57 protein-coding genes and 4 pseudogenes (3 of these 61 cut by a window edge) are annotated in these 56,727 nt (G+C 52.6%); 38 read left to right on the top strand and 23 right to left on the bottom strand.

Annotated elements, in window-relative coordinates:
• Window positions 1–19: the 5' end (the start) of a conjugal transfer protein MobB gene (gene mobB, locus BQ7483_RS15945; protein WP_072546566.1), read on the bottom strand. It extends 1,232 nt beyond the left edge of the window; 19 of the gene's 1,251 nt are visible here — the first part of the coding sequence; the start codon lies at window positions 17–19; its stop codon lies beyond the left edge, outside the window.
• Window positions 1–426, bottom strand: the 5' portion of a protein-coding gene (gene mobA / locus BQ7483_RS15940) for a conjugal transfer protein MobA (protein ID WP_072546565.1). 3 nt of this gene lie to the left of the window's left edge; 426 of the gene's 429 nt are visible here — the first part of the coding sequence; its start codon is at window positions 424–426; the stop codon falls past the left edge of the window. Before mobA ends, mobB begins: the two co-directional genes overlap by 22 nt.
• A gap of 313 nt (window positions 427–739) precedes the next feature.
• Window positions 740–991 (bottom strand): hypothetical protein, encoded by a 252-nt coding sequence (locus tag BQ7483_RS18385; RefSeq protein ID WP_005867744.1) that lies wholly within the window; start codon window positions 989–991, stop codon window positions 740–742.
• Window positions 992–1,107: 116 nt separating this feature from the next.
• Here BQ7483_RS18385 and BQ7483_RS15925 point away from each other — a divergent pair, with 116 nt between their 5' ends.
• The 20 genes from BQ7483_RS15925 to metK all read left to right on the top strand — a co-directional run bounded on the left by BQ7483_RS15925 (window position 1,108) and on the right by metK (window position 16,759).
• Complete coding sequence (locus BQ7483_RS15925) at window positions 1,108–1,863, top strand: ParA family protein (RefSeq protein ID WP_072546564.1); 756 nt, start codon at window positions 1,108–1,110, stop codon at window positions 1,861–1,863.
• Window positions 1,864–1,868: 5 nt separating this feature from the next.
• On the top strand, window positions 1,869–2,318 hold the full coding sequence (locus BQ7483_RS15920; protein WP_008646091.1) for a DUF3408 domain-containing protein: 450 nt from the start codon (window positions 1,869–1,871) through the stop codon (window positions 2,316–2,318).
• A gap of 22 nt (window positions 2,319–2,340) precedes the next feature.
• Entirely contained in the window at window positions 2,341–2,703 is a 363-nt protein-coding gene (locus tag BQ7483_RS15915; RefSeq protein ID WP_072546563.1) for a DUF3408 domain-containing protein, read from the top strand.
• Window positions 2,700–3,440, top strand: coding sequence for a conjugal transfer protein TraD (locus tag BQ7483_RS15910; RefSeq protein WP_072546562.1), 741 nt, complete (start codon window positions 2,700–2,702; stop codon window positions 3,438–3,440). The genes BQ7483_RS15915 and BQ7483_RS15910 overlap by 4 nt, the downstream gene beginning before the upstream one ends.
• 202 nt (window positions 3,441–3,642) lie before the next feature.
• Complete coding sequence (locus BQ7483_RS15905; protein ID WP_007840010.1) at window positions 3,643–3,954, top strand: DUF4134 domain-containing protein; 312 nt, start codon at window positions 3,643–3,645, stop codon at window positions 3,952–3,954.
• A gap of 10 nt (window positions 3,955–3,964) precedes the next feature.
• Window positions 3,965–4,297 (top strand): DUF4133 domain-containing protein, encoded by a 333-nt coding sequence (locus BQ7483_RS15900; RefSeq protein ID WP_072546561.1) that lies wholly within the window; start codon window positions 3,965–3,967, stop codon window positions 4,295–4,297.
• Window positions 4,294–6,798, top strand: a complete 2,505-nt coding sequence (locus BQ7483_RS15895) for a TraG family conjugative transposon ATPase (RefSeq protein WP_072546560.1) — start codon at window positions 4,294–4,296, stop codon at window positions 6,796–6,798. The genes BQ7483_RS15900 and BQ7483_RS15895 overlap by 4 nt, the downstream gene beginning before the upstream one ends.
• A gap of 36 nt (window positions 6,799–6,834) precedes the next feature.
• Window positions 6,835–7,218 (top strand): DUF3876 domain-containing protein, encoded by a 384-nt coding sequence (locus tag BQ7483_RS15890; protein WP_072546765.1) that lies wholly within the window; start codon window positions 6,835–6,837, stop codon window positions 7,216–7,218.
• A gap of 30 nt (window positions 7,219–7,248) precedes the next feature.
• The gene (locus BQ7483_RS15885; RefSeq protein ID WP_072546559.1) at window positions 7,249–7,878 is read left to right on the top strand and encodes a DUF4141 domain-containing protein; all 630 of its coding nucleotides are present in this window, start codon (window positions 7,249–7,251) and stop codon (window positions 7,876–7,878) included.
• A gap of 3 nt (window positions 7,879–7,881) precedes the next feature.
• Window positions 7,882–8,886: a conjugative transposon protein TraJ gene (traJ, locus tag BQ7483_RS15880; protein WP_072546558.1), complete on the top strand. Its 1,005-nt coding sequence runs from the start codon at window positions 7,882–7,884 to the stop codon at window positions 8,884–8,886.
• A 31-nt stretch (window positions 8,887–8,917) separates the two neighbouring features.
• Window positions 8,918–9,541: a conjugative transposon protein TraK gene (gene traK, locus BQ7483_RS15875; RefSeq protein ID WP_007656465.1), complete on the top strand. Its 624-nt coding sequence runs from the start codon at window positions 8,918–8,920 to the stop codon at window positions 9,539–9,541.
• 5 nt (window positions 9,542–9,546) lie between these two features.
• Window positions 9,547–9,855, top strand: coding sequence for a TraL conjugative transposon family protein (locus BQ7483_RS15870; RefSeq protein WP_072546557.1), 309 nt, complete (start codon window positions 9,547–9,549; stop codon window positions 9,853–9,855).
• The gene (gene traM / locus BQ7483_RS15865) at window positions 9,836–11,185 is read left to right on the top strand and encodes a conjugative transposon protein TraM (protein ID WP_072546556.1); all 1,350 of its coding nucleotides are present in this window, start codon (window positions 9,836–9,838) and stop codon (window positions 11,183–11,185) included. The genes BQ7483_RS15870 and traM overlap by 20 nt, the downstream gene beginning before the upstream one ends.
• 69 nt (window positions 11,186–11,254) lie before the next feature.
• Complete coding sequence (traN, locus tag BQ7483_RS15860) at window positions 11,255–12,241, top strand: conjugative transposon protein TraN (RefSeq protein WP_072546555.1); 987 nt, start codon at window positions 11,255–11,257, stop codon at window positions 12,239–12,241.
• Window positions 12,242–12,243: 2 nt separating this feature from the next.
• Window positions 12,244–12,819, top strand: coding sequence for a conjugal transfer protein TraO (locus BQ7483_RS15855; RefSeq protein WP_072546554.1), 576 nt, complete (start codon window positions 12,244–12,246; stop codon window positions 12,817–12,819).
• An 8-nt stretch (window positions 12,820–12,827) separates the two neighbouring features.
• Window positions 12,828–13,712: a toprim domain-containing protein gene (locus BQ7483_RS15850; protein ID WP_072546553.1), complete on the top strand. Its 885-nt coding sequence runs from the start codon at window positions 12,828–12,830 to the stop codon at window positions 13,710–13,712.
• Between the two features lie 18 nt (window positions 13,713–13,730).
• Window positions 13,731–14,237: a DUF3872 domain-containing protein gene (locus tag BQ7483_RS15845; protein WP_072546552.1), complete on the top strand. Its 507-nt coding sequence runs from the start codon at window positions 13,731–13,733 to the stop codon at window positions 14,235–14,237.
• A complete protein-coding gene (locus BQ7483_RS15840) occupies window positions 14,234–14,761 on the top strand; it encodes a glycoside hydrolase family protein (RefSeq protein WP_072546551.1) in 528 nt (175 codons plus the stop codon). Before BQ7483_RS15845 ends, BQ7483_RS15840 begins: the two co-directional genes overlap by 4 nt.
• Window positions 14,762–14,922: 161 nt before the next feature.
• The gene (locus tag BQ7483_RS15835) at window positions 14,923–15,714 is read left to right on the top strand and encodes a hypothetical protein (RefSeq protein ID WP_072546550.1); all 792 of its coding nucleotides are present in this window, start codon (window positions 14,923–14,925) and stop codon (window positions 15,712–15,714) included.
• A complete protein-coding gene (gene metK, locus BQ7483_RS15830; RefSeq protein WP_072546549.1) occupies window positions 15,701–16,759 on the top strand; it encodes a methionine adenosyltransferase in 1,059 nt (352 codons plus the stop codon). Before BQ7483_RS15835 ends, metK begins: the two co-directional genes overlap by 14 nt.
• A 102-nt stretch (window positions 16,760–16,861) precedes the next feature.
• On the opposite strand, the gene BQ7483_RS15825 is transcribed toward metK, so the two are convergent.
• From BQ7483_RS15825 to BQ7483_RS15790, 8 genes are read right to left on the bottom strand one after another with little or no spacing between them, the layout of a single operon-like run.
• Window positions 16,862–17,170 (bottom strand): hypothetical protein, encoded by a 309-nt coding sequence (locus tag BQ7483_RS15825; RefSeq protein ID WP_072546548.1) that lies wholly within the window; start codon window positions 17,168–17,170, stop codon window positions 16,862–16,864.
• A gap of 53 nt (window positions 17,171–17,223) precedes the next feature.
• Entirely contained in the window at window positions 17,224–17,529 is a 306-nt protein-coding gene (locus tag BQ7483_RS15820) for a DUF6956 domain-containing protein (RefSeq protein ID WP_072546547.1), read from the bottom strand.
• Window positions 17,469–17,699: a DUF3873 domain-containing protein gene (locus tag BQ7483_RS15815; RefSeq protein ID WP_072546546.1), complete on the bottom strand. Its 231-nt coding sequence runs from the start codon at window positions 17,697–17,699 to the stop codon at window positions 17,469–17,471. The genes BQ7483_RS15820 and BQ7483_RS15815 overlap by 61 nt, the downstream gene beginning before the upstream one ends.
• 19 nt (window positions 17,700–17,718) lie before the next feature.
• Window positions 17,719–17,976, bottom strand: a complete 258-nt coding sequence (locus BQ7483_RS15810) for a hypothetical protein (RefSeq protein ID WP_072546545.1) — start codon at window positions 17,974–17,976, stop codon at window positions 17,719–17,721.
• A 24-nt stretch (window positions 17,977–18,000) separates the two neighbouring features.
• Window positions 18,001–19,284 (bottom strand): PcfJ domain-containing protein, encoded by a 1,284-nt coding sequence (locus tag BQ7483_RS15805; RefSeq protein WP_072546544.1) that lies wholly within the window; start codon window positions 19,282–19,284, stop codon window positions 18,001–18,003.
• Window positions 19,281–19,709, bottom strand: coding sequence for a PcfK-like family protein (locus BQ7483_RS15800; RefSeq protein WP_072546543.1), 429 nt, complete (start codon window positions 19,707–19,709; stop codon window positions 19,281–19,283). The genes BQ7483_RS15805 and BQ7483_RS15800 overlap by 4 nt, the downstream gene beginning before the upstream one ends.
• 16 nt (window positions 19,710–19,725) lie before the next feature.
• Window positions 19,726–19,941, bottom strand: coding sequence for a hypothetical protein (locus tag BQ7483_RS15795; protein ID WP_072546542.1), 216 nt, complete (start codon window positions 19,939–19,941; stop codon window positions 19,726–19,728).
• 7 nt (window positions 19,942–19,948) lie between these two features.
• Window positions 19,949–20,284: a hypothetical protein gene (locus BQ7483_RS15790; RefSeq protein ID WP_008653285.1), complete on the bottom strand. Its 336-nt coding sequence runs from the start codon at window positions 20,282–20,284 to the stop codon at window positions 19,949–19,951.
• A gap of 1,092 nt (window positions 20,285–21,376) precedes the next feature.
• Here BQ7483_RS15790 and BQ7483_RS15775 point away from each other — a divergent pair.
• The 3 genes and pseudogenes from BQ7483_RS15775 to BQ7483_RS15765 all read left to right on the top strand — a co-directional run.
• Window positions 21,377–22,489 carry a S41 family peptidase gene (locus BQ7483_RS15775; RefSeq protein ID WP_072546541.1) on the top strand — a complete coding sequence of 371 codons (1,113 nt, stop codon included), beginning with the start codon at window positions 21,377–21,379 and terminating at the stop codon, window positions 22,487–22,489.
• A 256-nt stretch (window positions 22,490–22,745) separates the two neighbouring features.
• Window positions 22,746–24,353, top strand: coding sequence for a phosphoenolpyruvate carboxykinase (ATP) (gene pckA / locus BQ7483_RS15770; RefSeq protein ID WP_022020228.1), 1,608 nt, complete (start codon window positions 22,746–22,748; stop codon window positions 24,351–24,353).
• A 128-nt stretch (window positions 24,354–24,481) separates the two neighbouring features.
• A pseudogene (locus BQ7483_RS15765) lies at window positions 24,482–24,865 on the top strand (MutS-related protein); the annotation flags it as partial.
• A 31-nt stretch (window positions 24,866–24,896) separates the two neighbouring features.
• Here the strand turns inward: BQ7483_RS15765 and BQ7483_RS18275 are convergent.
• Both BQ7483_RS18275 and BQ7483_RS18080 read right to left on the bottom strand, forming a co-directional pair.
• Window positions 24,897–26,061: pseudogene (locus BQ7483_RS18275) on the bottom strand (IS4 family transposase).
• Between the two features lie 504 nt (window positions 26,062–26,565).
• Window positions 26,566–26,664: pseudogene (locus BQ7483_RS18080) on the bottom strand (IS982 family transposase); the annotation flags it as partial.
• A 105-nt stretch (window positions 26,665–26,769) separates the two neighbouring features.
• Between BQ7483_RS18080 and BQ7483_RS15750 the strand changes: the two are divergent.
• Window positions 26,770–27,474 (top strand): annotated as a pseudogene (locus tag BQ7483_RS15750) (MutS-related protein); the annotation flags it as partial.
• A 72-nt stretch (window positions 27,475–27,546) separates the two neighbouring features.
• On the opposite strand, the gene BQ7483_RS15745 reads toward BQ7483_RS15750, so the two are convergent.
• Entirely contained in the window at window positions 27,547–28,431 is an 885-nt protein-coding gene (locus BQ7483_RS15745) for a LysR substrate-binding domain-containing protein (RefSeq protein ID WP_072546539.1), read from the bottom strand.
• Between the two features lie 107 nt (window positions 28,432–28,538).
• Between BQ7483_RS15745 and BQ7483_RS15740 the strand changes: the two genes are divergently transcribed.
• From BQ7483_RS15740 to BQ7483_RS15725, 4 genes are all read left to right on the top strand, one after another.
• Window positions 28,539–29,006 carry a flavodoxin family protein gene (locus BQ7483_RS15740; RefSeq protein WP_072546538.1) on the top strand — a complete coding sequence of 156 codons (468 nt, stop codon included), beginning with the start codon at window positions 28,539–28,541 and terminating at the stop codon, window positions 29,004–29,006.
• 20 nt (window positions 29,007–29,026) lie between these two features.
• Window positions 29,027–30,496 (top strand): catalase, encoded by a 1,470-nt coding sequence (locus BQ7483_RS15735; protein WP_072546537.1) that lies wholly within the window; start codon window positions 29,027–29,029, stop codon window positions 30,494–30,496.
• A gap of 238 nt (window positions 30,497–30,734) precedes the next feature.
• Entirely contained in the window at window positions 30,735–31,118 is a 384-nt protein-coding gene (locus BQ7483_RS15730; RefSeq protein ID WP_072546536.1) for a DUF6565 domain-containing protein, read from the top strand.
• Between the two features lie 26 nt (window positions 31,119–31,144).
• A complete protein-coding gene (locus tag BQ7483_RS15725; RefSeq protein WP_072546535.1) occupies window positions 31,145–31,792 on the top strand; it encodes a nitroreductase family protein in 648 nt (215 codons plus the stop codon).
• An 83-nt stretch (window positions 31,793–31,875) separates the two neighbouring features.
• Here BQ7483_RS15725 and typA read toward each other — a convergent pair whose 3' ends face one another.
• A complete protein-coding gene (gene typA, locus BQ7483_RS15720; RefSeq protein WP_072546534.1) occupies window positions 31,876–33,678 on the bottom strand; it encodes a translational GTPase TypA in 1,803 nt (600 codons plus the stop codon).
• Window positions 33,679–33,835: 157 nt separating this feature from the next.
• Between typA and rpsO the strand changes: the two genes are divergently transcribed.
• Window positions 33,836–34,105, top strand: a complete 270-nt coding sequence (rpsO, locus tag BQ7483_RS15715) for a 30S ribosomal protein S15 (protein WP_022020222.1) — start codon at window positions 33,836–33,838, stop codon at window positions 34,103–34,105.
• Window positions 34,106–34,254: 149 nt separating this feature from the next.
• Here rpsO and BQ7483_RS15710 read toward each other — a convergent pair whose 3' ends face one another.
• Window positions 34,255–38,295: a glycoside hydrolase family 2 TIM barrel-domain containing protein gene (locus BQ7483_RS15710; RefSeq protein ID WP_072546533.1), complete on the bottom strand. Its 4,041-nt coding sequence runs from the start codon at window positions 38,293–38,295 to the stop codon at window positions 34,255–34,257.
• 233 nt (window positions 38,296–38,528) lie between these two features.
• On the bottom strand, window positions 38,529–38,684 hold the full coding sequence (locus BQ7483_RS17780; RefSeq protein WP_154673576.1) for a hypothetical protein: 156 nt from the start codon (window positions 38,682–38,684) through the stop codon (window positions 38,529–38,531).
• 151 nt (window positions 38,685–38,835) lie between these two features.
• Here BQ7483_RS17780 and BQ7483_RS15705 point away from each other — a divergent pair, with 151 nt between their 5' ends.
• The 3 genes from BQ7483_RS15705 to BQ7483_RS15695 all read left to right on the top strand — a co-directional run bounded on the left by BQ7483_RS15705 (window position 38,836) and on the right by BQ7483_RS15695 (window position 40,591).
• Window positions 38,836–39,327: a DUF4251 domain-containing protein gene (locus BQ7483_RS15705; RefSeq protein ID WP_022020219.1), complete on the top strand. Its 492-nt coding sequence runs from the start codon at window positions 38,836–38,838 to the stop codon at window positions 39,325–39,327.
• 173 nt (window positions 39,328–39,500) lie between these two features.
• The gene (locus BQ7483_RS15700; RefSeq protein WP_022020218.1) at window positions 39,501–39,911 is read left to right on the top strand and encodes a hypothetical protein; all 411 of its coding nucleotides are present in this window, start codon (window positions 39,501–39,503) and stop codon (window positions 39,909–39,911) included.
• Window positions 39,908–40,591 carry a hypothetical protein gene (locus tag BQ7483_RS15695; RefSeq protein ID WP_022020217.1) on the top strand — a complete coding sequence of 228 codons (684 nt, stop codon included), beginning with the start codon at window positions 39,908–39,910 and terminating at the stop codon, window positions 40,589–40,591. The genes BQ7483_RS15700 and BQ7483_RS15695 overlap by 4 nt, the downstream gene beginning before the upstream one ends.
• Before the next feature lie 7 nt (window positions 40,592–40,598).
• On the opposite strand, the gene BQ7483_RS15690 is transcribed toward BQ7483_RS15695, so the two are convergent.
• Window positions 40,599–41,516 carry a helix-turn-helix domain-containing protein gene (locus BQ7483_RS15690; RefSeq protein WP_072546532.1) on the bottom strand — a complete coding sequence of 306 codons (918 nt, stop codon included), beginning with the start codon at window positions 41,514–41,516 and terminating at the stop codon, window positions 40,599–40,601.
• 190 nt (window positions 41,517–41,706) lie between these two features.
• Between BQ7483_RS15690 and BQ7483_RS15685 the strand changes: the two genes are divergently transcribed.
• The 5 genes from BQ7483_RS15685 (at window position 41,707) to BQ7483_RS15665 (ending at window position 49,649) form a co-directional block, all read left to right on the top strand.
• Entirely contained in the window at window positions 41,707–42,765 is a 1,059-nt protein-coding gene (locus tag BQ7483_RS15685; protein WP_083535765.1) for an efflux RND transporter periplasmic adaptor subunit, read from the top strand.
• On the top strand, window positions 42,765–45,947 hold the full coding sequence (locus BQ7483_RS15680; protein ID WP_072546531.1) for an efflux RND transporter permease subunit: 3,183 nt from the start codon (window positions 42,765–42,767) through the stop codon (window positions 45,945–45,947). The genes BQ7483_RS15685 and BQ7483_RS15680 overlap by 1 nt, the downstream gene beginning before the upstream one ends.
• Complete coding sequence (locus BQ7483_RS15675; protein ID WP_072546530.1) at window positions 45,944–47,257, top strand: TolC family protein; 1,314 nt, start codon at window positions 45,944–45,946, stop codon at window positions 47,255–47,257. The genes BQ7483_RS15680 and BQ7483_RS15675 overlap by 4 nt, the downstream gene beginning before the upstream one ends.
• A 144-nt stretch (window positions 47,258–47,401) precedes the next feature.
• Entirely contained in the window at window positions 47,402–47,977 is a 576-nt protein-coding gene (locus tag BQ7483_RS15670) for a helix-turn-helix domain-containing protein (RefSeq protein ID WP_072546529.1), read from the top strand.
• 25 nt (window positions 47,978–48,002) lie between these two features.
• Window positions 48,003–49,649 carry an AMP-binding protein gene (locus tag BQ7483_RS15665; RefSeq protein ID WP_072546528.1) on the top strand — a complete coding sequence of 549 codons (1,647 nt, stop codon included), beginning with the start codon at window positions 48,003–48,005 and terminating at the stop codon, window positions 49,647–49,649.
• 110 nt (window positions 49,650–49,759) lie between these two features.
• Here BQ7483_RS15665 and BQ7483_RS15660 read toward each other — a convergent pair whose 3' ends face one another.
• From BQ7483_RS15660 to BQ7483_RS15650, 3 genes are all read right to left on the bottom strand, one after another.
• Complete coding sequence (locus BQ7483_RS15660; RefSeq protein WP_022020210.1) at window positions 49,760–50,524, bottom strand: SDR family NAD(P)-dependent oxidoreductase; 765 nt, start codon at window positions 50,522–50,524, stop codon at window positions 49,760–49,762.
• Window positions 50,525–50,986: 462 nt separating this feature from the next.
• Window positions 50,987–51,475, bottom strand: a complete 489-nt coding sequence (locus BQ7483_RS15655) for an S-ribosylhomocysteine lyase (protein WP_022020209.1) — start codon at window positions 51,473–51,475, stop codon at window positions 50,987–50,989.
• Between the two features lie 77 nt (window positions 51,476–51,552).
• A complete protein-coding gene (locus BQ7483_RS15650) occupies window positions 51,553–52,266 on the bottom strand; it encodes a 5'-methylthioadenosine/adenosylhomocysteine nucleosidase (RefSeq protein ID WP_022020208.1) in 714 nt (237 codons plus the stop codon).
• A 120-nt stretch (window positions 52,267–52,386) separates the two neighbouring features.
• On the opposite strand from BQ7483_RS15650, the gene BQ7483_RS15645 reads away from it, so the two are divergent.
• Complete coding sequence (locus BQ7483_RS15645; protein ID WP_072546527.1) at window positions 52,387–54,906, top strand: YfhO family protein; 2,520 nt, start codon at window positions 52,387–52,389, stop codon at window positions 54,904–54,906.
• Window positions 54,907–55,218: 312 nt separating this feature from the next.
• On the opposite strand, the gene BQ7483_RS15640 is transcribed toward BQ7483_RS15645, so the two are convergent.
• Window positions 55,219–56,448, bottom strand: a complete 1,230-nt coding sequence (locus BQ7483_RS15640; protein WP_022020206.1) for an FtsX-like permease family protein — start codon at window positions 56,446–56,448, stop codon at window positions 55,219–55,221.
• Between the two features lie 9 nt (window positions 56,449–56,457).
• Window positions 56,458–56,727: the 3' portion of a 30S ribosome-binding factor RbfA gene (rbfA, locus tag BQ7483_RS15635; protein WP_022020205.1), read on the bottom strand. Its footprint extends 63 nt past the window's final position; only the last 270 of its 333 coding nucleotides appear in the window; its start codon lies beyond the right edge, outside the window — the gene reads right to left on this strand; the stop codon is at window positions 56,458–56,460.

The raw sequence follows: 56,727 nt of genomic DNA, 5'->3' as shown, positions 1-56,727 counted from the left end.
CACTGATTTTTGCGACCATTTCGCCTCCATTTCTCTTGAAAGTTCCACAATCTTACGGCTCAGTTTCACGAGCTCGACGGTCTGTTGCTCCAGTTTGTAGAGCAACGCCATCGCCTTTTTCTCGGAAAAATGCAGCCTCAATACCTTCACGACTTGGTTGTAGTTCGTGCCTATCGCGCGGAACTGCGCGTGAAAATCGGACAGTTTGGTGTAGTAATCCACCAGCGTCTTGTCCACTTTCAGCACCTTGAACGGCTGTCCGAAGAAGTGCGCCTTCAGGAAAACCGACTTGGCATAAACGCCCGACTTCTCGAACATGGAGAGGAAACGGTTGTGTTCCTCCTCGCTGAAACGGACGGTGTAGCGGAACACCGCCGGATCGAGTTTGGGATTTCTCCCGCCTTTGTTTCTTCTTTTTTCACTCATATTACTTTGGATTTAGCGGTTTGACGGCATAAGCCGCCGCTTCGAGGCACAGACACCGCAGGTTTGAGAGGCTTCCCGACTTCGGAGGGTAAGCCCGCCCCCTGCAAGGGCAAGGCGTTTTCGTGGCTGCTCAAAATATTTTGAGCGGCTGAAAACATACCTTGCTATGTTCAGGTGAACATAAAAATCCGTCGGGGACGGATTGGGGGAATGCCTTTCAAACTCCGGGCTACGCCACCTGCGGCGAACCCTGCCGTTCGGGTGCAAAGTTACACTCTTAACGCGGTATCGGACAGAGGCTTGACCCGGACAATCAGTGCCAACCGGCGCAACGTGCTGCCACTTGCCGGAGAAGTGATACAAGTTCCAAAATATCCTTGTTTATTTGCAGTGTGATTCGGATGTGGGACTGAAAATACACTCCTTCCGCCGGATGTTCGGACAGTAATCCGGACATCAATCCAAACGGTTGAAAACAGGTGTATGTATTCAGATGGTTTTCCAAGCACACGTCCATGCGGACGGATAAAAGCATGGGCGGTTGGACAAACCGATGATTACCCATAGGCACAGCCGGATTAAGGAGTGAATAAATAAATGAATGGGAGCGCGTGCGTACGTACTAATGGCAATACGCTACCGCCACCGGACAGATGTATAACCAAATAAATTATCAGACAAATGAAAGAAGCAACTTATGTGGCAATCTCCACGCAGAAAGGTGGAGCGGGTAAGACAACCCTGACGGTGCTTGTAGCAAGCTACCTGCACTATGTGAAAGGCTACAACGTAGCCGTGGTGGACTGCGATTTTCCGCAGTACAGTATCCATGATATGCGCAAGCGCGACATGAAAGCCGTCATGGAGGACGGGCATTACAAGGTGATGGCGTATGAGCAGCTCAAACGGCTGAAGAAGAACCCGTACACCATCAGATGCAGCCGTGCGGAAGATGCGGTAAAGACCGCCGAAAATCTGGTGGCAGCGCAGCCCGCCCTTGATTTCGTGTTCTTCGACCTGCCGGGAACCATCAACAATGCCGAGGTGGTGCAGACCATTTCCAAAATGGACTACATCTTCACGCCCATCATCGCCGACCGTGTGGTGATGGAGAGTTCCATCAAGTTCGCCACCGTTATCAACGAACAGATGATAAGCACGGGTAAGTCCGGCATCAAAGGGATTTACCTCGTGTGGAACATGGTGGACGGGCGCGAAAAGACGGAGCTTTACAAGGCATACGACAAGGTCTGTGCCGAGTTCGCCCTGCCCATTCTGGAAACACATCTGCCGGACAGCAAGCGTTTCCGCAAGGAGACGGCGGCAGAACGCAAGGCAGTATTCCGCTCCACGGCGTTTCCGGCGGACAAAATACTGGTACGCGGCAGCAACCTCGACAAACTCGTCGATGAGATTCTCGGCATCATCAAAAACTGAACGGTATGGCAAAGAAAACAAGAATCGAGGACATCGACAGTGAAGCCGTAATCAACTCGTTTCGACTGGACGATACAAGCATTCCGCCGGAAGCGAGAAGCACGGACGGAAACGCTACTTCTCCACCTCCGAAAGAAGCGATACAGGAAGCCGTTTCTCCACCTGCCTCGCACTCCAAAGAGGAGCCAGAACGCAGGCGCAGGAACAGCAAGCCGGAAAAATTGGATTATGACACCGTATTCATATGCGGGTCCAATGTCACGGCAAGGCTCGGCAAACAGGTATATATCCGCAAGGAGTACCACGACCGCATACAGAAGATGCTTCATGTAATCGGAGGCAACGAGGTGACTATTGCGGCTTTTCTTGACAACGTGCTGACACACCATTTCACGCTGTTCCAAGACGAGATAGCCGAATCGTTCAAACGGCACATGGAATCCTATAATCTATAAAAACAATAAACAACAAAGAAGTATGAAAAGAACAAAGAAGAACCGACAGGCAGACTGCCTGCAAACAGGAAAGAGTGAAAGAACCGCTGCCCGTGCAGCAAAGTGTGTAACCGACTACGATCAGGAAAATACCGGCGTTGACTTCCGCAAGGATAAAGGCAGAGACAAGCCGCTCTCGACTTTCCTGCAAGCATCGGAAATCAAAACGCGGCAATGTATATACATCAGCCGAGAAATTCATGAGAAAGTCGCTATCGTTGCCAGTCGGATGGGAAACGGTTTGAGCATCGGCAAGTTCGTGGACAACATCCTCCGCGACCATTTCCGGCAATACGGGCAGCAGTACATGGAACAGATTGAAAACGCCCAAAAAGTAAGATTATGACAAAGGCGTTTTTAATCGTATCGGTTGCTTGCAACGTGTGGTTCCTGTTCCTGCTGTTCTATGACCGCATCATGGACACGAAGCTCATCCGTTTCTTCAGACATATTGCCGGGCTGTGGCGGTCATTGGACAGTACGGTGGCAGAGCAAGGAAAGGATAAGGAAATACCTCACGCAGACACCTCGGACATCATTGGCAAGAGCCGTTTCAAGATGGCATCGACCCGGACAACCGCTACCATACCGACGCAAGAAGCCGCCACTTCGGAAAAAGGCATTGAGCTGTCGGAGGAAGAGGCTACTTTTGACGACGGAAACACGGAAACCGTCTCACGCCCGACACAAGTACCGAAGGACAAACTCGATGAAACCTTCACGAGCATCCCGCCCTCGGAACTGGAGTACGGAGAGGATGAGCCGGAGGACGAGGAACCAGACAAAAAGCAGGCTTCGGGAAGCAGCTTCGAGGATATTGACATGGCAGTACGCACCATACGGAAGGAATCACCATCCGATGAGGAAATGCGACACGCCGGAAAGGTCATGACGGAACTGGACGGGACAGAGCTTTTCGCAAGAATAACGGAACGCCTGACCGATGAAGCAATGAGCGAGAGGCTTGCAAAGGCGATGGCAGTTTTCGTGGACACGGTGAACATGACCGTGACACAACAAAAGGAAAAGGTGTTCGTGATTCCCGACAACATCGAGGAGTTCGACTTCCGAAACTATGTATAACAGCTAAAAAAGAATGGAAATGAAAACGTAAAATGACGACACCCATGCGCACGGCGGTACAAGGTACAGCCAATCCGCAACGGACACACCCAAGTCCGTAGAAACAAACGGGCTACCACTAAACCAAAGTAAAGTAATCAAGTATCAACCGCCCGAAAAAGGACTATCCACCCTTTGGACGGCACAAAAAAAAGAACAGTTTATGAATAAGAACATCAGACAAAAGTTCATTATCTCTGCGGCACTCATGATTGCCGCCACCGCTTCCGCTTTCGCGCAAGGAAACGGTATCGCAGGTATCACGGAAGCCACCTCTATGGTGACAAGCTATTTCGATCCGGGCACTAAGCTGATTTACGCCATCGGCGCGGTGGTCGGACTTATCGGTGGCGTGAAAGTCTATGGCAAGTTCTCGTCCGGCGACCCCGACACGAGCAAGACAGCCGCCTCGTGGTTCGGGGCTTGTATCTTCTTGATTGTCGCTGCCACTATCCTGCGCTCATTCTTCCTTTAATACACAATGTATGGCTGAATACCCGATAAACAAGGGTATCGGTCGTCCGGTCGAGTTCAAGGGTCTAAAGGCTCAGTACCTCTTCATCTTCTGCGGAGGTCTGCTGGCTCTCTTCGTCCTGTTCGTCATCCTCTACATGGTCGGCATCGACCAGTGGATATGTATCGGCTTCGGCGCGGCATCGTCCTCCGTCCTCGTATGGCAGACCTTCGCGCTGAACGCCCGGTACGGCGAACACGGGCTGATGAAATTGGGAGCGGTCAAGAGCCATCCCCGATACCTTATCAACCGGCGGCGGATTACCCGATTATTCAAACGGCAACGAAAGGAAGAAACGACATGAGAAATACATCCAAAATGACGACACTGGAAAACAAGTTCCCGCTATTGGCTGTGGAGCATAGCTGTATCATCTCCAAAGATGCCGACATTACAGTGGCTTTCGAGGTGGAGCTGCCGGAACTTTACACCGTGACGGGTGCGGAGTACGAGGCGATACACGGCTGCTGGTGCAAGGCAATCAAGGTGCTGCCGGACTTCTGCGTCGTGCATAAGCAGGACTGGTTCATCAAGGAACGCTACAAGCCGGAACTGGAGAAGGACGACATGAGTTTTTTGAGCCGCTCCTTTGAACGCCACTTCAACGAACGTCCTTACCTGAAACACTCCTGCTACCTCTACCTGACCAAGACGACGAAGGAGCGTAACCGGATGCAGAGCAACTTCAGTACGCTGTGCCGTGGACATATCATCCCGAAGGAACTGGACAGGGAAACCGCCGGGAAGTTCATGGAGGCCGCCGAACAGTTCGAGCGCATCATGAACGACAGCGGTTTTGTCAGGCTACACCGGCTATCCACCGACGAGATTGTCGGGACGGAAAAGTCCGCCGGGCTAATAGAGCGTTACTTCTCTCTCATGCCCGAAGGGAATGCGACCTTGCAGGACATCGACCTCTCGGCAAAAGAGATGCGTATCGGCGACAACCGCCTGTGCCTGCACACCCTCTCCGACGCGGAGGATATGCCCGGTAAGGTAGCGACCGACACCCGATATGAACGGCTTTCCACCGACCGGAGCGATTGCCGCCTCTCCTTCGCCTCACCCGTGGGGCTGCTGCTTTCCTGCAACCACATCTACAACCAGTATGTGATTATAGACAACAGCGAGGAAAATTTGCAGAAGTTCGAGAAGTCCGCAAGGAATATGCAGTCATTATCCCGATACAGCCGGAGCAACAGCATCAACCGCGAGTGGATAGACCAGTACCTGAACGAAGCCCATTCCTACGGGCTGACCTCGGTACGGGCGCACTTCAACGTCATGGCGTGGAGCGATGACGCGGAGGAACTGAAGCATATCAAGAACGACGTGGGCAGCCAGCTGGCGAGCATGGAGTGCGTGCCGCGCCACAACACCATCGACTGCCCGACACTCTACTGGGCGGCAATGCCCGGCAACGCGGCGGACTTCCCGGCGGAAGAGAGTTTCCACACCTTCATCGAGCAGGCGGTATGCCTCTTTACGGAGGAAACCAACTACCGAAGTTCGCTATCGCCCTTCGGCATCAAGATGGTGGACAGGCTCACGGGAAAACCGTTGCACCTCGACATCAGCGACCTGCCGATGAAGCGGGGCATCACCACTAACCGCAACAAGTTCGTGTTGGGTCCTTCGGGCAGCGGCAAGTCGTTTTTCATGAACCACCTCGTGAGGCAATACTACGAACAGGGTACGCACGTGGTATTGGTGGACACAGGAAACTCCTATCAGGGCTTGTGCGAGATGATCCGGCGCAAGACAAACGGGGCGGACGGCGTGTACTTCACCTACACGGAGGAGAAACCGATTTCGTTCAACCCGTTCTACACCGATGATTATGTGTTCGACGTGGAGAAGAAGGACAGCATCAAGACATTGCTGCTGACACTCTGGAAGTCGGAGGACGACAAAGTTACGAAGACGGAAAGCGGCGAACTGGGCAGTGCGGTGAACGCCTACATCGAGCGTATCAGGGCTGACCGGAGCATCGTTCCCTCGTTCAACACCTTCTATGAGTATATGCGCGACGACTACCGCCGTGAACTGGCGGAACGTGAGATAAAGGTGGAGAAGTCAGACTTCAACATCGACAATATGCTCACCACCATGCGGCAATATTACCGGGGTGGACGCTACGACTTCCTGCTCAACTCCACGGAGAACATTGACCTGCTCGGCAAGCGGTTCATTGTCTTCGAGATTGACAGTATTAAGGAAAATCGCGAGCTTTTCCCGGTCGTGACCATCATCATCATGGAAGCCTTCATTAACAAGATGCGCCGTCTGAAAGGCGTACGCAAACAGCTGATAGTGGAAGAGGCTTGGAAGGCACTCTCTTCGGCGAATATGGCTGAGTACCTGCGCTATATGTACAAGACCGTGCGCAAGTATTACGGGGAGGCAATCGTGGTGACGCAGGAGGTGGACGACATCATTTCCTCGCCCGTCGTCAAGGAGAGCATCATCAACAACTCCGACTGCAAGATACTTCTCGACCAGCGGAAATACATGAATAAGTTTGATGCCATACAGTCCCTGTTGGGTCTTACGGAGAAGGAGAAGTCACAGATACTCTCCATCAACATGGCGAACAACCCGTCAAGGCTCTACAAGGAAGTTTGGATCGGGCTGGGTGGCACACAGTCGGCGGTCTATGCCACCGAAGTTAGTGCTGAAGAGTATCTGGCGTACACCACCGAAGAAACGGAAAAAGTAGAGGTGTACCGTCTGGCGGAGCAGCTGGGCGGCGACATCGAAGCCGCCATCCGGCAGCTTGGCGAAAGACGGAGAAACAAGGAATAAGTAAAAACGATTCATCAACCAAAAAAGAAAATGCGTATGAGTATATCAAGAACGAAAATGCTGCAAGTCAGCAAGTGTTTAATCGGGCTGGCGGTCATGGTGCTGCAATCCTGCGAGGTAGCGGACAACCGCCGCGACCTGCTTTGCGGGAACTGGGAAAGCGTGGAAGGAAAGCCCGACGTGCTTATCTACAAGGAGGGCGAAGCCTATAAGGTGACGGTGTTCAAACGGAGCGGCATCTGTCGCAAGCTGAAGCCGGAAACCTATCTCTTGCAGGAGGAGAACGGCAACCTGTTCATGAACACCGGATTCCGTATCGACGTGTCCTACAACAAAGTGACGGACATCCTGACCTTCTCGCCGAACGGGGACTACGTGCGCGTGAACCCGAAACCGGACCATCCGATAGGCGAGCAATAAATAATGAAATCCACTAAAATCCAAAGTAACATGAGAACAAGAATAATATTAGCCATCTGCCTGTGCCTGTTTGCAGTCGGCAGGGCAAGCGCACAGTGGGCGGTGATAGACCCGTCCAACATCGCGCAGAGCATCGTGAACACCTCCAAGAACGTGGTACACACTTCCACGACCGCCCAGAATATGATAAAAAATTTTCAAGAGACGGTGAAAATTTACGAGCAGGGCAAGAAGTATTACGACGCACTCAAATCCGTGAACAATCTGGTAAAGGACGCCCGGAAGGTGCAGCAGACCATCCTGATGGTGGGTGACATCACCGACACCTATGTGACCAGCTTCCAGAGGATGATGCGTGACGACAACTTCACGGTGGAGGAACTGGGAGCCATCGCCTTCGGCTACACCAAGCTGTTGGAAGAATCCAACGATGTGCTGACGGAACTGAGGAACGTGGTGAACATCACCACGCTCTCCATGACGGACAAGGAGCGCATGGATGTGGTGGAACGCTGCTACTCCAAGATGAAGCGTTACCGCAACCTCGTGAGCTACTACACCAACAAGAACATCAGCGTGAGCTACCTGCGGGCAAAAAAGAAGAACGACCTCGACCGCATCATGGGGCTGTACGGGAACATGAACGAAAGATACTGGTAGCCTATGAATTTCGACAACCTTCACCAGATTCTGCGCTCGCTCTACGAGCAGATGATGCCGCTATGCGGGGACATGGCGGGCGTGGCGAAAGGCATCGCCGGGCTGGGCGCATTGTTCTACGTCGCCTACCGGGTGTGGCAGTCGCTGGCGAGAGCCGAACCGATAGACGTGTTCTCCATGCTCCGCCCGTTTGCGATAGGCTTATGTATCATGTTCTTCCCGACGGTGGTATTAGGTACGATAAACAGCATCATGTCGCCCGTCGTGCAAGGCACGGCAAAGATGCTGGAGGCGGAAACGCTGGACATGAACCGATACCGTGAGCAGAAGGACAAACTGGAATACGAGGCGATGATGCGCAACCCCGAAACCGCCTACCTTGTGTCGAACGAGGAGTTTGACAAACAGCTGGAGGAACTGGGCTGGTCACCCGGTGACATGGTGACGATGGCGGGAATGTATATCGAGCGTGGAATGTACAACATGAAGAAAGGCATCCGCGATTTCTTCCGCGAGATACTGGAACTGATGTTCCAAGCCGCTGCCCTCGTGATAGACACCATCCGCACCTTTTTTCTCGTGGTGCTGGCGATACTCGGTCCGATAGCCTTCGCCATATCGGTATGGGACGGTTTTCAAAGTACACTCACACAGTGGATATGCCGCTACATACAGGTTTATCTGTGGCTGCCCGTGTCGGATATGTTCAGCACCATACTGGCGAAGATTCAGGTGCTGATGCTGCAAAGCGACATCGAGCGTATGCAGGCTGACCCGAACTTCTCGCTGGATTCGAGCGACGGTGTGTACATCGTCTTCATGATCATAGGAATCATCGGCTACTTCACCATCCCGACGGTGGCAGGCTGGATTATCCAAGCCGGAGGCATGGGAAGCTACGGTCGCAACGTGAACCAGACGGCAGGACGAGCCGGAAGCATGGCGGGCAGCGTGGCGGGTGCAGCCGCAGGCAACATGGTCGGACGTGCCGGGAAACTGCTGAAATAATCAACTGACAATTAAAAACGAATAAAAAACAATGGAATTTAAGTCACTCAAAAACATCGAATCATCGTTCAGGCAGATACGCCTGTTCGGTATCGTCTTCCTCTCGTTGTGCGCCGTGATAACGGTATGGAGCGTGTGGAGTTCCTACCGCTTCGCAGAGCGGCAACGGGAAAAGATTTACGTGCTGGACAACGGCAAGTCGCTGATGCTGGCTCTCTCGCAGGACTTGTCGCAGAACCGTCCGGCGGAGGCAAGGGAACACGTGCGCCGCTTCCACGAGCTGTTCTTCACGCTCTCGCCCGAAAAGAGCGCAATAGAGCATAACGTGAAACGCGCCCTGCTATTAGCGGACAAAAGTGTTTACAACTACTATTCGGACTTCGCCGAGAAGGGGTACTACAACCGCATCATCGCCGGGAACATCAACCAAGTGCTGAAAGTGGACAGCGTGGTGTGCGACTTCAACGGCTACCCGTACCGTGCGACTACCTACGCCACGCAGAAGATCATCCGGCAAAGCAACGTCACCGAGCGCAGCCTCGTGACGACGTGCCGCCTCTTGAACTCGTCCCGTTCGGACGACAATCCCAACGGTTTCACCATCGAGGGATTCACCATCATCGAGAACAAGGATTTACAAACCATCAAAAGGTAACGGACATGAAAAAAATCAGGAAATCATTTTGGCGTGCGTACTGGAAGCTCCACGACAAAAAGAAAATGCTGGTGGCAAGGCTCAAAGGCTATCTGGACGGCTTGCCCCCGAAGACACGTAAACGCATCGTGCTGGCGATGCTCGCCGCCTTCGCGGTGCTTACCCTCTACACCTTCGGCAAAGCCGTCTATGACATCGGCAGGAATGACGGCAGCCGGATAGTAACAGACCATGCCGGACAGGTGGAACTGTCCGTAAAGCTGGAAAACAATCACAATGTAATACCTTATTTATATGGAACAGACGAAGAATGAACCTAAAAACGAAAACAAGGCGGCTCCTGACAACGGGAAACCGAAGAAGGAGCGCAAGCCGCTGACCGAAGCCCAAAGGCTGAAACGTCAGAAAATGATAGTGCTGCCCACTATGGTGCTGGTATTCATCGGGGCGATGTGGCTGATATTCGCCCCGTCTTCCGACAAGGAGCAGCAGCCGGGGACGGGAGGTTACAACATCGAAATGCCCGACGCGGACAAGGCGAACCGCCAGATCATCGGTGACAAGGCGAAAGCCTACGAACAGGGGGCGATGGAGGAACGTCAGGAGAACCGCAGCCGCACCATGCAGGAACTGGGCGATATGTTCGACCGAGAGGTGGCGGAAACGGACAGCGGCAGGGACTTCGACCTTGCCAATCCCGGCGGTACGGAAGAGAATGTGAAGTCTGCCCCGAAAACCATCCAGTCCTCCGCAGCCGCCTACCGCGACCTAAACGCCACGCTCGGCAACTTCTATGAGCAGCCGAAGAACGACAATGCGGAAATGGACGAACTGTTGGAGCGTATCGCCTCGCTGGAATCGGAACTTGAAAGCGAGAAGGGTAAAGCGTCCGCTATGGATGACCAAGTGGCACTCATGGAGAAGTCCTACGAGCTGGCGGCGAAGTACATGGGCGGGCAGAACGGCACACAGCCACCTGTCGGACAGGCGGCAGAGCCTTACCCCGTGCAGAAAACCGGAAAGAACACGGCTGCACCTGTCAGGCAGGTGGCGCATCAGGTGGTATCCTCGCTCTCGCAGCCGATGAGCAACGCCGAATTTGTCGCCTCCTTCTCGCAGGAGCGCAACCGCAGTTTCAATACGGCGGTAGGTGTCATGACCGTATCGGACAAAAACACCATATCGGCGTGCATCTATGGGGCGCAGAGTGTGACGGACGGGCAGGCGGTAAGATTACGGCTGCTGGAGCCGATGGCGGTGGCGGACAAAATCATCCCCCGCAATGCGGTGGTGGTCGGCACGGCAAAGATTCAGGGCGAACGGCTCGATATTGAAATCACGTCGCTGGAATATTCGGGTACGATTATCCCGGTAGAACTGGCAGTGTATGACACGGACGGGCAGCCCGGTATCTTCATTCCCAACTCTATGGAAATGAATGCCGTCAGGGAGGTTGCCGCCAACATGGGCGGCTCGCTGGGTAGCAGCATCAATATCTCCACCAACGCCGGGGCGCAGCTCGCCTCCGACTTGGGCAAGGGGCTGATACAAGGCACGAGCCAGTACATCGCCAAAAAGATGCGCACGGTGAAAGTGCATCTGAAAGCCGGGTACAAGGTCATGCTCTATCAGGACAGAGATTGAAAACAATAACAATCAACGACTAATAAAAAAACAACAACCCAATTTTATTTACCACTAAAATCCAAAGTAATGAGAAAAGTAATCATCATGTTTGCCCTCGCTATGGGCATTGCAACTGCCAATGCGCAGGAGAACGTAACCGTTGGAACGGACAATGGAAGTGAACAACCGACCTTGACAAAGGAGGTCTATCCGCAGAAGGAGGCGGACGGCGACCTGTATCACGGGCTGACAAAGAAGCTGACCTTCGACCGCATGGTTCCCCCGCACGGCTTGGAAGTGACCTACGACAAGACCGTCCACGTCATTTTCCCCTCGGAAGTGCGCTACGTTGATTTAGGCTCGCCCGACCTGATTGCGGGCAAAGCCGACGGAGCGGAGAACGTCATCCGCGTAAAGGCTACCGTGAGGAATTTTCCGAACGAAACCAATATGTCCGTGATAACGGAGGACGGTAGTTTCTACACCTTCAACGTGAAATATGCAGCCGAACCGCTGCTGCTCAACGTGGAGATGTGCGACTTCATCCATGACGGCGAGAAGGTGAACCGTCCGAACAATGCGCAAGAAATCTATCTGAAGGAACTGGGCAGCGAAAGCCCGATGCTGGTGCGCCTTATCATGAAGTCCATCCACAAGCAGAACAAGCGTGAAGTGAAGCACATCGGCTGCAAGCGATTCGGCATCCAGTACCTGCTGAAAGGCATCTACACGCATAATGGGTTGCTCTATTTCCACACGGAGATAAAGAACCAGAGCAACGTGCCTTTCGACGTGGACTACATCACATGGAAAATCGTGGACAAGAAGGTGGCGAAGCGTACCGCCGTGCAGGAGCAGATTATCCTGCCGCTCCGTGCGCAGAACTACGCCACGCTCGTGCCGGGCAAGAAGAGCGAGCGCACGGTGTTCACGATGGCGAAGTTCACCATCCCCGACGACAAATGCCTCGTGGTGGAACTCAACGAGAAGAACGGGGGTCGTCACCAGTCTTTCGTGATTGAGAACGAGGACTTGGTACGTGCCAATACCATCAACGAACTTCAAGTGCGCTGACCATGAGGAAGTACATCGCAATAATTATCGCGTCGCTTGCCCTGTTTACGGGGCAGGCGCACGCCCAGCGATGCCTGCCGAAGATGCAGGGCATCGAGATCAGGGCGAACATGGCGGACGGTTTCAATCCCGGAGGCAACGATGGTGGGTACAGCTTCGGAGCGGCTCTTTCCACCTACACGAAAAAGGGGAACAAATGGGTGCTCGGCGGCGAATATCTGTTGAAGAACAACCCTTACAAGGACGGGAAGATACCCGTGGCGCAGTTCACGGCGGAGGGGGGATACTACTTCAAGATACTTTCCGATGCCCGAAAAATCGTGTTCGTCTATGCAGGGGCTTCGGCTCTTGCCGGATATGAATCGGTGAACTGGGGCGAAAAGGTGCTGCATGACGGCTCCACGCTCCATGACCGGGACGCCTTCATCTACGGCGGTGCGCTGACGCTCGATATGGAGTTTTATGTGGCAGACCGTATCGCTCTGCTCGCCAACCTCCGGGAGCGTTGCCTGTGGGGTGGCGACACGAGGAAGTTTCATACGCAGTGGGGCGTGGGCATCAAGTTCATCATTAACTGACGCACCGCATGGAACGGACGGAAATCGACGCCATGAGGCATATACCCCTTGCGGACTTCCTCGCACGGCTGGGACATGAGCCTGTCCGAAGAAGCGGCAACGAATTGTGGTATCGTGCGCCATATCGCAATGAGCGCACGCCCTCTTTCCGAGTGAACGTGGCAAAACAGCTCTGGTACGACTTCGGACTGGGCAAAGGTGGCGACATCTTCACGCTTGCCGGGGAGTTTATCGGAAGCAACGACTTCATGGAACAAGTGAAGTTCATAGCGGAAACCGCCAATATACCTATGCCTGTTCCCGAAGTGAGCAAACCGACTTTCCTGCCTAAACCGTCAGAACCTGCCTTTGAGGGAGTGGAAGCCGTCCCGCTGTTTCGTTCTCCACTGACGGACTATCTGGCGGAACGGGACATTCCTTACGGCATTGCATCCCGGTATTGCTGCCGACTGAATTACGGTGTGCGTGGCAAGCGGTATTTCGCCGTCGGCTTCCCGAATATGGCGGGCGGATATGAAATCCGCAGCCGCTTCTTCAAGGGATGCGTACCTCTGAAGGATGTGTCGCTGGTCAAGGCGGAAGGCTCTCCGGCTGACGTGTGCAGCGTCTTTGAGGGCTTCATGGACTTTCTTTCCGCCGTCACGCTCGGATTGGAAACGGGCGATTGCCTTGTGCTGAACTCCGTTTCCAACGTGGAAAAGGCGATGAAGTATTTGGACGGTTACGGGCGCATAGACTGTTACCTCGACCGTGACGAAGCCGGACGGCGCACGTTGGAAACACTGAAAGGACATTATGAGGAACGTGTCTGCGACCGTTCTGCCCTCTATGACGGTTGCAAGGACTTGAACGAGTATCTGCAACTGACAACGAAAAAAAGAAATGAACAATAACTTAAAAATCAAAGAACAATGAACATACTGAACAATAAGAACAAGAGAACATCAATCTTCAAGGCGTTGGCACTCTGCCTGTTCGCCGCTGTGTCGCTCACGCTCGTGTCGTGTGACGACGACATGGACATCCAGCAATCCTATCCCTTCACGGTGGAAACCATGCCCGTGCCGAACAAGGTAACAAAGGGGCAGACGGTGGAAATCCGCTGTGAACTGAAAAAAACAGGCGACTTCGCCAACACCCTCTATACCATCCGGTATTTCCAGTTCGAGGGAGAAGGTACGCTGAAAATGGACAACGGAATCACGTTCCTGCCCAATGACCGCTACCTGCTCGAAAACGAGAAGTTCCGGCTGTACTATACGGCGCAAGGTGACGAAGCGCACAACTTCATCGTAGTGGTGGAAGACAATTTCAGCAACTCCTACGAATTGGAGTTTGACTTCAACAACCGTAATATGAAGGATGACGGGGCTATCTCTGTTGTCCCCATCGGAAACTTCAAGCCCCTTATACGATGATGCGTGTATTCATGGCTATCCTCTGTTCGCTTCTGGCGGTCTGTTCCGTGTCCGCACGGGACAGACGCCATGAGGAAACGGACAGGCAGGCGACTATCTACCGGCTGCCACCATTTGAGAGAGCGGTGCGATGCACGAAATATTTTGAGGGTTGGCACTCTGAAAAACATTACCCGTATGTGGGATATGGGCATAAGTTGTTACAGGGCGAAAGGTATTCGGCACGCACCATGACGAAGCGGCAGGCGGACGCGCTTCTGCGGAAAGACCTACGGAAGTTCTGCGCGATGTTCCGGCAGTTCGGGAAAGATAGTCTGCTCCTTGCCACGCTTGCCTACAATGTCGGTCCATACCGTTTGTTGGGAAACGGGAAGATACCCAAAAGCACGCTGATCCGAAAGTTGGAGGCTGGCGACAGGAACATCTATCGGGAGTATATTGCTTTCTGCAACTACAAAGGGAAACGGCACGCCATGCTGCTCAAACGAAGAAAGACAGAGTTTGCGCTGCTGTATGTACCATAAAAAGTAAGTGTCCGACAACATAAACTCCGATGAAGTTGGGGATGCTTTATCGGAGTTTATGTTATATCAATATTTTAATTGATGGTCAGTACTTGATTTTACAAGTGACTCATTCAAGTAGTTTCGCTTTTTTCATGTAACTTTGCAAAAAAATAAAGGATATGGATAGACAATTACCGTATGAGATAAGCTACAAGACGATTGCTTTTTGGCGCAATATCGAAAATGGATTCCTCTGGAGTACATTCATATGTTCAATATTACTCCAAACGTTCCAAATAAATTGTATAAGCCATTCATTAGATTCTATAAAATGGATTGCTAATTTATTTAATGTTTTGAATTATATTTCTATTATAGGGTATGGTTTATTATATATAATCGTAGAAATTATAATGCAACCTATGGCTGCTAATGAAAGACGGAAAGGATTTATCGACAATTCATTAGGCACGAAATTGCTGGAAAAGCCAGTTTTGAATTATTACGATAATGATTCTATTGAGAAAGGACCATATAAAATGTTGGTTAATTGTTATGAGAATTGTTTTTTTACATATAATATCATTAAAGTGATGTTGCCTAAAATGGCAATAAAGAACACAATACTATTTGGTTTGCTTTTGATATTTGCATACTACGGAATAAAAGATAACGTCGTTGCCATACCATTCTTGCAACTATTTTTATCGTCATTGTTCTTAATAGAACTGATATACCACATAGCATTCTTTTTTAGATTAAAGAATTTGTGTGATAAATTCAAACAAATTTTTAGCACACCTAAATCAACTAAAAATAAAACTATTCAGGATGCTATCTATATGGTACTTGAATATGAAACGACATTGGCATATAATAAATCTCCGAATAGCAATTCTGTGTACAAAAAACTAAACAATAAATTAACAGAAGAATGGAGCTGTATAAAACAGAATTATGATATTCGATAAATTAGACAAATATACAACAGAAAGTGTATTACAAGGACATCCCGATAAAATATGCGACCAAATAAGTGATGCTCTTTTAGATGCTTTCTTGATGCAAGATTGTAATGCCCATACAGCAATAGAATGCTTGGGAAGTGGTAATAATTTAATTGTTGCTGGAGAAATTAGTACTCAAAATAAAAGGGTTGATATTGAGAAAATTGTCAATGATGTATATCAATCCATAGGCTATTGTGAAAAATTAAACATACTGAACTTTTTGACTTCACAATCAAGACAACTAAATGATGCTGTTATGAACGGTGGAGCTGGCGACCAAGGTATTGTGTATGGTTATGCTATAAACAATCAATATAATTATCTTCCGTATGGTGTATATTTATCTAATTTAATAGCCAAAGAGATTGATACGTATAGAAAGAGCGTAGATTATCTCCTCCCTGATGGGAAAGTACAAGTTACAATTAGCGAAAATAATCTTGAACAATTGATAATCAATGTACAGCATAAGGAGAATGTTCATCCCGATTTCATTGAAAATGAAATAAAACAGAAGGTTTTAACTCAACTGATTGATTGTATAAATGTAGATATTCAGATAAATAGGAAATCAAAATTTTATAAAGGTGGGTTTGTTAACGATACAGGATTAACTGGTCGTAAAATAATGATAGACACTTATGGCGGTTTGGTAACACATGGCGGAGGTGCTTTTTCTGGAAAGGATCCGAGCAAAATAGATAGAAGTGCTGCTTACATGGCTCGATTTGTTGCAAAAAACATAGTCGCAAACGGATTAGAAAAAGAATGCAAAATAGCAGTGGCTTATTTGTTTGGAGAAGAACAGCCTACCATGCTAAATGTTTCCACAGACAAAGAATCCAATTCTACAAAATTGAAACAATTTATTCTATCAAAATTCGATTTTAGACCTAATGCAATAATTGAGTTGTTAAAATTAAAGAATACTATATATCAACCAACTTCTATATACGGACATTTCTCTAATCCTAATTACAATTGGGAACAAATCATATCTTTATAAGACTGGTTTTATCGAAGATTGGCACAGAGGTTTCTTTGCTACTTTCTTTGTCCGCCATCCTGCTCACTGAAAGAAAGTAGGCGGCTTTTGCCGCCCACCCACTCAAAAACGGGTGTAAAGTCCCGTTACCATCGTGAACATTTCCTCCAGCATATCGCAATATATCCCCTCGTGCGTTTCAATGTCCTTCGTCCTGCACTCGAATGTCTTTTTGCTGAACGTCCTGCGGTAGAAGCGCATATTGTAGAGGTCTGCCCCTCCGTCATAGATGATGTCAAGGCGGTTGGCACTCGTCTTGTTCCTCGCAAGGCTCATGCGTAAGCCGTTGCCCATGTCTATGAAGTCTTTGCTTCCCGTCATGGCGGCAAAGCGTCTGCCACCTATCTGCTCCAAAATTGTCTTTGCTATCATATTCATTCTTCTTTGGGTGCTATGTTCGGGCGGTGCGGACACCGCCCGAATGTTCAAAATTCTGTTTTCTCGGCTATGGGGGTGTTCCTTTCCAACCATGTTTTCACACACTCCATATTGTACTCGCTCGTTATGACTGCCGTATGGCTGTCAATGGCGGTAAACCGACTGCTCTCATAGTCCTCTACCCATCCTTTAAGGGTTTCAACTCCCCACGCTTCGGCATCGTCAAAGATGCCGTCCAATTCCGTGATGGGCTTGCTGAACTTGACTATCAGCGTTTGGTAGCCTGATTCGTTCATCGCTTGTCCTCCTTTCCTCTTTTTGCCGTCAGCCACTTGTCCCGTGCGGCTCGGCACTCGTCCAAAGTGGGTTTCACACAAGAGAATAATTCCCCGTCCGTGTGGCGGTAGTCGTACTGCACAAGTGTCCGCTTGCGTCTGCCGATACCCGTTTGGAACTTCTCGTATTTCTCTGTCCCTGCTTTCGTGCAGGTGCTTACTCCGTTGATGGTCATCCGTGTACTCATAATCGTTGTTTTTAGATGGTTAGAAATGTACTGACAACACTCTGCTCCGCATAACCATTTCGGGGTTACTCGTATAGCGTTGGTGCAGGTAGAAATGATGTGAGCCGAAGCCGTAAAGGAAGAACTTGTCAAGTTCGTGTTTCTCGGAAAAGTCCTTTACGCTTGCCCTTAACTGCTCCTCACTCTGACAAAAAGTGAGGAGGTTCATAAATGCAAGGAACATCGTGGGAATTTTATCGTCCCACAAGCAAACCATGCTTTCAAATCTTACTTCCATATTATTCTGTATTATAGGTTGATATTATGCTGCGTTCATACGCTGACGGATAAGTCCGGCATTGTCCTCCACAAGTCGGATGATGCGGTCGTGGTACTCGGTATTGGAATTGCATACCCCTCTGCTTTGTACCACTTTCAGCGTTTTCAGTGACACTTCTATCGTTTCAATCCGTTTGCCGTCAATGGTGGCGGATAGGATAAGGGAGTTTGCCTTGTTGTGATAACCGCCCACACAATGGTGCATTATCCGCCCTTCTTCTTCCATTTCCTCAACGCTCTCTATGACCTTGATGCAGATAAGGCTGTCGGAGAACACAAGTCCGAAGAAGATGCCTTTGGCTTTCAGATAATTCTTCTCGTCCTCAATCGCCTTTTGCCGTTGCTGCTCCGTCCGCTCACGCTCCCTTTGCAGGTTGCGTTTTCTCACCAACTTGTCGTGTTCCGCTTTGAGGTCGGTAGGGCAGACGTACTTCGGGCTGTTCGTATCCTTGCCGAAATGACGCAGGAGGTCGATGGTGTCACGCCACATGGAGCCGTCCGAAATGGTGTAACCGTTGCGGATACATATCTTGACGGATGCCCAATACCGCTCCATGTCAAAGGAACTGCGGATATAGTAACGCAACATAGTATATTGCCCTGCCTTCAAGAGTGTTTCGGCTCGGCTGTCGGAAAGGATAGCCGTGAAAAGGTCATACGGTAGTATGTTGTGGTAGTCCCCCTTGAAACCGTTACGTTTCAGTTCGGGAATGAAACGCTGTCGAGGATGGGTGCATACTGGGGCAATATCGTATGCTTGGAGTTTGTTTTGCTTGCGTACCTCCATGTCGCTGTATTCCGCCCATTGGTCGTAATACAACATTGACATACCACGCAGTCGGGCAACGGTCGTTGTCTTTCCATCGGGTGAAATCCACCTCTGCACCACTTCATAAATTGAATACTCGGCTGCTTGCCCTGCCTTGTATCGGGACTTGACGAAGAAGAAGCGTATCACTTGGTACTGCCTGCTGGTCGTAACGATGGAGAAATACTCATTGTCGTTGAAAACGCTCTTTCGGGTGCGCAATGCTTCCAACTGCATACCGCAATGGGGGCAGGTGCATCCGCAAAGGGTGTCTGCAAGGTCGTGGTCGCTCTTCCACGAATGTCCGCACTCGGTACAGATGTTCGTGCCGTCCGCTCTCTTGATTGCGTAGTGTTTGAAGCAATGACGGAAAGCGTATGCCTTTTGCGTGGCGGTCAATCTCGGTAGTCGCTTGCTCAGATGTGCGACTTCCTGCTGTATATGTGTTCTCGGTTTCATAAGCCTAAATCAAATAATGAGGGTTGTTGTACTTCTTGGGTGGTCGCTTTGGTGGCGGTTCTCGGCTTGTTGCGGTTCTGCAACTTGCGGACTTCCTCCTCTTGATATTGTCGGATAGCCTTCTGACGTGCTTCCGCCTTTTCCTCTGCGGTGAGTTCCACCACATGGTTCACGGCTACTTGGCATTGGATAGGCTTGCCCACCTCTATCTCGTTCTCGTCATAGTAGTGTACGACTTGTCCGTATATCTCCCCGTCCGTGAAGCCGTTGCAACCGCTTTTCTGCACATAGTTCAGAATGTAGGTCACGCAATCGTCTATGTTCTTGGCAGGGTTACGGTATTTCTTGGCAAAGAGCGCATCTTCCGCTGCACGTTGCTCCAAATACATCTGTATCGTTCTCTTGAAATGGTCTGTCGTTTTCATATCGTTATCGGTAAGATTAAAGGGTGAATAACCAAAGGATGAAGCCGAATAAGGCGATTGCGGAAAGGATAGCCACGATTATGCCTATCGCCACTCGGGACACTCCGTTTACTATCTCTCTGACGATACCCCAAAGGATGCCGAACACCCAAAGGGCGGTGCGCATGATTAGGGCGCATATCGCAAGCCCTATGTATTGCGCCACTTGTCTGAAGTCTGCCGTTGCTGTCATATCCTCGCTATTTTTCAAGTTCTACAATGTTGTCTATCCTGCCGTATAGGTATCTACGAAGTCCGGTCTTGTCCGTTGCCTTGTATTCCGTCCAACGTCCGTATTGGCACACGAGAAACGTGCGGAGTACATCGGAGAAGTCAAACCTCCAGCCTTGCAGGGGGACTGCGCTCTTGAAATAGGTGTTGCTATTCACCTTTTCGGTGAGCCAATCTTTTTCCTCTCGGTTCATCTGTCCTCCGTTGTTCAGTTTTTCACGAAGGATGTAAACCTTACTGCCTTTCAGTGCTTCCAATGTCGGCACTTCCCAAGCCACGAATTTTGTTGCCATTGTTGTTCCCATATCTGTTCTGTTTTTGATTTTTATTTTTTATGCGGATTCAAGAGCTGAGGGAGTTGAGTTTCAAACTATCTTATCTGCCTCTCGTTTATCCGACATTTTTTTTATGCGTCTTTCTGTCGCATCGGTCGTTTTCGTTTCGGGTGCTTAAAAAGGTAGGGATTAGGGAATGCAAGGTTTTTCGAGAAAAATACTACCCGCAGGGCTGGAGATTTTTCCCGAAAACAGGAGGCTTGACCTTGCTTTCCCGTCAAATCCCGAAATTACCTTTGCGCCCAGAACGGAAATGACTGCCTGATGCGGCCCACTGAAAGGCGCGAAAATGGAGGTAAACGGAAGTAGAGGCAGATTAGACAGAAAACTTCAAAAGAGAAATCCGTGAAAAAAGGAAGTCCCCCCAAAAAAGGACATAGCCGGTAGCATGAAACCGAGCAAACCACCTGCAAGGAAGTATGGTTTTATCTGTCCGGCCGGACGTGTCGGGGCGGGCAGATAAAATCATTCTTCCCTGTTTGCCTGCTGTGGGTGACGGCTTGTTCCATTTATGGGCAAGCGGTCATACACGGCTTTCCGCTTCCGGCTCAAAAGAACGGCGAAAAAGAAAAATCATCTGAAAAGCCGTAAAAACACCTCTTTGGCATAAGCACAAAAGAAATGGGCTTTGCCTCATCAGTCTAAACTGTTGCTTAGGCGTGAGGCAAAGCCCTTTTCTCCGCTTATGCAGTAGTCGGCACACGTTCGTTCAAAATCCTTTTGGGCGATGGTGTACCGACGAATAAAGCCGCTTTTACGGAAAAACTTGTATGAGATAGAAAAAAAATCAGGGAGATTCATATCAAAATCTCCCGTTTTATTGTTACTTTTGCATACGAAGAGTTCTTTGAAGGTTACGCAACGCGCAGAAGAATAATGCAGCAGATAACTAACTAAATCGTAACCTATTACTATCATGAGCGATTAACATACGCTCATTTCCAATAAAATACACTCTTTTCGTAACTTCCGAATGCAAAAATACGATTTTCCCGCCACATACGGCCACTTGTTTGAAGGAAAACGTTATCTTTGCCGCAGAAACATATAAACAAACGGAACATGAAAAATACATCCAAACTACAAAACAAGACATTCAAGTTACTGTTCTTCTGCGCCTTGCTTTTCTTTGTCCATACCTCAGCAGCCGGGCAAGAAAAGATTTCTTCAAACGCCGATTTGGCAGAATTTGATTTTGGTGTCCGGGAATTGGAAACCAATTATGCGGGATTTCCCACTTTCGTGACAGAGCAAACCCGAGATCAATATGAAGCACTAAAAGCCCGTTGCCGCCAGCAAGTGGACAAGCAGGGGCGAAAGTCCTGGGAAGCCTTGGGCGAACTTTATGCCTGGTTTGGCGATTTCCACTTACGGGCAGGCGGCTATTCCCAGCCCTACATGCGGAAAATACCCACGTATGAAGAGATGAAAGAATACAACCCCACCAAAACCTTCCGGAAAGTGACTGACCATACCTTCCTCATCCGCTTCCCATCCTGTATGGGAGATGACCCGACACTGGAATGGGTACATCAGTCCATTGACGCCTACCTGACCTCAGGATGCGAGAATCTGATTATTGACATACGAGGCAACGGCGGAGGAACCGATGACATATTCAACCCATACGAGAAACTACTGTACGACCGGAAGGGGTATGTGGACGGAGTCGAAATACGCAACACACCCGCACACATCGCCGAGATGGCAGAGATAGAATTGGATTGGCTTCAGCAAGTGGTGGAAACCATGAAAAAGTCGCAAGACGAATTTGTGGCCATGACGCCCAGACAAGTAGACATCGCTTATGATACCATTTCCCCACTCCCCCGCCGGGCAGCACTTGTTATAGACGGCCAAGTAGCCAGCGCCGGCGAACAAATGGTTCTGAATCTGCGGTCGTGCAGCCAACGCACCACCATTTACGGACAAGACAACACGAAAGGATGCCTTGACTATTCAAATTGCCGCGGCGTCAACCTGCCCCAATCCGGCATTACTCTTTATATCCCCATGACACGTTCCTGCCGCCTGCCCGATAAAGGTATCGACCAGACAGGTATTGCACCCGATGTGCGCATCCCGCTACCCCTGCCCGAAACCTTGACCGACAACGTGGACACATGGACGCTGTGGGTAGCCAAGGAATTGGAAAAGGAACCCGATTCACTTTAAAGGCCTCCACAAAAAAAGATATGTTTTGCAACATTCAGTTAGCAGATATTGTTATGGATTTATAAAAGAAGGCCAATTAAAGAAAAATTTCTTCAATCCCGATTTTCTTTCAGAAGAAAATAGTACTTTTGTACGCGGAAAACAAGGGGGTGCCCTTCGAAGCAGGTCCGGACGGACACGCCGAGCCGCCTCCCGCAAAACGCTAAGGTAAAAAGAGATTATTCACAAAAATACCAATTTTAAAATCTTAAAAGAAATGGCAAATTTAGATTTAAGCAAGTACGGTATTCAGGACGTAAAGGAGATTCTCCACAACCCGTCTTATGAAGTATTGTTTGAAGAAGAGACCAAAGCTGGTCTGGAAGGCTACGAAAAAGGCCAGGTAACAGAACTGGGCGCAGTAAACGTAATGACTGGTATCTACACCGGCCGTTCTCCTAAAGATAAATTCTTCGTTTATAACGAAGCCAGCAAGGACACTGTATGGTGGACTTCCGATGCATACAAGAACGACAACAAGCCCTGCTCCGAAGCAGCTTGGGCCGACCTGAAGGCCAAAGCCGTTAAGCAGCTCTCCGGCAAGCGTCTGTTCGTTATGGATACATTCTGCGGCGCCAACCCCGCTACTCGTCTGAAAGTACGTTTCATCATGGAAGTAGCATGGCAGGCACACTTCGTAAAGAACATGTTCATCCGTCCGACAGAAGAAGAACTGGCCAACTACGGCGAACCCGATTTCGTATCGTTCAACGCTGCCAAGGCTAAGGTTGACAACTACAAGGAACTGGGTCTGAACTCTGAGACAGCTACTGTATTCAACCTGAAGACCAACGAACAGGTTATCCTGAACACTTGGTACGGCGGTGAAATGAAGAAGGGTATCTTCTCTATCATGAACTACCTGAACCCGCTGCGCGGCATCGCTTCCATGCACTGCTCTGCCAACACCAACATGGAAGGCACTGACACTGCCATCTTCTTCGGTCTGTCCGGTACAGGTAAGACTACCTTGTCTACTGACCCGAAGCGTAAGCTGATCGGTGACGACGAGCACGGATGGGACGACGAAGGCGTATTCAACTACGAAGGTGGTTGCTATGCCAAGGTTATCAACCTCGACAAGGAAAGCGAACCCGATATCTACGCTGCCATCAAGCGCGACGCTTTGCTGGAGAACGTAACAGTTGACGCCAACGGCAAGATCGACTTCGCCGACAAGAGCGTAACGGAGAACACTCGTGTTTCTTATCCTATCTACCACATCGAGAACATCGTTAAGCCGGTATCCAAAGGTCCTCACGCTCACCAGGTAATCTTCCTGTCAGCTGATGCCTTCGGTGTATTGCCTCCTGTATCTATCCTGAACCCCGAACAGGCTCAGTACTACTTCCTGTCTGGTTTCACCGCCAAGTTGGCCGGTACAGAACGTGGTATCACTGAACCGACTCCGACATTCTCCGCTTGCTTCGGCGCAGCCTTCCTGAGCCTGCACCCGACCAAGTATGCAGAAGAGCTGGTTAAGAAGATGGAAAAAGTTGGTGCCAAGGCTTACCTGGTTAACACTGGCTGGAACGGTACCGGCAAGCGTATCTCCATCCGCGATACTCGTGGTATCATCGACGCTATCCTGGACGGTTCTATCGACAAGGCTCCGACGAAGACTATCCCGTACTTCGACTTCGTAGTTCCTACCGAACTGCCGGGCGTAGATCCGAAGATCCTCGATCCTCGCGACACTTACGACTGCGCTTGCAAGTGGGAAGAGAAAGCAAAAGACCTGGCTGGCCGCTTCATCAAGAACTTCGAGAAGTTCACTGGCAACGAAGCTGGCAAGAAGCTGGTTGCTGCTGGTCCGAAGCTCTAATGCTGAATAGAACAAATTAAACATATGTGAAAGCGGTTCTTGGTAATCAAGAGCCGCTTTTCTGTTTTTATTCATTTTCTTGTTTTTTATAAACAATTTCCTAATTTTGTACAAAAAAAACAAGGGAAATGACTTATCTGGACACAGACAAACAAACTTTGGCTGATTTAAGCATTGTAGAAGGCATGCGCAACGAACATCCTCTCTGCTCCTTGTTCTCTGCAACAGAAACCAAAAAAGGGAAACAACTGATGCTTCATTGGATTACTTATCCTCTGAATGACATATCTGCTATACGAAAAAGGCAGGAAGCCATTGCTTGGCAGAACTTGCCCGAACTCCCTTTAAATGAAGAAGAACTTGACTTCATTGAATATTACTTGGAATACCGAGACCAGATCAGAAAACCCAATATTCTAATCTCACTCACTTCAGCCTTCGACCGTTTGCTAAGGCACGATGCCAAACGGTATGTCATCAAACGAGGCGTTATTTTAATCATACGATTCATTAGTGTCCAATAAAAATGGACGAGTTAAAAAATTAATCAAATAGTCCTTCAAAAAGGGGATAATCGAGTTCTTTGATATCGTTGAAATCAGTCTTATCGAACAGGTCACGTAAGTTCGTTTTGTCCGTTAGAGAGATGCTTAGAATCTGCAAAACTTCATAAGTTGAGCGTTTCAATTGCATATCGTGTTGGACAATAGCTACAAGACAGTATGTGATAATAGCTACACTGATTTGAATGCGGACAGCGTTTTCCGTTGTGCCCCAGAATCTTTTTATTTTAAGGTGCTGCTTTAGCCATTTGAAGAATAGCTCGATCAACCATCTTTTCTTATAGAGATTAGCAACGTCCAATGCAGAAATATGTGTTGCGTTTGTCAGGAAAGTGAACTCACGGTCACCCTCTTCATCGTAGTAACGAATGAATCGGAATGACTCGGTATATTTCTTCTCTGAGAGATATCCGGTCAGTTTCACTTCAGCATCTGTAAGTACATACTTAGGCATCCTACGCTTCCATTTAACCATTGTGTATTTCAAGTTCGTTTTAGCTCTGACAACGAAAAAGGAACCTGTCAGGTGTATCCTATATAGTTCCTTAAAAAAAGTCATAAGCCCTATCGAACATATAATAAGCATTTGGTTCATAATGGATTGAACACATCTCTGTAGAGTCGTGCTTCGATGCTGTGGTTACAGTATAGAAGGCAGGAACTTGTGCTTCAATGTCATATAAGACATGAGCTTTCACTCCTCCTTTCTTTCTTCGGAACTTCGCCCATGGAAATGTGGCTAGACACAACGGAATGGTTGTTGAATCAAAAGCGTACTTATTTCCTGGGATTTCCAAGATATTGGTCCCTCGCTTTTCGCAAGCTTCCTTCATTATATAGAATGCGAAGTCTTCAAAGATTCTGTAGTCACGATTCTGATTAGCATAAGCGAGAGTGGCTTTGGCTATTGGATGGCGTCCCAAACCAAGATGATACTGCTTAGCTCGGTGTGCTTCAAAAGCCACAATTAGGTCGCGAAGACTCTCACGATTGCTCAGTTGTCCGAACATCATAGCAAGCAGCTGATTCCAGCAGGTGAATTGCTTCACGTAGCGATTGCCATCATACTTGCGAACGAAGTTGTTGAACTGGGTTCTGTTCAGAAAAGCGGTAAGTTGAGCGAATACGTATTTATCTTGGTTCATAAGCGGCCTTCAATTTGACCGCTAAGCTACGAATTCAAATCCGTTTCATTCTAAAGGACTGCTTAAAAGACTGTATTTCAATAATTTCAAAGACCGATTAGCTAACTTTTATTGGACAGTAGTGCATACGATTATTAAATCAACTGGAACTGTTACGAACAAATCTTCCAAAAGATGCACCTTTACTTCTGAAAGAAATTGCACAGAGCATTCAATATACCATGTACTCCAGTGAGTTAAAAGAAGTAATAAAGCACTCTAAAGATAACAAGACACATCTCTCTACCTATATTTTTGACAGATATGACTATTTGTTCCGTTGCACCCACTTAGAATTGGTCAGAGAACTGCTTTCACANGCGGTAAGTTGAGCGAATACGTATTTATCTTGGTTCATAAGCGGCCTTCAATTTGACCGCTAAGCTACGAATTCAAATCCGTTTCATTCTAAAGGACTGCTTAAAAGACTGTATTTCAATAATTTCAAAGACCGATTAGCTAACTTTTATTGGACAGTAGTGATTTTTCCTGTTGCAATGTAAATTCCTTGCAAAAATCATCGGCCATACAATAAATCTCTGTAACTTTAGACTCTGGAAACATAGTGGTAATCGTTTAAATCTTATAATTCAGCACTATAAATTTAATACTTTTATCGCTATGTTTCTAATTATCACTGAAATATATTTATTTTTATTTCGAACTCACGTTATTTATATACTGGATGCATGCCGTAGCGCACACCGTACAGCCACCAGCAAAGGTTACTGCTGTTGTCCGGGAATGACAACGTCAATGGATTTCTCCATCAATGGCTTTGTACATCCGTTCACTGAAAAAGCGCGCAAGAATAACTGGAAGATGGACAATGGCAATATCTGTTTTTTCACAGGCTCCAATATGGCCGGCAAATCCACCACACTCAAAGCAATAGCCATTGCTGTATAGCTGGCACACTGCGGCTTGCCAGTTCCTGCCGTATCAATGACTTGTCCGGTTTTTGACGGAATCTATACATCCATCAATCTTCCGGATTCATTGCGCGATGGCAGGAGCCATTTTATGGCAGAGATTCTACGGATAAAAGAAGTTCTTCAAAAAGCAAAATCCGGCAAACGATGCCTGATAATACTGGACGAAATGTTCCGTGGGACAAATGCGCAAGATGCTTTCGAGGCTTCTGTTGCCGTAAACGAAATACTTAAGAAATATTTACATTGCTCATTTCTTCTCATATCTACCCATATTCTGGAATACGCCCAACATTTTGAAAAAGACAAGACATGCTGTTTTTATTATATGGATTCAAAAATTGAAAATGGCCAATTCCTATGCTCTTACCAACTACGCCAAGGGATATCCGAAGCCAAAGTCGGATACTGGTTGGTAAAAAAGGAATTGGGAGGATTATAAACAAAAAGAAGTTTCCACTTTTCTCAAGACTTTTTTTGTTGTCAACCGTTTCACTCCCCTATGTGCCCTAAGCTATCGCCCGCCCGTCACCTTCAACAGGAAATCGGCAAAGGCCAGGGCCGACTTCTTCCGATAGGTTCCCTGAGGCCAGAACAGAAAGCCGCGCGACGTCAGACGGTCGTTGCACAGGATAGGGATCTGTACCAGTTCCGGCTCCCCGCGGACGGCTGCCTGCGTCAGGATGGTTCCCCACTGCCCGCTCTTCAAAGCATGAATGATGGTGTGCACATCGTCTATCTCAATGCACGCCGCAAGGTCCATCTGATGCCGGCGGAACAATTCCTCCACCTTCTCCCTCGTAGCAAATCCACGTGCTGGCAATATCAACGGCGTCCGCGTCAGGCGCTTCAGAGTGACGGAAGAAAGACCGGCCAGCGGATGCGAGCGATGGACGATGAAGTTGAGTTGCGAAGAAAAGAGCGGAATCGTTTTAAACTCGTCCGCCAACCCTTCCGGCTTGAAAGAAAGCACAAAGTCGGGACCGCTGCCGTCCAAGCGCTTCAACAATTCCTCGGAGGTGGCGAACGTCACTTCCACCTTCACCTTGGGATGAGCTTCCGAGAAAAGCTTCAGAGCCGCTATCAGCAGGGGGCTCATGCTGTAGGTCACCCCGATACGCAATACTCCCGTCTCAATACCCTTTAAGTCACGGATAATCTGTCGGCCGTCCTCGGCGTCGTGAATGGCCCGGACGGCATAGGGCAAAAAGGCACAGCCTGCCTCGGTGGGCGCAATGCGCTTGCCGATGCGGTCAAAGAGCAGCACGTCCAGCTCGTCTTCCAGCTGCTTGATCTGTTGCGAAAGCGTACTTTGGGAAATGTGAAGCACGCGGGCAGCTTCCGAGAAATTCTGCCGCTCACAGGCTTCCTTGAAATACTTCAGTTGTCGTAATTCCATGTATCAATCGTTTTTGACTATAAGGTTTATCGAAAAAATGTATTTCGCAAATATATATAAATATTCCATCCATCCTTATATTTGGCCGCAAAGAATGAAAAAACGATATGAGAAAGACTACCGGCACCTTAACAAATGGCAAAAAAGCTGTCGTCCTGTACTACAGCCATCGAGGAAAGACCGCTGCTTATGCCCGCGAAATAGCCATGTACCTCTGGTCGAGAGGACTGAACGTCAGGCTCAGCTCCGTCTCGGATGCCAAGCCTGAAGACCTGCAGGAGTATGATTACCTGCTCGCAGGCTGCTGGACCTGCGGATGGTTTGTCGTAGGCCAGCATCCGCATACACGTTGGAGGGAGTTTGCCCGGCAGATACGAGGCCGTATGGATGCGGCCCATACCCTTCTCTTCACCACCTACCGCATCAGGACCGGCAGCATGCGTCCGCGCATGAAACGTGCTTTGGGAATCCCCGCCACACAGCAGGTACCTTTCCTGAAGTCACGAAACGGACGACTGTCTTCCACAGACAAAGTGCTGCTGGACCACTTTATCGGAACACCCCCTATTCATTAACTATAAAAATGTGATATCGTATGAAGAATAAGAAACTGACAACCGCTGCAGGAGCTCCTGTAGCCGACAACCAGAACGTAGCCACCGCCGGACGACGCGGTCCGATGCTCTTACAAGACGTATGGTTCCTGGAAAAACTGGCCCACTTCGACCGCGAAGTGATTCCCGAACGACGCATGCATGCCAAAGGCTCGGGAGCTTTCGGCAAGTTCACCGTGACCCACGACATCACTCCTTACACCAAAGCAGCCATCTTCTCGCAAATCGGGAAGGAGACGGAAGTCTTTGTCCGCTTCTCCACCGTAGCCGGAGAGCGCGGTGCCGCCGACGCCGAACGCGACATTCGCGGATTTGCCATCAAATTCTATACGGAAGAGGGCAACTGGGACCTGGTGGACAACAATACGCCGGTCTTCTTCCTGCGCGACCCGCTGAAATTCCCCGACCTGAACCACGCCGTCAAGCGCGACCCGCGCACCAACATACGCAGCGCACGCAACAACTGGGACTTCTGGACCCTGCTGCCCGAAGCGCTCCACCAGGTGACCATTACCATGAGCGACCGCGGCATTCCCGCCTCCTACCGCCACATGCACGGCTACGGAAGCCATACCTTCTCGCTCATCAACGCCGAAGGCAAGCGTACGTGGGTAAAGTTCCACCTCCACACCCAGCAGGGCATCAAGAACCTGACCGACCAAGAGGCCGAGGCCATCATTGCCAAGGACCGCGAAAGTCATCAGCGCGACCTGTATGAAAGCATCGAACGGGGTGACTTCCCCCGCTGGACCATGTACATCCAGCTGATGACCGAAGAACAGGCTGCAGACTGCCCGTTCAATCCCTTCGACCTCACCAAGGTATGGTCGCAGAAGCAATACCCGCTCATCGAAGTAGGCGTACTGGAGCTGAACCGCAATCCAGAAAACTATTTCGCCGACGTGGAGCAGGCCGCCTTTAACCCGGCCAACGTCGTGCCAGGCATCAGCTTCTCTCCCGACCGCATGTTGCAGGGCCGCCTCTTCTCCTACGGCGACACACAACGCTATCGCCTGGGCGTCAACCACCACCAAATTCCCGTGAACCGCAGCCGCTGCCCCTTCCTCAACATGTACCACCGCGACGGACAGATGCGAGTGGACGGTAACCACGGCTCTACCTTGGGTTACGAACCCAACGGCTACGGTGAATGGCAGCAGCAGGGCGAATACAAGGAACCGCCACTCGAACTGGACGGCGCTGCCTACCAATGGGACTACCGCGAAGACGATTCGGACTACTACTCGCAGGCCGGCGACCTGTTCCGTCTGATGTCGCCCGCCCAGCAACAGGTGTTGTTCGAAAACACGGCCCGATCTATGGGTGACATTCCTGAAGAAATCAAAGTCCGCCATATCCGCAACTGCCTGAAAGCCGACGAGAACTACGGCCGTGGCATTGCCCATGCCTTGGGCATCGCCATGACACACCCCGGACTGGCAGAATGCTGAACCTGAAGCTGCCAGACAATTATCACCACAGACGATGCGGCATGATCGCAAACGGCCCGCCATTCATTGTACGCCGAGTGGAGAGCCCTGCGACAATCCGGATTCTCTGTGGTGATTTTCTTGCCACTACCTGAATCCAACCAAGAAAAAACATAAAAAACAGACGGGAAAACCTACTTATTGGAATATTTCTTGTAGCTTTGCTAAAAACATGTTACAAACCTCAATAAATAGACTTATGAAAAAATACATCTTACTTGCCTTGCTGACCGCAGGCATTTTCTACCTGACCTCCTGCCAGTCAAAATCCAGCCGCATCGATGATCTCAAGGAATTTGTGGAAGATATCCAAAAAGACAGCAAAGACTACACCCAGGAGCAATGGGAGAAGGCCAATGAAAAGTTCGGCCAACTGCTCGAGAAAATCAATTCCTACGACGACCTCAGCGAAGAAGAGCTGAAGGAAGTGGCCAAGCTGCAGGGCCAATACGCCGCCACCGTCTTCAAGAACAGCGGAAAGGCCATCATGGAACAAATGGAAAAGGCAGGCATCGCCCTCGACGGTTTCCTGGAGGGCATTGACAAGGGGTTGGACAACGAACAAGAAGCGCAAGAAGAATAATGATTATCAAACCAAATTAAACGATTATGAAACTATTGAAAGGAATCCTGGGCGGGCTTTGCCTCTGCACGGCCATCAGCTGTACGGCTCCCGCCTCGCAAAAAGAAAACACTGTTGCTGCTGAAGGCCTCAGCCAGTCAGAAGCAGTCATCAAGACCATCATGGACCGTCGCAGCATTCGCCAGTACAAACCGCAGGCCGTGAACCGCGACACGATGCAAATCATCCTGAAGTGTGGTATCAATGCCCCCAACGGCATGAACAAGCAGTCGTGGGAAGTGCGCGTAATGGACAACCCCGACTACATCAACGGCGTGACGGAGCTCTACAAGAAGGCCAACCCCAAAGCGGCCGAAGACCCGTCGTTCAAGAACATGTTCCGCAATGCCCCCACGGTAGTATTTATCGCCAACGACCCGTCGTATGACTGTTCGCAGATAGACTGCGGTCTGCTGGGCGGTAACATGATACTTGCAGCACAGTCCATGGGCATCGGTTCCTGCTGTCTTGGCGGTCCCGCCCGCTTCATGAAATCACCCGAAGCAGCCGAATATCTGAAGAAACTGAACTTCAGTGAAGGCTATGAACTGCTCTACTGCATTGCCTTTGGCTATCCCGACGAAGCTCCGGCAGCCAAGCCGCGCAAAGCAGAGAAAGTACAGTTCATCGACTGATGTCCCGATACTCCCGAATATAAATGAACAGAGGCGGACCTTGCGGGTCCGCCTCTGTTCATTTATAATATAGCATTAACGGTTCAATTCTTGTTGGCACGCTTGCGCTCCGTCTCGTCCAGGATAATCTTACGCATACGCATGGACTTGGGAGTCACTTCCACGTACTCGTCGCCCTTGATGTATTCCAGCGCCTCTTCCAGCGAGAACTGTACGGGCGGGATGAGACGCGCCTTCTCGTCGGAACCACTGGCACGCATGTTGGTCAGCTTTTTCGACTTCGTGACGTTCACCACCAGGTCATTGTCGTGCGAATGCTCGCCCACCACCTGACCGGCATATACCTCTTCCTGCGGGAAGATAAAGAACTTGCCGCGGTCCTGCAGCTTGTCGATGGCATAGGCAAAAGCCGTTCCGCTCTCCATGGCAATCATCGAACCGTTAGTACGACGCTCAATCTCACCCTTGTAGGGCTGGTATTCCTTAAAGCGGTGTGCCATGATGGCCTCGCCTGCACTGGCAGTCAGCACATTGGTACGCAGACCGATGATACCGCGCGACGGCATGTCGAACTCCAAGTTCACACGGTCGCCGCCTGCCGTTTCCATCTTCACCATTTCACCCTTACGGCGCGTCACCATATCAATGATTTTGCTGGCATATTCTTCGGGAACATTCACAGTCAGCTCCTCGACTGGCTCGCACTTCACACCGTCTATCTCCTTGTAGATAACCTGCGGTTGGCCTACCTGCAATTCATATCCCTCGCGGCGCATGGTCTCGATCAGGACAGAGAGGTGAAGCACACCACGGCCCGAAACAATCCACTTGCCATCTTCCTCGCTCTTCTTCACGCGCAGGGCCAGGTTCTTGTCCAGCTCCTTCATCAGGCGGTCGTGGATGTGTCGCGAGGTGACATACTTGCCTTCCTTACCAAAGAAAGGAGAGTCGTTGATGGTGAAAAGCATGCTCATGGTCGGCTCGTCGATGGCGATAGGCGGCAGCGGTTCGGGGTTCTCGAAATCGCAGATAGTATCGCCGATTTCAAATCCTTCGATGCCGACCAGCGCACAGATGTCACCCGATGAAACCTCGGGTACACGGACGCGGCCCATGCCTTCGAATGTATGGAGTTCCTTGATTTTAGTTTTGATAATCGTACCGTCGCGTTTGGCCAATGACACGTTCATGCCCTCCTTCAGCGTACCGCGATGTACGCGGCCGATGGCGATACGTCCCGTGTAGGACGAATAGTCGAGCGAAGTAATCAGCATCTGCGGCGTTCCCTCCAGCTGCTGGGGAGCAGGGATGTTCTCCAGAATGCAGTCGAGCAGCGTGGTGATATTGTCCGTCGGCTTCTGCCAGTCGGTGCTCATCCAGTTGTTCTTGGCCGAACCGTAGATGACGGGGAAGTCCAGCTGGTCTTCCGTAGCATCGAGGCTGAACATCAGATCGAACACCATCTCGTACACTTCCTCGGGACGGCAGTTGGGCTTGTCCACCTTGTTCACTACCACGATGGGCTTCAACCCGATTTGCAAAGCCTTCTGGAGCACGAAGCGTGTCTGCGGCATGGGGCCTTCAAAGGCGTCGACCAGCAGGATGCAGCCGTCGGCCATGTTGAGCACACGCTCCACTTCACCGCCGAAGTCGCTGTGCCCCGGGGTATCGATGATGTTGATCTTGGTGCCTTTATAGTTGATGGACACGTTCTTCGAAAGGATTGTTATCCCTCGTTCGCGTTCCAAGTCATTGTTATCCAGCATTAATTCACCTGTGCTCTGGTTGTCCCGGAAAAGATGTCCGGCCAGCAGCATCTTGTCTACAAGCGTCGTCTTGCCGTGGTCCACGTGGGCAATGATGGCAATGTTTCTTATGTTCTGCATATAATACCTATTATTTCGGGCGCAAAGTTACAATTTTTGCCCTATATTTGTGGTATCTCAAAGAAAAAAATGCTGTAAATCATTGCCATATCAAAGATAATGTCTACCTTTGCAGCCTCGAAAGAGAATATTATCAACCTTTTAATTCAAAACATTTATGTATTTAGACGCTGCTAAAAAGCAAGAAATCTTCGGCAAGTACGGAAAGTCTAACACTGATACCGGATCGGTTGAGTCTCAGGTAGCATTGTTTTCCTACCGTATTGCTCGTCTGACTGAGCACATGAAGCTCAACAGAAAGGATTATAGTACTGAGAGAGCTTTGACAATGTTGGTAGGCAAACGCCGTGCGTTGCTCGACTACCTGAAGGCCCGTGACATCAATCGTTACCGTGCCATTGTTAAGGAACTCGGCCTGCGTAAGTAATCTTACCTGCGGCAAAGAAATGAAGAGGGTGTATCCTTGCGGGTGCACCTTCTTTCTTTATCATTATCCGTCATTGCCCGGCCTAAAAAGGAGAAGAGGCCATGCGCCTCCAAGCGCATGGCCTCCTCCTGCCAATTCCATTAAAATGTTCAGTCTGCAATCACCGTAAACTCGGCACCGCCGGCAAAGTCGGCTCCGTTCTGCGAGCTCAGACCCGTGAAGCGGAGGTAGCGGGCGCGTACCGGCTTGTCCAGCATCACGCGCTTCGCGTCTTTTCCCTTACTGAAGGTTCCCTTCACGGCATCGGTCCAGGTCTTGCCGTCCAGACTTGTCTGCAGGCTGTAGTCCTTGATGTTGCCGTTGGTTCCGCCGTCCTGACGGGGCAGGTAGACAAAGCCCTTGATGGTCTTCACCTCGCCGGCATCAAAGTCCACCCAATGGGGGTACTTGGCCACGGTTACGGAATACATGGTGTGCCACGTTGTGTTCGGATTGCCGTCCACCAGATGGGAGGCATCGCCTTCGCCGGTCTCTTCGCTCGAGGCGTTGACTACAGTCATGGGGATGCTCTCCAGCTTGTCGAACGTCATGCTGACGGATACGGCCTTGTTGTCCTTGTAGCAGGCCTTCACCGTACCGCCTTCGCGCAGGTCGAAGGGTTCGAGGTAGAAATATTCCTTCTTCTTGCCGTTCAGCGTATAGAGGATTTCGGCATTCTTCTTCTGCGAGCTGATGGTCACTTCACCATTGCGGCTGCGCGAGATAGACAGGGGCATCTCGCCCGACACCGACACGCGGGCCGTCTCGGTAAAGGCTGCCTGACGCACGGGGCGGATGATGAAGCTCATGCTGTGGTCGCCAGCCTTCACACGGTCTGGCTCCAGCGGGCCACCCTGACCACAACTGTTGCCACCCAAGCCGGTCACCCCCAAGTCGATGTGCAGGTGAGTACCCGTAGACTTAGGCAATTGGTATGGATGGGGAGCCAACGTCATTTCCAAAGCCGACCAGGGCAGAGCGGAAGCCGACATGCGGGTACCAGCCACAAACTCCACACCATCGCCCTTGGCATCGGTCAGGGCACACCAGCGGACGTCCTCACGGTTGCCCATGCTCTGCGGTTTGGGGAAGTTTACGAAGAGGTCTTTCACCAGACTCTGATGCTGCTCGATGAACGAACCTGTCAGACGGTCATTATAATTGTTCCACGGACCACGCCCGTACCACGTATATTGCTGAAGTTCGGCGGGGAGTTCCATCACATAACCCAAACGGGCCAACACCAGCGAGGGATCATTCGACGTGATGCTCGACTGGAGCTCTACCGAACCGTCGGGATAGACGGTCCATATCTGGTTGGTGACGAACTTGAAGTCGTTCGGACCGAAGGGACGGTCGGTCAGTTCCTTTATGGAGTTACGGCCAGAGTTATCTCCCTGGAGCACAGCGGCATTCGGTGCCTGCGACTCGACGGTGTACATCAGCTGAACCGTGTTGTCGCCCTTCCGCTTGGCGTTGACCCACGCATAGTTCAGGACTTTGTGCTTCAGGTTGTGCAGGCCTTTCTCGAACCAGCGGTCACGGGCCCAGTTGTCGTTGTCCACCGGTGCGCGGAGAGCGTCGAGCCTCGGTCCCTTGCCGTCGAGGATGACCTTGCGGCCGTTGTATTCCATACTATAGATTGTACCTTCGCGGTTGTCAAACTTCAACGTGAAGCCCTCGCCCGACACGGTGGTGAAGTCTTCGGCTTCCTCTACCGACGGACGCTCCATCGAAGCTGTCACAGACGCCAGGGCAGGCTTCTCGCCGGCGGCCTTCACGGGCAGCTGTTCTTCCATCTGCACGAAGCCCTTCTTGGCCCAAGGCATATCCTGACCCAGCAGGAACTGAACCTTCACGAAGTATTCGCTCTCGGGAGCCAGCAGGCTGTAGTCGTAGGGCAGGGTGTAAGTCACCTTCTCACGCGGACCGAGGATGTTGCGCGGACCCTTGAAGGCGGTGCTTTCCTCTATCTTCTGTCCGTCTTTCCACAGGGACCATACCATATAGACATCGGTCAGCGGCTCGAAGTAGCGCTTGTTGAAGACTTCAATCTCGCCCTTCGTCATGTCCACCGCCTTGACGCCCACGTTCTGATAGACCTTCTTCACTTCGTAGTACTGGGGCTTGGGCTGATGGCCGGGGAAGAGGATGCCGTTCATGCAGAACATGCCGCTGTTGGGCTTGTCGCCGAAGTCGCCTCCGTAGGCCAGGTAGCGGTCGCCCGTCTTGGGATCGTAGTTGTAGAGTGCCTGGTCCACCCAGTCCCAGATGGCGGCTCCGCAGAAGAAGTTGGTCGACTCGATGGCTTCCCAGTAGTCGATGAGGTTGCCCACGGCGTTGCCCATCGAGTGGGCGTATTCGGATACGTGGAAGGGGTACTTGATGTCGTACTTGCCCGTCACGGCACCGCGCATCCACGCGATGGAGGGATACTGGTTGGAGCCCATGTCCACGATGTCGTTGTTGCGCTCGTACTGAACGGGGCGCGAGGGGTCGAACTGATGGAGGGCGTTGTAGGCCGTCACGAAGTTCTTGCCCGGTCCGGCCTCGTTGCCCAGCGACCAGATGACCACGGACGGATGGTTGACGTGTGCATGCGCCAGCTCCATGACGCGGGCCACGTGGGCCGCCTCAAACTCGGGCACGTGCGACAGGGAGGCGTCGCCGTAGTAGTATTCGTGGCTTTCGATGTTGGCCTCATCCTCCAGATAGATGCCATATTTGTCGCAGAGGTAGTACCAGTGTGGATCGCAGGAGTAGTGCGAGTTGCGCACGTGATTGATGTTACCACGCTTCATCAGCATGATTTCCTCCTCCATCTGCTTCACCGTGATGGCGTTGCCTGTAGCCGGATTGATTTCCTGACGGTTCACACCTTTCAGCTTCACCGTCTTGCCATTTATATAATAGTAGCGTCCGGCCAGTCCGAACTCGTCTTCGCTGGCAGGCGTATCCTTGATTTCGACCTGGCAGAAACCCAGGGCGGTGGAGAACGTCTCCACCACGCGGCCCTTCTTGTCCTTCAGCTGGCCCACCAGCACGTAGCGGTAGGGAGCTTCGGCCGACCACTTGCGGGGACTGGGCACGGCTATTTCCGTCTCCGAACAGAGCTTGCCGCCCTTCTCCATTTCGTCCAGCTTATATGTGCCGCCTACGCCTTCTACCAACTCATTGTCATCCGAATAGAGCTTGTTGGCGTAGAGCGAATAAGTCAGCGTATATCCCTTGACCTTCTTCTTGCCCAGGTTGCGGAGGTCGGCCTCGATGCGGAGGATACCGTCCTCATAGTTGGCATCCAGGCTGGGGAAGACGCGGAAGTCGCGCACCTGCACCTGCGCCGTCGATGTCAGCGAAACGGTGCGGAAGATGCCCGGCAGGCGGAACATGTCCTGCGCCTCGAGGAAGGAGCCGTCCGAGTTGCGATAGACTTCGACGGCCACCACGTTGTCGCCCTTCCCGTTCAGATAAGGCGTGATGTCAAACGAAGCCGTATTGCGCGAGTTCTTGGAGAACCCCACGTAATGCCCGTTGATCCAGAGGTAGAAGAAAGACGAAACGCCGTCGAAGTTGATGTACACTTCGCGTCCCTCCCAACCGGCGGGGACGGTAAACGAACGGCGATAGGAACCCACCTCGTTGCGGTGCTTGTAGGTCACCCAGTCCTGGGGCGGCGTACGCATCACGCCCCCCTTCCAGTCGCCCACGGCCACCTTATGCTGGAAGATAACCGGCTGGTTGGCATAGATGGGCACTCCGTACTTCAGGCTGCCGTCCTTCTGGATGCCGGCCACGTTCCACTGCATCGGAACGGTCACGTCGTCCCAGCCGGACACATCGAACTCCGGCTTGTAGAAATCGGCCGGACGCTCGTCGGGATTGCCCACCCAATGGAACTTCCAGTCACCGTTCAGCGACTGATAATAACTGCTGTGCTCGGGCAGGACGCGCCGCGCACTTTCCACATCGGCAAAGGTAAAGAACCACGCCCGCGGCTGCTCCTTGTTCAGCGCCAGCTCTTCGGGCGACTCCCATTCCTTGCCCGTCGGTGCCTCGGCCTGGTCGTAGGCGAAACCCTTCAGTGCAGGGGTCTGGGCAAATCCGCCCCACGTTCCCAACAAGAGAAGAATAGATACTAAGATTTTTTTCATAAATCGATTCAATTAATAATGACAGGATTTTACAGGAAACAAAAATACGATTTTTTTCCTTACCATCCGCCTCTGCCCCGCAAATACTATATCAATCAGGCGATTTTCCCTATCAGAAAGCCTTCCGTCCGGACAGACACCCACCCGCCGGAGCAGACCCGCCGCAACGAAGCACGGCATGAAGGTCTGACGAAGTGCTGCGTGAGGTCCTGACGAAGCACTGCGTGAGGGTGTCACGAAGCACTGCATGAGAGGGTCACGAAGCACTGCGTCAGAAGGCCACGAAGCACTGCGTCGGCAAGGCAGGGCAGCAGCCTTCGGAAAGCAGCCACCGTGCCTCTCCAGATGCGGCATTGTTTCCCTGCGGAAAAAGCAATGTTTTGTTCCAAAGAAAGCAATGTTTTCCACGAAAAGAAGCAATGCTTTCCGCCCGTTAATTATACCGAAAAAGAGAGAAGAAGGCAGCACGCGGGAAACATCGCCGACGGAAAAGCGTTATATTTGTAACAGACTGAATGAAAACAAGAAAGGAGCAACCAGATGAAAAAGTCCATCTACACCCTTTTGCTGGCCTGCACGCTGGCCGCCACCGGCACCGCACAGGCCCAGACCGACCGGCAGGCCGAAAAGGCCCGCACCGAACAGGCCGTGCGGAAAGCCCTCGACGAGCGCCGCTATTGCATCGACGTGAATTACATGAACCCCATGCGCGGGCGGAGCCGTGCCCTGACCACACCCTACACGCTGACCGTGCGCAACGACTCCGTTCTCTCCTACCTGCCCTACGTGGGCGAAGCCTACAGCGTGCCCTACGGCGGCGGGAAGGCCCTGAACTTCAACGCCCCCATCAGCACCTACGAGATGAAGGAAGGCAAGCGGGGACGTCGGGACATCAAGTTCACCACCACGAACGACGAAGACACCTACACGTACGCCCTCACCGTCTACCCCAACGGCTCGACCAGCATCCGCGTGCAGCCCACGCGCCGCCAGTCCATCTCCTTCAGCGGAGAAATGGTGACGGAAGAGTGAACATTTTCCCCGCCAAAAGGCAGATGTACATCACCCGAAATCATATATCTGCTGATATACAGTCAGTTGCAGACAGGAGATGTACATCAGTCTTTCTTGCCTCTCCCGCCGTTTCGCCCTATCTTTGCCGCCGAAAAAAACAGAGATTGTATCACTAACCCAACGAAACGGAAATGATGAAACAAAGACTATGGACGCTGGTCCTGCCCTGCCTGCTGCTCTCTTCGTGCTGCACCGTGTTCACCTCTTCAAAGCAGACGGTGACCTTCACGGCCCCCAACGGGACAAAGATTTACGACGCGGCCACGAACCTCAAGATTGCCGAGGTGAAGCAGGACAACACCGTCACCACCAAAATCAAGAAAGAACGGGAAAGCAAACAACTGATAGCCCGCAAGGACGGCTTCCAGCCCACGCCCTTCCTGCTGGAGACGAAGTTCAACGCCAACAGCCTGTGGAACATCCTCTTCTGGCCGGGCTTTCTGGTAGACTTCGGCACAGGCCAGATGTTCCAGTGGGACAACACCCTCGTGGACATCGAACTGGAGCCTGCCGACAACGTTCAAGAACCTGCCGCACCATGAAGCAACATTTCTTTTTCATACTCTTCATCTGCGCCTGCCTGTCTCTGCCTGCCCAAGAGAGGGAGAAACGCCCGCTCTGGAAAGTGGAGCTGGCAGGCGCTCTCAACAACTACGACGCCTGGGAAGTGGAGCCATCGGTCGCATTCCTACCATTGGATTATGTAGGTATCAGCCTGGGCCTGCTGTTCACCCAACCCTATCGCGACAATCATCCCACAGGGCTGTCGCTGGACAAGCAATTCCAGTGGGCCTATACAGACAAGTATGCGCCCAGCTACCTGCTGGCCCTGCGCCCGGCCCTGCAACTGAACACACCGAAGTGGTGGGTGGGACGCGACAAGGACTATGCCCTCTTTCTCACCCTCTCACCCGGCCTCACCCTGCCCCTGCCTGCCAACCGCAGCTTCAACATCGACTATTACCCCAACAAGGAAGGCATCTGGACGGCCCTCCGACGGGAATATGTGCAGAACAAAGGAGCGCGCACCGTCTATTACCACCTGCGCGCGGCCCTCTCGCTGGAGACAGACGGCGGCCTCATCTTCTCCCTCGGCTACACCTGCTCGGACTTCGACCTCTACGGAGGCAGCCGCAACCTGACCGTCGAAGGCCGGAAACTGACACTGCCCGCCCACAAGCTGATGCACTCGGTATCGGCCGGCATCGGTTACAGGTTCTGAACTCCTACTACCCCAGCATGTACTTGCGGGGCGAACACCCCACCGCTTCCTTGAAGTATTTGCCGAAAAACGAAGGATTGGGAAAATTCAGCAAGTCGCCTACCTGCTGCACGGTGTAGCGACCGCTTTTCAACAGGGCTTTCGCCTCCAAAATGACGTAATCGCGTATCCAGTCGCCGGCCAATCGTCCGCTCGCCTTCCGTATCACCTGCGAGAGATACTTGGACGTCAGGCACAACCGCCCTGCGTAGTAGGTCACGCTGCGCTGCTCGCGGTAATGGGCCTGCACCAGCTCCAGGAAAGACTCGAACAGTTCGCGCTGGCAGCTTTCCACCCGCTCCGGCTGCTGGTGGCGATGATGTTCCATCCACTGGCAACCGTTGTAGAAAAGCACCTGCAGATAACCGCTCAGCACCCCATACTTGAATGCAAAATCGGGCTGGGCCAGCTTCTTCCACATCTGCCGGTAGAGCAGGAGGCACTCCTCCATCTCTCCAGGCGAAATGTGCATCAGCGACGTCGAAGTAAAGAAACGACGGAAAGCCATGCTCTGTGCAGACTGGTAGTCGCCGACAAAGCGTGTCCCCGCAAATCCCATCACAGCCATCTCGGCACAGTTGTCCACCTCCAGGCACTCACCGATGGAGCCAGGCAGCACCACCAGCACGTCGTTTTCCACAAGCCGGTACTCCTGCAGGTTCAACCTGACGCGCATATTGCCGCGGCGACAGAACATGACCAGTGTAAACGTCACCCTGAACGGATGGGTGGGAGCCACGAAGTGGGACAGCGAATCGGTGTCAATGCCACTTCCCAAGTTATCGGTCAGCAGCAGTTCGTCTTCAAACACCAGCGTATGGCCGGTGGAGGAAAGCATCGGCAGATGCAGTTCCCTGAATGCGGAATCTTCGGTCGTCACCATCATTGTATCTGTTTTTCTTTTTTCTTTCACTTAAACAATGGAACAAATATAACGGTTTGGAACAGAAATCAGACAAAAAGCACCTTCTTTCCCTCTAAAATTCATCCTTTAGGACATTTTATTGGCCGATAAGGTCGCAGGTGGCAGGACAAAAACACGGAACTTTGCCGACAAACCATAAAATGACACCGAAATGAGAAGATTCTTGCTACTACCGGCCCTCCTTTGCCTGGCAGGCGGATGTGCCGACAAGCCGGGCGCCACATTCACACGCAGCGTCGTACTGACCCATCCCGTCCGCATCGGGACAGAAGAAGTGAAACACTTCTCGGGCGTCGTACAGGAAAACCACAACATCAGCCTGGGCTTCAAGACCGCCGGCCAGCTCGAAGAAATCCTCATAAAGGAAGGCGATCCCGTGAAACGCGGACAGCTCATCGCCCGACTGGACGACACCGACTACCGTCTGGCCGTGGAAGCGCTGGAGATACAGTGCAGGCAGCTGGAAGACGAAGTGGAGCGTACCCGCGTGCTGTATGCCGCCAAGAGCGTGTCGGCCAACGATTATGAGAAAGCCGTGGCCGGCCTGCAACAACTGAAGGTACAACTCCAGGCCAACCGCAACAAGCTGGCTTACACCTCCCTCTACGCGCCGACCGACGGTCGTGTGCAGAGCGTCAACTTCGCTCCGGCCGAAATGGTGGACGCCGGTACGCCGGTCATCAACCTGCTCGACGTACACCGACTGGAAGTGGAAGTCGAACTGCCGGCCGAAGTCTATCTGCAACGCACCCGCTTCCATTCCATCAGCTGCCGCCCGCCCTTCGGTGACACCGACAGCCTGCCCATGCAGCTGGCCAGCATTGCGCCGAAGGCCAACGGCAACCAGCTCTACCGCGTGCGGCTTGCCTTCCAGCACGTCCCCGACGCACGCCTCAGCGCAGGCATGAACATCGGCGTGACCTTCCGCATTGCGGGCAGCGACACGACCTCCGCCGCCTTCGCCCTGCCCCTCCATTCCCTGGTCCAGCACGAAGGAAACACCTGCGTATGGGTCTGGCAGCCCGACTCCACCGTCAGTCGGCGCCAGGTGACATGCAGCGGTCTGAACCCGAGCGGTGACGCCGTCATCACCTCCGGCCTGACCGGCAACGAACAGGTGGTAAAGGCCGGAGCCAACTCCCTGCAGGAAGGCGAGAAGGTGCAGGTGGCCGAACAGGAAAGTGAAACCAACATAGGAGGGCTTATCTGATGAAACTGACCGTTTCCTTTGTCAAGCACCCCACCCTGTTCTGGTCGCTCATGGCGGGCATCCTGATTGCAGGCGTACTGGCCTTCATGCAGATGCCGAAGCTGGAAGACCCTGCCGTGGCAGCCAAGCAGGCCATGGTCATCGTCCCCTATCCGGGAGCCAGCGCACACGAAGCGGAACTGAAAGTGGCACAAGTGATGGAGGACGAACTGCGCGCCCTGCCCAATGTGAAGAAGGTGAAGTCGGAATGCCAGAACGGCATGGTCAGCCTGACGGTGGAGTTCCAGATGACCGTCCTGCTGAAAGACCTGGAGCAGCACTTCGACCTGCTGCGACGCAAGGTGAGCGACGCTCGCTCCAAGCTGCCGCAAGACTGCTACGACCCCATCGTGGTGGACGACATGATGGATGTCTACGGTATCTTCTATGCCTTCACGGGTGACGGATACACCTATCCCGAGCTTTATAAATACGCCAAACTGATCCGGCGCGAACTGCTGGCCGTCAAGGGAGTGAAACGCATCCTCATCGCCGGCAACCGCGATGAAGTCATCAACATCACCCTCTCCAAGGACAAGATTGCACGCAACGGCATCCTGCCCACCCAAATCATGGCCAGCCTGCAAAGTGCCGGCAAGACGGTCAACGCAGGAAGCAGCCTGAACGGAAACGACCGGCTGCAACTGCGTGTAGGCGGTGCCATAACCGACGAAGCCGACATCCGCAACCTGCTCATTAGCACCCCGCAGGGCCAACAGATCAGACTGGAAGACGTGGCCCGCATCGAACGTACCTACTCCGAACCCCAGCGCAACGGCTTCTTCGTCGACGGCAAGCCTGCCCTGGCCCTCTGCCTGACCATGGAGGCGGATGCCATTGTGCCCGATGTAGGCAAAGCCGTAGACCGGCGGCTGGCAGAAGTCATGGCGCAGATTCCCGTCGGCATGCAGACGGAAAAGATTTTCTTCCAGCCCGACAAGGTGAACGAGGCCATCCGTTCGTTCATGGTCAATCTAGTGGAATCGGTAGCCATCGTCATCCTGATACTGATCTTCACCATGGGGTTCCGCAGCGGAGTCATCATCGGGTTCGGATTGGTACTGACCATCGCCGTGTCGTTCCCCATCCTGCTGATGTGTGGCACCACCCTGCAACGCATCTCCCTGGGAGCCTTCATCGTGGCCATGGGTATGCTGGTGGACAATGCCATCGTCATCATGGACGGCATCCTGACCGACAAGAAGCGAGGTCTGGGTCCCAAGACCTACCTGTTCCGCATCGGGCGGAATACGGCCCTACCCCTGCTGGGCGCCACTGTGATTGCCGTTTCCACGTTCCTCTGCATCTATCTTTCGCCCGACTCGGCAGGCGAATACGCCGGCGACCTGTTCCTGGTGCTCTGCGTCAGCCTGCTGGCCAGCTGGGTACTGGCCCTGACACAAGTCCCCATGTGTGCCAAGTCGTGGTTGCCTGCCCGCTGGAAGGAGGGCAGCGGCGCACAGGCAGTGTACAACTCACCTGTCCACCGGCTGGTACGCCGCCTCATCGGTCTGCTGACCGGGCACCAGAAAGCCACCCTGGCTGTAGCCGCCACCCTGCTGGCCCTGTGCATCTACGGCATGACGCGGGTCAAGAACCTGTTCTTCCCCGACTTCGACTACAAGCAGTTCATCGTAGAATGCTACCTGCCGCCGCAGACCGACCCCGACCACGTGCGCCACGAACTGCTGGAAATGTCGGCACTGCTCCGGCAGAACCCGGCCATCGAACGGGTGGCTGCCAGCATGGGAAGCGCACCGGCTCACTATTGCCTGGTACGCCCCATGAGTTCGGGGGGCGACTGCTACGGCGAACTGATGGTGGACTGCAAAGACTATGCGACAGTCGTCGAGCAGATACCGGCCGTCAGGAAGATGCTGCGCGAGCGCTATCCCGACACCTACATCCGCATCCGCAAGTACAACTTCTCCATATCGACCTCGCACACGGTGGAAGTGGAATTCACTGGCCCCGACCCCGCCGTCCTGCGCCGGTTGAGTCAGCAGGCGGAAGACATCATGCGCCGTTGTCCCTACGTGGACCCCTACTCGGTGGAAAACAACTGGAAACCCCGTAGCAAGGCCCTCGTGGCCGAATACGTTCGCGAAGACGCCCTGCGCTCGGGCATCGAACGGAGCGACGTGGCCAATGCCCTGCTGGCTGCCACCGACGGCATGCCCGTGGGAATTCTGACCGACCAGGACCGCATCGTCCTCATCAACCTGATGGTGCGTAACGCCGACGGCAGCCGCATCACCGACCTCCACAATATCCCCGTATGGAGCATGCTGAACCTGCGCATGACCGATGAAGACCTGCAGGCCGTCATGACAGGCAGTAAAGGCATGGACGACATACAGGACAACCTGTTCCGCAGCGTTCCCCTGGGCAACGTGGCCCGTGACATCCGGCTGGACTGGGAGGAGAACTTTGTGTACCGCATCAACGGCCAGCGTGCCATCGAAGCGGAATGCGACCCCAACGCCGCCCTTTACGACGCTACGCCCGCCAAAGTAGTCGCCTCCATCCAGCAGGAGATAGAAGCCATCCCCCTGCCTGCCGGCTACCACATGCGCTGGGTAGGCGAAGGCGAAGTGCAGGGCGAAGCCATCGGCAACCTGATGAAATACCTGCCACTGACCCTCTTCATCATCCTGGCCATCCTGCTCCTGCTCTTCAACAGCTGGAAGAAGGTGGTCCTCATCCTGCTGTGCTTTCCCTTCGTATTCTGCGGCATCACGCCCGCCCTGCTCCTGTTCCGCCAGCCGTTCACGTTCATGGCCATCATCGGCATGATGGGCCTCATCGGCATGATGGTGAAGAATGCCATCGTACTGGTGGACGAAATCAACCGCCTGCAGACCCAGGAACACCTCCCGCCCTATCAGGCTGTGGTCGACGCCACCGTGTCGCGCGTCCGGCCCGTCTTGATGGCTTCGCTCACCACCATTGTAGGTATGATCCCGCTGGTGGGCGACCCCATGTACGGCTCCATGGCCATCACCATCATGGGCGGACTGACGGTGGGCACGCTCATCACGCTGGTCCTCCTGCCCGTCTTCTACACCCTCCTGTTCAAGGTGAGAAAGACGGAAAACCCGACACTCACATCCCTCAATCCTAAATCGCATTCCAACAGATGAAGAAACATTTACTTCTAATCGCCGCAGCCGTCTGCTGCAACGCAGTACCGGCTCAGGATACCCTCCGGCTGACACAGGCCGAATGCCGGCAGCTGGCCCTGCTGCATAACGAAGAACTGCAGAAGGCCACCAACGCCCTGCAACAGGCCCGACTGGACAAAGACATCGCCTTCAGCGCCTATCTGCCCAAAGTGGACGGTATGCTGTCTGGCACCTATATGTTCCCCGACATGAACCTGACGGGAATGGAACTGCAAATGCGCGGCATGTACACGGCCGGCATCAGCGTAACGCAACCTCTGTATGCCGGAGGAAAAATCATGGCAGGCAATAAGCTGGCCCGAATCGGCCGGGAAAGTGTTGCCGAAACACTGCGCAAGACCCGTATGAAAGTCATCGCGGAGGCCGACCAAGCATACTGGAACTACATTGCCGTGGGCTGCAAGGTGCGTATGCTGGAAGCCTACCGCACCCAGATGGATACCCTGTACAGCCAGACCCGTACGGCCCTGGCTACTGGCATGGCAACAGACAATCAACTGCTGCGCATTGGCACCAAACGCAGCGAGATAGATTACCAGTTGCAGAAGGTACGCCACGGAGCCGACCTCTGCCGTCTGTCGCTCTGCCACGTGCTGGGCAAGCCGTTCGACACTCCGATAGAGCCTGCCGATACCCTCGGGCAGGCCGTTCCGCCGGGGCAGCTCGACGAGAGCATCGCCTTCCGGCCCGAACTGCAGTTGCTCCGCCATCAGGTAGCCGCCCGCGAACAGCAGGTGAAGTCGGCACGCGGCGACATCCTGCCCCAGATCGGTCTGTCGGCTGGATACGCCTACTACGGCAACGTGAAAATCAACGCCATGACAACCGACGCACTGGGCAACTACGTGCCCTACACCCAAAAACTGGACGACGGCATCGGGCTGGTGATGGCATCGGTCAGCATCCCGCTGTTCCACTGGGGCGAGGGACTGAAAAAGGTCAAGAAGGCACGGCTGGACCTGCAGAACGCACAGCTTGACCTGCAACGCAACACCCGATTGCTAAGCATCGAGGTGCGCCAGGCCATCCAAAACCTGACCGACGGCTACAATCTGGTACAGACAGCCGAACTGGCCTGCCTGCAGGCCCGGGAGAACCTGCGGACCATGCGCAACCGTTACACGAACGGCCTCAGCCCCCTGACAGACCTGCTCGACGCCCAGTCTCAATGGCAGCAGGCCGAAAGCAACCGCATCGAAGCCCTGGCACAATACAAGATTTACGAGACAGACTACCTGCGCTGCACCGGACGGCTCGATGCCGACTGAGCGTACAGGGACACTGACGACAGGGAAAATGCTGCTTCAGCGACATTTTCCCTGCAAATCATTGCAAAGTGTCCAAGTTTATCTTACATTTGCGAACAACAAACGTTGGAATCATTACCATGTAAAACGAAAAACATTCAGACTATGGACACAAGTAAGATTGTGGGCGAGAAAATCAAGTCGCTCCGCGAAAACAAAAACATCAGCCGTGAAGAACTGGCCGAACGTTCGGGACTGGCCATCGAACAAGTGGAACGCATCGAAAACAACATCGACCTGCCTTCGCTGGCACCGCTCATCAAGATAGCCCGTGTGCTGGGCGTACGCCTGGGAACCTTCCTCGACGACCAGGACGAAACGGGGCCTGCCATCTGCCGCAAGTCGGAAGCTACGGACAGCATCAGTTTCTCGAACAACGCCATCCAGAGCCGCAAGCACATGGAATACCATTCCCTGTCCAAAGCCAAAGCCGACCGCCACATGGAGCCGTTCATCATCGACGTAGCCCCCACGGACGACAACGAGTTCGTCCTCTCCTCTCATGAAGGCGAAGAATTTATCTTCGTTCTGGAAGGTATCATGGAAATCTGCTACGGCAAGCACACGTACCTGCTCGAGGAGGGCGACAGCATCTACTATGACTCCATCGTGCCCCATCACGTACATGCCTACCAGGGACAGGCCGCCAAGATACTGGCCGTCATCTATACACCGGTGTAAAAAGTCGCGATAAACGGTAAACAACATGCTATACGAACGTACTCTCGGCCAGTGGCTGGAACACTGGGCCGAAACGACCCCCGGCCGGGAATACATTGTCTACTCCGACCGCAACCTGCGCTTCACCTGGAGTCAGTTCAACCGCCGTGTGGACCACATGGCCAAGGGACTCATCGCCATCGGCGTGGAGCGCGGCACCCACGTGGGCATCTGGGCCGCCAACGTGCCCGACTGGCTCACCCTGCTCTATGCCTGCGCCAAGATAGGTGCCGTCTATGTCACTGTCAACACCAATTACAAGCAGGCCGAACTGGAATACCTCTGCCAGAATTCCGACATGCACACCCTCTGTATCGTCAACGGTGAGAAGGACAGCGACTTTGTGCAGATGACCTACCAGATGTTGCCCGAACTGCGCACCTGCCAGCGCGGACACCTCCAAAGCGAACGTTTCCCCTGCATGAAAAACGTCGTCTACGTGGGGCAGGAGAAGCACCGCGGCATGTACAATACCGCTGAAATCCTCCTGCTGGGCGACAACGTGGATGACAGCCGTCTGGACGAACTGAAGTCGCAAGTCACCTGCCACGACGTGGTGAACATGCAGTACACCAGCGGTACCACCGGCTTCCCCAAGGGTGTCATGCTGACCCACTACAACATCGCCAACAACGGCTTCCTCACCGGCGAACACATGAAGTTCACGCAGGACGACAAGCTCTGCGTCTGCGTTCCCCTGTTCCACTGCTTTGGCGTGGTACTGGCCACAATGAACTGCCTCACTCACGGCTGCACGGAAGTGATGGTAGAGCGCTTCGACCCGCTCGTCGTGCTGGCCTCTGTCCACAAGGAACGTTGCACGGCCCTCTATGGCGTGCCCACCATGTTCATCGCCGAGCTGCACCACCCCATGTTCGACCTCTTTGACATGTCCAGCCTGCGCACAGGCATCATGGCCGGTTCGCTCTGCCCCGTGGAGTTGATGAAGCAGGTAGAAGAGAAGATGTACATGAAGGTGACCAGCGTCTACGGCCTCACCGAGACCTCACCGGGCATGACAGCCACCCGCATCGACGACCCCTTCGAAGTACGCTGCCACACCGTGGGCCGCGACTTCGAGCACACCGAAGTGCGCGTCATCGACCCCGAGACGGGGCTGGAATGTCCCGTCGGTGTACAGGGCGAGATGTGCAACCGCGGCTACAACACCATGAAGGGTTACTACAAGAATCCCGAGGCCACAGCCGAAGTCATCGACAAGGACGGCTTCCTCCACTCCGGCGACCTGGGCGTAAAGGACGAACAGGGCAATTACCGCATCACCGGCCGCATCAAGGACATGATTATCCGCGGCGGCGAGAACATCTACCCGCGCGAAATCGAGGAATTCCTCTACCAGCTGCCGGGTGTGAAGGACGTGCAGGTGGCCGGCATTCCCTCGAAGAAGTACGGCGAAGCCGTGGGCGCCTTCATCATCCTGCACGAAGGTGTGGACCTGCATGAGAGCGACGTGCGCGACTTCTGTATGGGCAAGATTTCGCGCTACAAGATTCCCAAATACGTCTTCTTCGTCAAAGAATTCCCCATGACAGGCAGCGGAAAGATACAGAAATTCAAGCTGAAAGATCTGGGCTTGCAGCTGTGCAAGGAACAGGGTATCGAGATAATCTGAAGCTCTATTGTCTGCTCAAGACGGCAAACGAAACCTGTCAGGAGGGTATGTCAAAGCCTAACGGCCTTTCGACATGCCCTCCTATGTTTACCTCCCCGAACCGACCGCCGTCAACCGGCTACCAGACCGCCGTCCACCAGATAATGACCGCCCGTACAGAAGCTGGAAGCATCGGAAGCCAGGAAATATACCAGTTCAGCCACTTCCTCGGGACGTCCAGCCGAACCCCGGGCATAGAGTGCATTCTCCTTGCGCCAATAATCATCTATCGTGCAGTTGTTCACAGCGGCAAACTTCTCGAACAGATTGTCGACCAGCGGCGTATGGATGGTACCAGCACAGACAGCGTTGACACGGACATTCTTCGGCCCGAGGTCAATCGAAAGACTACGGGTTATCTGCCCCAATGCCCCCTTCGTCATGCCATAGGCAAAGCTGTATGGCTTGCCAACAAACCACTGGTCGGAAACGTTGATGACCACCGAACCGCCTCCGGCGGCTATAATGTGTGGAATAGCTTCACGCAACGTGTTCACCGTACCATAGATGTTGGTCTGAATCATGAGGTCCAGTTCTTCGTCAGCGATGTCGAGTAAGGTATTGGCACGATGTATGCCGGCATTGGCAAACACACTGTCCAGCTTCCCGAACTGGGCCATGGTATTTTCCACTGCCTTATGAATGTCAGCACGCACACGGGTATTCCCTTCCGTAAAGAGAAGCCGGTCGGGGCAGTTCAGTTCGGCCGCCAGCCCGGACGCCGCCTCCGTATTGATATCCATAAAACCCACATTCCAACCTTGTGCTACAAATTTTCTAACTGAAGCTGCACCTATACCTGTGGAGCCTCCTGTAATAAATATTGTTTTTCCCATAATCTATAATTTATAATTGATTCTTCGGATAACCGTTCTGCTTATTTGTACAAAAAGCAAAATTAGAAAAATAAAAATAATCACCATAGATTTCCTTCATTTTTTACAATGGAAAGACTTTCCGAGGAACATCGGATGCAGAAAACCTATAGGTCGTCGGGCCGGAGAAAAGGCAAAAGGGACGTACACGTTCCCCAAGATGAATTGGAATACAAACGGGTAAAGAAAAAGTTCAAAGGTTGTCAAGACAATGAAACTACCGGTTTCATCGCATGAAACCATCTTAAGGATTTAAGGAACAAATAAACAGTATTGAAAACAAGTTCTTGTAGAAACCTTTGTTTTCTTGCATCGCACTGAAAAAACGGGCACGGACAATTCGGCCGCCACGGCAGGACAAACCTCCGTGAACGGCTGAACCGTCCGTGCCCGAAAAGCACGATACCGGCAGGAATGCTTGTGTCACTCCGCCTTCTCAGGATAGCGCATGTTGGCCTCGGTCATCTGCTCGAGCACTTCGTGCAGATACTTGGCCGACTCCCACCGGGCCATGGGCAGGTCGTGGAGCAGGTAGTTGCCGCAGTCCTGCGGGGCGGCGCCGGGCACTTCGCCCTCGTAGTAGGCAATAAAACGGAACGTATCCTGCATCAGCGGCAGGATGTCTTCAGGCTGCAGGTCGCCGCGCATCAGCAGGTAGTTGCCCGTGAGGCAGCCCATGGGGCCCCAGTAGATGATGCGGTCCTGCCACTGCGGATTGTTGCGCAGATAGGTGGCGGCCAGGTGTTCGATGGTGTGCAGCGCGCCCTGTCCGAGGGCGGGCTCGCGGTTGGGTTCCTTCATACGGATGTCGAAAGTGGTGATCACTTCACCGTTCACCTCGTCCTTGCGCGACACGTAGATGCCGCGCAGCAGGCAGATGTGGTCGATGGTAAAACTGGGAATTTTCTTCATATCATTTGCATTTTAGTTGACGAATTGATAGGACAAGTTGACAAGGTGTGAGGAATCAGTAAAGCCCCGTGGCCTTGTCAGCTTTCTTCCGGCAGGGAGGACAAGAACGCCCACGTCGTCTGGAACGACCGTTCGGCCATCGTTGTCCAGAAGTCCTTGTACTGAGCGAAGTTGTCATCGTGCGCGCCCGGCGTGTCGCTGATGATGCGGAAGCTGAGGAAAGGTACGCCGTAGATGAAGCACGTCTGTGCGATGGCGGCCGACTCCATGTCGACGGCCATCCCCTCAGGGAAGTGGCGCTTGATGGTGGCCAGTTCAGCGGCATCTTCCACAAAACGGTCGCCCGTGCAGATGAGTCCGCCGTGGATGCGGCTCTCCAGCCCGGCACCATTGTTCAGCCCCAGCGCGTGACACAACAGCCCGGTCGCAGCCTCGTAGTAAAGGGGCATCCCCTGTATCTGGCCGTAGTGGGTGCCGTCGTTGCCACAGTACACGTCGTGATAGACCAGCCGGCCGCTGGCCACCACGTCACCCACCCGCAGGCAAGTGTCGATGCCTCCTGCCACACCGGTGCTGACAATGCAGTCCGGCCGGTGACGGCGGATGAGTTCGGCGGCTCCCACAGCCGCATTCACCTTGCCGATGCCACACTGGGTGAGCACGACGTCGTTACGGCCCAGGAAGCCTTCCACGTAGCGGAAACGGCCTTCGCCGCTCTCTTTTTTCTGCGACAGGCGGTCCGCCAGCTGGCGGTGCTCACTGTCCATTGCACTGATGATGCCTATTTTCATTGATGACAAATACTTAAATGTATGCAAATGTACGACATTTCCCCGAAATACGCCCGCAGGGAATGCGGAAAATGGGAGGAATATCGTATCTTTGCCCTCCATAATCAAGACTTAATCGCAATGACGACACTGAAAAGAATACTCCCCGACCTGGTGGCGATCATCCTGTTCGCCCTGCTTTCGTTCGCATACTTCTTCCCGGCTGACATCGAAGGCCGCATGCTCTTCCAGCACGACACGGCGGCAGGGGTGGGCATCGGGCAGGAGGCCAAGGAATACTACGAGCAGACGGGTGAACGTACCCGCTGGACCAACTCCGTATTCGGCGGCATGCCCACCTACCAGATTTCACCCTCGTACGACTCCAACAAGCCGTTGCAGTGGGTGCAGAAAGTATACCAGCTGTTCCTGCCCAGCTACGTCTGCCTGACGTTCATCCTCATGCTGGGCTTCTACATCCTGCTGCGGACCTTCGGGCTGTCGGTGTGGCTGTCCACGTTGGGAGGCATCCTATGGGCCTTCTCGTCCTACTTCTTCATCCTCATCTCGGCGGGGCACATCTGGAAGTTCATCACCCTGGCCTACATCCCGCCCACACTGGCAGGCATCGTGCTGGCCTACCGCGGACGCCTGCTGGCGGGAGGCGTAGTAGCCGCGCTATTCGTAGCCCTGCAGATTGCGTCGAACCACGTGCAGATGTCCTATTACTTCCTGTTCGTCATCCTCTTCATCGTGGGTGCCTACTTCGAGAAGGCCTGGCGCGAGAAGACGTTGCCGCAGTTCTTCCGGGCCAGCGCGGTACTGGTCGTAGCAGCCCTCATCGGCGTGGCAGCCAACCTGTCGAACCTCTATCACACCTATACCTACAGCAAGGAAACCATGCGCGGCAAGAGTGAGCTGGTGCAGACGGGCGAAGCGGCCAAACAGACCAGCGGCGGGCTGGACCGTGACTACATCACGCAGTGGAGTTACGGCGTTGGCGAGACGTGGACGCTGTTGGTACCCAACTTCAAGGGCGGTGCCTCCGTGCCCCTGAGCCAGAGCAAGACAGCTATGGAAAAGGCCAACCCGATGTACAGCAGCCTCTACAACAGCCTGACGCAGTACTTCGGCGACCAGCCCATGACGGCAGGACCCGTCTACGTGGGTGCGTTCGTGCTGTTTCTCTTCCTGCTGGGCTGTTTCATCGTGAAAGGACCGCTGAAGTGGGCCCTCATCGGTGCAACGCTGTTCTCCATCGTGCTGTCGTGGGGCAAGAACTTCATGCCGCTGACCGACTTCTTCATCGACTATGTGCCGATGTACAACAAGTTCCGCGCCGTGTCGTCCATTCTCGTCATCGCTGAATTTACCATTCCCCTGCTGGCTGTCTTCGCGCTGAAGAAGATACTGGAGGAGCCCCAGGTGCTGCGTGACAAGGTGGCGCTGGGTGTCAGCTCCGTCCTGACCCTGGGTGTGTCGTTCCTGCTTTGGATGGCGCCGGGCAGCTTCAGTGCAGGCTTCATCCCGGCCCAGGAAGCACAGATGCTGCAGCAAGCCGTGGACGGAGGCATGATCCCGGCCAGCGAACTGAATGGCATCCTGGCCAATCTGGGCGAGATGCGTGCCGCACTGGTCAGCCACGATGCCATGCGCAGTTTCTTTGTCGTTGCCATCGGCCTCATGCTGCTGTGGCTCTACACGGCAGGCAAGCTGCGCCAGTCGCTCACCGTGGGCGGCACCGCGGTGCTGTGCCTGGTAGACCTGTGGAGCGTGAACAAACGTTACCTGAACGACGAGCAGTTCGTCCCGAAGAGTATCCAGACCACCACCTTCAGCAAGACACCCACCGACGAAGCCATTCTGAAGGATACCACGCTGGACTACCGCGTGCTGAACCTGGCTTCGAATACGTTCAACGAAAGCAACACCTCCTATTGGCATAAGAGCATAGGCGGTTATCACCCGGCCAAGCTCCGCCGCTATCAGGAAATGATAGAGCATCACATCGCCCCTGAAATGCAGGCGGCCTACTCCGAGATAGCCCGTGCAGGAGGTCAGATGGACAGCGTGGATGCCTCGAAATTTCGCGTTCTGAACATGCTGAATACCCGCTACTTCATTCTGCCCGTCGGTCAGCAAGGACAGACCGTACCAATCCTCAATCCTTATGCTTATGGTAATGCCTGGTTTGTCGACCAGATACAGTATGTGGACAATGCCAATGAAGAAATAGATGCGCTAAACACCGCCGACCCCGCCGTGACAGCCGTAGTAGATGCCCGCTTCAAGGACACCCTGAAAGGGCTGACGGAAAGCTATCGGGACAGCCTCTCCACCATCTGCCTGACCAGCTACAAACCTAACCGCCTGGTGTATGAAACCAGTAACAGCAGCGATGCCGTAGTCGTATTCTCCGAAATTTACTATCCCGACGGCTGGCAGGTGACCGTCGACGGACAGCCCGCCACACTGGGCCGTGCCGACTACATCCTGCGTGCCCTCTACCTCCCTGCAGGCAAGCACACGGTAGAAATGCGTTTCGACCCACCAAGCCTGCACGTCACCGAAGGAATTGCCTACACAGCCCTGGCCCTTATAGTCGCCGGAGCCCTGTTTGCCCTTTGGAAAACAAGACAAAGGAAACCCAAAGAAGACTAAATAAAAATGACAAGCGCTCCGACCTTCACAGTTGGAGCGCTTTCTATAAGCCCCCCCTGTAGCAGGGATTATAACGTCTACAATATACATTCTGAAAAAGATAACGATAAAAGGCCAGAGACAAAGGATGTCAATAAAAAAACCGCCCCCACCTTCACAGGTAGAGACGGCACACAAGTCAATAATACATGAAAAAACGCTATTTAGAGAGAGTTCTAACCCTTTTCAGGGCAGCGATACAAAAGTAAGGAAGATTTTGGACATAGAAAAATCAAATCGACCAAAAAGCAGATTTCGCCGACGAATTCGCTCCTATTTCAACAATCTCCGGCTGAGATAACGCACCGGATACCATACAGACAGGAAGCCAACCACCAGTACTGTCACAAAAACCAGCAGAATATCCGTCACATGAACACTGACAGGATAAGCATCGACCACAAAAGCTCCTCCGCCCCCACCCAAAGAGATGAAGCCGAAATGCTGCTGAGCCCAGCAGAGCAATACCCCCAACAAGATGCCTGCAACAGCCCCAAAGACTGAAATGAGACGGCCTTCAAACAAAAAGATACGAACAATAAGGCGGTCGTCAGCTCCCAGATTGCGCAGCGTCACCACATCTTCGCGCTTGTCCAGAATGAGCATCGAAAGGGATCCGATTACGTTGAAGCACGCAATGACCAGAATGAAAGTCAGGAACAGATAGGAAATAAGCTTCTCAATCTCCATAATACGGAATACATCGGCCTGTTGCTCATAACGGTTCTGCACCACAAAACGGGCACCCAACAGCTCGGAGATATGCCGCCTGACAGCCTCCGTATCGGCATCGGGCTTCAGCTTCAGTTCAACAGCCGAAACTTCGCGGTCGTAATCAAACAGGCGACGGGCAAAGCTCAAGGAGGTAACAATGTAATGAGCGTCGTACTTTTCCTGATTGACTACGAACACTGCTCCCGGCGAGAACAGGTATTCACGGTTGAAGGCGGCCGAAGGATTGGCCAGATTGACCCGCACGTTGCGGCGAGGCGCATAAACCTGCAAGGGATCGACAAACTGGATGCCTGTGCCCAGCTGCGACATCAGTTCGATACCCAGAAAGCCGTAGTCCACAATATTGTCTTTCAGAACAAACTGCCCGGTACCATAGAGCAGACTGTCGATGGAGGTCAACTGTTCGAAGTTATCATCCACCCCCTTGATGACCGCCATCACCTGACGGTCCTTGTACTGCACCATGGCATTCTCTTCGAGTGTTTCAGTCCAGACCTCCACTTCGGGTAGGGCACGGACCTGTTGTAAGGCAGGCTCGTCAGGCAGAAACACTTTCCCTTCACGTACGGTAATCTTCAGCTGCGGATCGAACGCCGTAAAAAAACCGGCCACCATGTCCTGAAAGCCGTTGAACACCGAAAGAGTGCATACCATAGCCAGTGTAGCCAGCGCCACTCCACACACCGAAATGCCGGAAATGATGTTGACCGCATTGTGTTTCTTCTTGGAAAACAGGTAACGACGGGCTATGTAAAAGGACAAGTTCAAGACTCAGCCTTATTTAAGCAGTTCGTCAATGTGTTCCAGATAGTCCAGCGAATCGTCCAAGAAGAACTTTAGCTCGGGAATGATACGGAGCTGAAAACGCACGCGGGTACCCAGTTCGTAACGGATGGACTTCATGTTGGCATTGATATTCTTGATGAGCTCCTCCCCCTTTTCCGAAGGGAAAATACTGAGATAGACACGGGCTATACTCAAATCGGGGCTGATACGTACGGCGCTGACCGACACCAACACGCCATGCATACTCTTGGTCTGCAACAG

The organism is Mediterranea massiliensis (assembly GCF_900128475.1).
GTDB lineage: Bacteria > Bacteroidota > Bacteroidia > Bacteroidales > Bacteroidaceae > Bacteroides > Bacteroides massiliensis_E.
This window is presented reverse-complemented; position numbering and strand designations above follow the sequence as displayed.

Excerpts from the sequence above, each read along its gene's own strand:
- BQ7483_RS18385 (WP_005867744.1), bottom strand. The coding sequence starts at position 991 with ATGGGTAATCATCGGTTTGTCCAACCGCCCATGCTTTTATCCGTCCGC.
- BQ7483_RS15925 (WP_072546564.1), top strand. The coding sequence starts at position 1,108 with ATGAAAGAAGCAACTTATGTGGCAATCTCCACGCAGAAAGGTGGAGCG.
- BQ7483_RS15920 (WP_008646091.1), top strand. The coding sequence starts at position 1,869 with ATGGCAAAGAAAACAAGAATCGAGGACATCGACAGTGAAGCCGTAATC.
- BQ7483_RS15915 (WP_072546563.1), top strand. The coding sequence starts at position 2,341 with ATGAAAAGAACAAAGAAGAACCGACAGGCAGACTGCCTGCAAACAGGA.
- BQ7483_RS15910 (WP_072546562.1), top strand. The coding sequence starts at position 2,700 with ATGACAAAGGCGTTTTTAATCGTATCGGTTGCTTGCAACGTGTGGTTC.
- BQ7483_RS15905 (WP_007840010.1), top strand. The coding sequence starts at position 3,643 with ATGAATAAGAACATCAGACAAAAGTTCATTATCTCTGCGGCACTCATG.
- BQ7483_RS15900 (WP_072546561.1), top strand. The coding sequence starts at position 3,965 with ATGGCTGAATACCCGATAAACAAGGGTATCGGTCGTCCGGTCGAGTTC.
- BQ7483_RS15895 (WP_072546560.1), top strand. The coding sequence starts at position 4,294 with ATGAGAAATACATCCAAAATGACGACACTGGAAAACAAGTTCCCGCTA.
- BQ7483_RS15890 (WP_072546765.1), top strand. The coding sequence starts at position 6,835 with ATGAGTATATCAAGAACGAAAATGCTGCAAGTCAGCAAGTGTTTAATC.
- BQ7483_RS15885 (WP_072546559.1), top strand. The coding sequence starts at position 7,249 with ATGAGAACAAGAATAATATTAGCCATCTGCCTGTGCCTGTTTGCAGTC.
- traJ (WP_072546558.1), top strand. The coding sequence starts at position 7,882 with ATGAATTTCGACAACCTTCACCAGATTCTGCGCTCGCTCTACGAGCAG.
- traK (WP_007656465.1), top strand. The coding sequence starts at position 8,918 with ATGGAATTTAAGTCACTCAAAAACATCGAATCATCGTTCAGGCAGATA.
- BQ7483_RS15870 (WP_072546557.1), top strand. The coding sequence starts at position 9,547 with ATGAAAAAAATCAGGAAATCATTTTGGCGTGCGTACTGGAAGCTCCAC.
- traM (WP_072546556.1), top strand. The coding sequence starts at position 9,836 with ATGGAACAGACGAAGAATGAACCTAAAAACGAAAACAAGGCGGCTCCT.
- traN (WP_072546555.1), top strand. The coding sequence starts at position 11,255 with ATGAGAAAAGTAATCATCATGTTTGCCCTCGCTATGGGCATTGCAACT.
- BQ7483_RS15855 (WP_072546554.1), top strand. The coding sequence starts at position 12,244 with ATGAGGAAGTACATCGCAATAATTATCGCGTCGCTTGCCCTGTTTACG.
- BQ7483_RS15850 (WP_072546553.1), top strand. The coding sequence starts at position 12,828 with ATGGAACGGACGGAAATCGACGCCATGAGGCATATACCCCTTGCGGAC.
- BQ7483_RS15845 (WP_072546552.1), top strand. The coding sequence starts at position 13,731 with ATGAACATACTGAACAATAAGAACAAGAGAACATCAATCTTCAAGGCG.
- BQ7483_RS15840 (WP_072546551.1), top strand. The coding sequence starts at position 14,234 with ATGATGCGTGTATTCATGGCTATCCTCTGTTCGCTTCTGGCGGTCTGT.
- BQ7483_RS15835 (WP_072546550.1), top strand. The coding sequence starts at position 14,923 with ATGGATAGACAATTACCGTATGAGATAAGCTACAAGACGATTGCTTTT.
- metK (WP_072546549.1), top strand. The coding sequence starts at position 15,701 with ATGATATTCGATAAATTAGACAAATATACAACAGAAAGTGTATTACAA.
- BQ7483_RS15825 (WP_072546548.1), bottom strand. The coding sequence starts at position 17,170 with ATGATAGCAAAGACAATTTTGGAGCAGATAGGTGGCAGACGCTTTGCC.
- BQ7483_RS15815 (WP_072546546.1), bottom strand. The coding sequence starts at position 17,699 with ATGAGTACACGGATGACCATCAACGGAGTAAGCACCTGCACGAAAGCA.
- BQ7483_RS15810 (WP_072546545.1), bottom strand. The coding sequence starts at position 17,976 with ATGGAAGTAAGATTTGAAAGCATGGTTTGCTTGTGGGACGATAAAATT.
- BQ7483_RS15805 (WP_072546544.1), bottom strand. The coding sequence starts at position 19,284 with ATGAAACCGAGAACACATATACAGCAGGAAGTCGCACATCTGAGCAAG.
- BQ7483_RS15800 (WP_072546543.1), bottom strand. The coding sequence starts at position 19,709 with ATGAAAACGACAGACCATTTCAAGAGAACGATACAGATGTATTTGGAG.
- BQ7483_RS15795 (WP_072546542.1), bottom strand. The coding sequence starts at position 19,941 with ATGACAGCAACGGCAGACTTCAGACAAGTGGCGCAATACATAGGGCTT.
- BQ7483_RS15790 (WP_008653285.1), bottom strand. The coding sequence starts at position 20,284 with ATGGGAACAACAATGGCAACAAAATTCGTGGCTTGGGAAGTGCCGACA.
- BQ7483_RS15775 (WP_072546541.1), top strand. The coding sequence starts at position 21,377 with ATGAAAAATACATCCAAACTACAAAACAAGACATTCAAGTTACTGTTC.
- pckA (WP_022020228.1), top strand. The coding sequence starts at position 22,746 with ATGGCAAATTTAGATTTAAGCAAGTACGGTATTCAGGACGTAAAGGAG.
- BQ7483_RS15745 (WP_072546539.1), bottom strand. The coding sequence starts at position 28,431 with ATGGAATTACGACAACTGAAGTATTTCAAGGAAGCCTGTGAGCGGCAG.
- BQ7483_RS15740 (WP_072546538.1), top strand. The coding sequence starts at position 28,539 with ATGAGAAAGACTACCGGCACCTTAACAAATGGCAAAAAAGCTGTCGTC.
- BQ7483_RS15735 (WP_072546537.1), top strand. The coding sequence starts at position 29,027 with ATGAAGAATAAGAAACTGACAACCGCTGCAGGAGCTCCTGTAGCCGAC.
- BQ7483_RS15730 (WP_072546536.1), top strand. The coding sequence starts at position 30,735 with ATGAAAAAATACATCTTACTTGCCTTGCTGACCGCAGGCATTTTCTAC.
- BQ7483_RS15725 (WP_072546535.1), top strand. The coding sequence starts at position 31,145 with ATGAAACTATTGAAAGGAATCCTGGGCGGGCTTTGCCTCTGCACGGCC.
- typA (WP_072546534.1), bottom strand. The coding sequence starts at position 33,678 with ATGCAGAACATAAGAAACATTGCCATCATTGCCCACGTGGACCACGGC.
- rpsO (WP_022020222.1), top strand. The coding sequence starts at position 33,836 with ATGTATTTAGACGCTGCTAAAAAGCAAGAAATCTTCGGCAAGTACGGA.
- BQ7483_RS15710 (WP_072546533.1), bottom strand. The coding sequence starts at position 38,295 with ATGAAAAAAATCTTAGTATCTATTCTTCTCTTGTTGGGAACGTGGGGC.
- BQ7483_RS15705 (WP_022020219.1), top strand. The coding sequence starts at position 38,836 with ATGAAAAAGTCCATCTACACCCTTTTGCTGGCCTGCACGCTGGCCGCC.
- BQ7483_RS15700 (WP_022020218.1), top strand. The coding sequence starts at position 39,501 with ATGATGAAACAAAGACTATGGACGCTGGTCCTGCCCTGCCTGCTGCTC.
- BQ7483_RS15695 (WP_022020217.1), top strand. The coding sequence starts at position 39,908 with ATGAAGCAACATTTCTTTTTCATACTCTTCATCTGCGCCTGCCTGTCT.
- BQ7483_RS15690 (WP_072546532.1), bottom strand. The coding sequence starts at position 41,516 with ATGATGGTGACGACCGAAGATTCCGCATTCAGGGAACTGCATCTGCCG.
- BQ7483_RS15685 (WP_083535765.1), top strand. The coding sequence starts at position 41,707 with ATGAGAAGATTCTTGCTACTACCGGCCCTCCTTTGCCTGGCAGGCGGA.
- BQ7483_RS15680 (WP_072546531.1), top strand. The coding sequence starts at position 42,765 with ATGAAACTGACCGTTTCCTTTGTCAAGCACCCCACCCTGTTCTGGTCG.
- BQ7483_RS15675 (WP_072546530.1), top strand. The coding sequence starts at position 45,944 with ATGAAGAAACATTTACTTCTAATCGCCGCAGCCGTCTGCTGCAACGCA.
- BQ7483_RS15670 (WP_072546529.1), top strand. The coding sequence starts at position 47,402 with ATGGACACAAGTAAGATTGTGGGCGAGAAAATCAAGTCGCTCCGCGAA.
- BQ7483_RS15665 (WP_072546528.1), top strand. The coding sequence starts at position 48,003 with ATGCTATACGAACGTACTCTCGGCCAGTGGCTGGAACACTGGGCCGAA.
- BQ7483_RS15660 (WP_022020210.1), bottom strand. The coding sequence starts at position 50,524 with ATGGGAAAAACAATATTTATTACAGGAGGCTCCACAGGTATAGGTGCA.
- BQ7483_RS15655 (WP_022020209.1), bottom strand. The coding sequence starts at position 51,475 with ATGAAGAAAATTCCCAGTTTTACCATCGACCACATCTGCCTGCTGCGC.
- BQ7483_RS15650 (WP_022020208.1), bottom strand. The coding sequence starts at position 52,266 with ATGAAAATAGGCATCATCAGTGCAATGGACAGTGAGCACCGCCAGCTG.
- BQ7483_RS15645 (WP_072546527.1), top strand. The coding sequence starts at position 52,387 with ATGACGACACTGAAAAGAATACTCCCCGACCTGGTGGCGATCATCCTG.